We start from the raw sequence: 55,661 nt of genomic DNA on the forward strand, positions 1-55,661 counted from the left end.
CGTCGGCGGGGTCTGCCGACCCGGCCCGCGACGGCGGGAATCTTGTCGAGCAGCGGCTCGAGCTGGGTGACGTCGTTGCGGTTGCCGCCGGTCAGGCACCGGGCTGACGGAGCGTGCCCCGATAGGGGCCTTGGCCCCGAAGGCACCGTCACAGTCCTGACCGCTTCATCGACCAGCGCTGACTATCGGTGCGTCGCCGAACAGGAGCACCGTGACCACACTCGGCAGACCTGCTGTCTTTCCTCCCCTCCAGGCAGAAGCCACGGCTGGGTCGCGCGAGGTGGTGCTCGGCGTCGATCCCTACAAGGACGTGCACGTCGCCGCCGTCCTTGACCACCTTGGGAGGCTGCGGAGCAGCGGGGACGTCCCGGCCACGACGGCCGACTACCACCAACTTGATGGTCGGGGACGAACTGGAAGCGGTTCACCAGCGCGTCTTGCCGGAGAAATACTTTGCCGCCATCCGCAGGATCTCGCCCTCTTCCTCCAGCTCACGGACCTTCCTCCGCAGAGCGGCGTTTCCGCCTCCAACGGCGTCGGCGGCTCGGCCGGCACCCACCGCCCGGCGTCCCCGGGGCCGGCTCGCTTGGGCCGCCCGGACCCGGTTACGCAGGGTCTCGGGGTGATCCCCAGATCGGCGGCGCCCTGGCTGATCATCGCCTCGGGCCCCGACCGGTACAACGCGACCGAGTCCGCCCTTGAACGGTGGCGGACAGTTCTTCATGACCACGAGATGTCCGTTCTCAGATCCTCAGGGTCCAGTGTCTCGTGTGCCCGGGGCCAAGGGCCAAAGCCCCAGGTGATGCCGGAGGCGGCGCCGGCCGAGGTGAACACGCTGCCCTCATCGGCGAACCGCACGTTCTCGTCGACCCCGATGAGCGGGCACCTGGTCATGAGGGCCCGCGTGTAGTGCCCGTGCGTCGTGGCGCGCCTGCCGTCGAGCAGGCCCGTAGCGGCGAGCGCGAAGGCGCCCGCCGAGGTCGCCTCGCCGCGAGCCGCACGCCCCTGGCGGCAATCAGCGCGTCGACAACGGCCCGCGGCAGGTCGTCACGGTCCGGGAACCGGTAGCCGGGGAACGAAACAATGCCGTCCACGCGAGCGCCTCAAAGCCGTAGGCGACGTCGTACACGAGACCGCCCCGCCGCCGACCACGAGACCGGATGCCGCCCCGCACACCCGCACCTCGTACGGCCTGCTCGCGCGGGTCGTGAAGACCTGCGCGGGAATGCCGACATCGAGCGGCTTCGCACCCTCGAGGACTAGGACGGTGACGCGATGCAGGCGGGAGGTCGGCACAGGAAGGGGTGGCGGGGGCGCGATCGCCGGGACGCCCGCTGCGCGGACCGGGCACAGGACACACCCGCCGGCCGTCCTCCACAGTGCAGCCCCCGGCCTCCCGGCGTGGCAGCGGGCCCTCCCGCAGGCGAAGACCACGAATGCGGCCGGCCGCCGCGTGCTGGCGCGCGCCAGGTCCCGCGGACTCCGGGGTGGTGAGGTCAGACGGCTTGTTCTGTGGGGAGGACGGTGATTTCCGTCAGGTTGACATGACGGGGAAGGGCAGCGATGAACGCGACCGTCTCGGCGACGTCTTCCGGCTGGAGGCAGTCGATCTGCTCCAGCAGGTCGGCCATCAGCCTGGAGGCGTCCGGGTCGGTGACGTGGTCGGGGAGTTCGGTGTCGACCATGCCGGGTTCGACGGTGGACACGCGTACCTTCTTGCGGCCGAGCTCTGTCCGCAGAAGCCGGGTGAGGTGGCTGAGGTAAGCCTTGGTGCCGGAGTAGACGGAGAACTTCTCCAGGACACGAGTGGCCGCGATGGAGGAGGTGGTGATCAGGTCCGCCGGCTTCCCGGCGGCCGCGCTCCGTTCCAGGTCGTGCACGAAGGCATGGATGGTGTTCATGACACCCTTGATGTTCAGGTCGATCTGGGCGTCCCACTCCTCGGCCCTGAGAGCGCCGATCTCCGAGATCAGCTGCACACCGGCATTGGCGAAGACGAGGTCCACCCGTCCGAGTTCAGCGGCTGTCCGCCGCGCGGCGTCCAGAACGGCAGCGCGGTCGGTGACGTCGACAATGAGGGGCAGGGCCCTGCCCCCATCGGCCGAGATACGTCCCGCGAGTGCCTCGAGACGGTCCTTGCGGCGTGCCAGAAGAGCCACGTCGGCACCCAGGCGGGCAAGTCGTGCCGCGGTGGCCTCGCCGATGCCACTGGACGCCCCCGTGACCACCGCGGCACGGCCGGCCAACGGCCGGCCGGTGAGAACAGCAGACATGGAACCCACCTCTCCATGAAGTCAGTCTGATGGAACATGCTGGAACGACTGTTCAGGACCCCTTGCGAGAAAAACGCTTGCATCGCTCGTTACCGTCTATCCCAGCTCCCGGAACACACACGTCCCACTGACGAGGCCAGCCCCGGTCTACCCCCAGCGCCCCTCCCACACAGCCGCAATACACTCCTAGAGCTGATCGACGCCCCCCGAAAACCCCAGCACAGGCCCCACGGAGGGCCGGCATCGACAACTACGCGACACGCAAAGGCCGCATCTAAGGGACCGTGCTGGTCAACGTCGAGACCCGCAGACCGGTGGACCTCCTGCCGGAATGCGAGACAGGCACTGTCGCGGCCTGACCGGCCGAGCGCCCGGGGACCGAAGTCGTCTGCCGTTGCCCGTGCACCGATCTTCCCCGAGGAAGCCAGGACCGGGGCGCCCACTGCGGTCCAGGTCGCCGACCGATTCTGCCTGTGGCGCAACCCCGGCGAAGCCGCCGAGCCGTGTGCCCCCCAGCCGCTGCCCCTCACTCCCTCTCGTTCGGACGCACGTCCAGCCCGGCCAGCAGATCACCATGCACGAGGTCCGAACCGTGGCCGACACCACAGCCATCCTGGAGGTTCACCGCCCTGCCATCGCCAAGCCCGCCGGATGACGTGACTGGCTCACAGCCGTCCTGCCGGTGCACGTATCTCCGTACTTGGTGGAGCACTCACAGAAGTACGCCGACACCACCGCCAAGCACAAGGCGGCAGCAGCCTGAGAACCTGCCGGCCGGGGGCAAGGACTTGCACCTTCGCCCCGAGTCTCGGCCCTCACGAACACGGACATGCAGCTGCATCGCCGAGGGCTCGACGACTACGCTGACGTCATGTCACCGTCAGACTGGACACGGCTCACCCAAGCGCCAGGACGGCGCCGACTGGGAATCATGTGCAGCCACGTCATCAGGCGTCCTGTCCTGATCATCGCCCTCGCAGGGCTGGCCTTTCTCATCACCGGATTCGGCAAAGACCTCCCCGCGCTCTACGGCATGACCCCCCTGGGCGCCGTTCTTATCTTCAGGAGCATGGGCCGCTACCGCGTGGCCGACCCGGCTGACGACATCGGCGATAAACCCCAAGCCAAGGACACAACGGCGAACTGACCAACAACGGTTTGCTGCTGACAATCCTGCGAGCCCCTCGCCCGTGGGCATTCCTGTCAGGGGAAGCAGCCGGGCGGGCTCCGTGGGCCACACGCCACCGGCCGCCGTGGTCCCCACGGTGCGCACTTGCACCGCTCCGCCCCAGGACGCCCGGAAAACGCCACCCGATCGAGGGTGGGCCAAAACACCCGGCGAAAACACACCGCTACGGGTTCGGCCGAGGGCCGTCGAGACGGCATGCCCGGGCGGGGCACGGGCAGGATGACCCGGTCAGGGAGCGTTGTGGCGGCAGGTGCTTTGCGGACGGTTCCGCCGGCCGGGGAGACGACCGCGTCGCTGATCGGCCGGCGGCAGCCCGCCCGCTATCCGGCCGTCGGTGTGCTGCGGCAGGGGGCGGCCGCAACTCCCCGGCTCAACGACTAGGCTGCCCCGAACACCCGTACGTCTGTCCGTCAGGCCGGTGCAAGGAGGCCGCAGCGTGTTTGTCCTGCTCGCCTTCGTGGCCCTGCTCGCCGCTCCTGTATGGGTCATTGCCGTGGTCGTCAAACTGCTGTCCGCCGCCCTGCCGGGCCGGCGCTCCGACTGGGGCGTGCGGTTATTGCGCTGGGGCGCCGGCATGGCGGCGGCCGCCGCGGTCATGCTTGTGGTCATGGCGCTCGGCGCCGTCGAACTGTCCGACCACGAGTCCCGGTCGGGGACGGACTCCTCCCCCGCGCCCGCCTGTCGCGACGCCGCGCCCCATCTCGTGGAGCACCTCGCCGGCCACCGCGCCTCATATCTGCCCCCGGCCTTCGACTGTGTCCTGAAGGACGGGACCACGTACCCCAGTTCCGAAAGCTACGTGTGGCTCAATGGCCTCGTCGTCACCTGCGCGGCGGTCTCCGCACTGCTGGCCGTGGGAGCCAGGTACACCACCGGTCGGCAGACGGCGCGACAGAGGCGTGTGCCGGGCCCCGGGATGCTGGGGTGATCCGAACGGCAGACCCTGGAGGGAAACGCCGTCCTGGACGCCGGACGGGGCAGCTACCCCTGATGTCATGCCGTCGCCGGGTCCACGTCCGGGTCCGCGCAGATCCGGGAGAGCTCACGTTTGGGATATCCCGGTGTCCGAGCTGAGGGCTTTGACCAGGTCGTCGACGGAGCGGGTGGAGACGCCGTGGACGTATGCCTCCATGACGACAGCGTCGAGGGCTTGTGTGTTCGCATCACTCGGCACCGAGCTTTCGCGGTGGCCTCCGCCTCGGTCAGTTCCTACAGCAGCCGCCCGGAGACCTCGCGGACGAGTTCAATACCGTCGGCCGAATGTAGTGACTCAAGCAGGCGCACCCGAAAGGAGCGGAACCCGCGCACACAGCCGCGGAGATCCCCTGCACGACACAGCGGGACGCCGAGAAATGGGTGTCATGCATCGCGGCGGCGTCACACCTGACGTGGCCCTTCTCCGGGGCGCGTGACACGGGTGTCACTGTCCTCCGACACCGACCGGGACGGATTGCCAGGGCAGTTGGACAACCACTACGTTCCTTGCCGTCGACGGGGACACCGGGTTCTCTGCCTGTGAGCCGGACGTTCTTGAGCGGGGCCGTCGGCGGCGGCAGTATCTGGGCGGGTGCACAGGCGGACCGACAGAGGCAAGCGGGGGGATCATGGCCGCGTTCCACGCGTCCGCGCCGGACGGAGTCGCTCGCAACCCGGCGCTGCCGACACCGCTGCTGCTGCGCCTGCTCGCCTTCGACGGCGGCCGTGACCGACCGCCCCGTCCCGCCCTGCAGCGGGGTGGACTTCCCGAGCGGGCCGTCGCGGTGGTCCTGGCCCACCCGAACCCGCACGTCCGGACCGACGTCGCCATGAGCGCCGGCGCGGAACCCGCGCAACGGGTCCGGCTTGCCGACGCCCCCTCTCCCACGGTGCGGGCAGCTCTCGCACACGGGCCCGAGTGGCACAGCCCGCGTACGGTGGTCGCACCGTTGCCGGACGCCGTATGCGCCCGCTTGCTGGATGACCCGGACGCTTCCGTACGAGCGGCTCTGCTCCACTCGCCCCACCTGGCGCCGTCGTTCGCGGCCTCGTTGGCTGCGCACCACGATCCGGCGGCGCGCCGGGGTGCGGTGCGTGCATGGGAGATCCTGGCGGCGGGCGAGCGGTCGGCGCTGCCGGCCGATCCCGACGCCGAGGTACGGCGGGCCGCCGCGCCGGGCGGCACACCCGCGTTGATCGAACGGCTCAGCCATGACCCGGCGGTCTGGACCCGCCAGGCCGCCGCCGGCGACCCGCGTCTGCCGCTCCACCCGATCCGCGAGGCACTTCATGTCCCGGACTGGCCTCCAGCGCGGGCGCCAACCCGGCGCTACCTGAAGAGGAAATGGCCGCCGTCCTGGACAGGGCCTGCATACTCGCCTGACCATCGAGCGGAACCGCCCCGCGCCGCTCCCCACTGCCCGTCCGGGCGGGCCGTGGGCACGGAAGGCCGTCGCCGGCCTTGCGATGGCATCGATTCCGACCGGTCACAGTCGGCCGGTCCCGCGGTCGGCTTCAGTGGTGGACGATGCGGCTTCGCGACGTTCGAGGACATCCGTTCCTTGGCAGGCGTGGTCAGGCGTGGGCGGTCATCGAGCCGTTGCGGGCCCCGCCACCTGTGCGGGGACGGCCCTCGTTCGTGTTTACCGACCCATCACACAGACCGAAGGAGCATCCCCGTGACCAGCAGCCCTGTCCCCTTCCAGGTGTACGAGGCGGGAACGTACCTGCACGGCACGAAGGCGGATCTCGTTCCTGGGGACCTCCTGGTCCCCGGCCATGCCTCCAACTATGAGGAAGGACGCGTGTCCCGCAACGTCTACGTCTCACAGACCCTGGATGCCGCCGTCTGGGCGGCCGAACTCGCAGCCGGCGACGGACCGGGGCGGATCTATACAGTGGAACCGACCGGCGCTCTGGAAGACGATCCCAACGTCACCGACAAGAAGCTCCCCGGCAACCCGACCCGCTCCTACCGCACGAGCGACCCCGTGCGCATCCTGTCGGAACTCAAAGGCTGGGCCGGTCATTCGCCCCAGCAGATCAAGGCCATGCGGGACGGACTGGCCGACCTACGCCGCCGCGGCATCGCCACCATCCTGGACTAGGCAACAAAAGCCGGCGCCGCCGCTGCCGCCTTCGCGGCGGCTCGCCGAGGTGCTCCAAAGTTCTCAGGCTCGGTGCAGCGGCAAGGTGAGCTGGAACTGTGCTGTGCTGTGCTGTGGGTGGATTCTCCGTGTGACGGTCGGAGTGCGCCGCCGTCCAGGCGGCCATCACGAGAGCCGCCTGTGAGGGCGGGCCCGAGGGGTGAACGGCTCCGGGGCGGGAGAGGGGAACTCGTTGAGGGCATCCTGGGCCGGGGGACCTCGATGAGATCGGAGCGGCCTGCGCTGCTCTTGAGGATCCTTGCGAACCAGCGGGCGAGAAGCGGGCCGCCCCGGTCGGCCCGGGTACGGATCAGGTCACGGAAGGCCGCCTCGCGGTGGTGGGAATCGCGCCGGGAGCCCGCTCCCTCGAACGGCCGGCACAGGTCGAGTACGGGTACGTGATCGGCGCGGTCCGGACAGCGCGCCGAGCTGCTCGGTCATCCACCTGCTCCGTCGCCCACCAGCCGTCCGAGGCCGCACGGATCGCTTCCCGGTCGAACCGGCGGGCGTCCGCCGCGGACTCGGCGATCTGCCGCTCCGAACGGTCCAGGAGCGCCGCCAGTACGGACATCGCCGAGGCCCCATGCGTTCCCAGGGGCGGTCATGACGCGATCGTTGCCCACCATGTAATGGCTCGTGCACTGACGCGTGAACGGCATGGCGGTCCGTCTCGACCGGTTCCGTCACCGGGTCACGGGAGTTGAGGGACGGCCCCCGCATCGGCGTCGGGGGAGGATGCCCTCCTCGGGGGCTGTGCCGCAGGGCCTGGGCCGTGACCCCGCGGCTCCATGACTCCGTGGTCGCGTGCCCCGGCTGTCAGAGGGTTTCGATGTACTGCTCGGGCGGGCCGAGGTCGGGGCGGTTGACGAGTTCCACCCGGTCGCCCAGTCGTTCGAGTTCCAGCAGCGTGAGGGTGTTCCCACCCGGTACCAGAAGTGGTGCGGGCAGATAGAGCGTGCGTTGGGGGCCGGTCTCCCAGTAGCGGCCGAGCAGGGTGCCGTTGACCCACACGAAGCCCTTGGCGAAGCCGGGCAGGGCGAGGAAGGTGTCGGCCGGCTCGGTGAGCGTGAACCGTGCCGTGGCGAAGCCGGCGGTGTCCCCGTCTGGTGGCGAGGCCGAGGTGGCGGCTGCCAGATCGTCCTCGGTCCAGGTGTCGAGCGGGAGCCGGTACATCGTCCAGCCGTGCACCAGCCGCGGGCCGACCGTGACTCCGTCGAGGATGCCCTTGTGCTCGCCGAGCCGGGGACCGTAGTTCACCCGCCCCTGGTTCTCCACCAGCAGCTCCAGGACGGCCCGTCCGCCCCGGCCCGGCAGGTCGAGGGAGTCGCTCTCCCGGTCGAGGACTCCGAGGGGGACGCCGTCGAGGAAGACCTGGGCACGGTCGCGCAACCCGTGGACCCTGAGCCGGTGGGCACCGTCCGGCAGACGCGTCTCGGCCCGGTAGAGGAGGAGGCCCGAGGCCTGCCCCAGTTCCTCGAAGGTCAGCGGGTGGGGCGAGTGCACCGGGTCGGAGAGCGTGCGGAGCGCCCCCAGCAGGGCGGCTTCGGCGGTGACGGGGACCGTGCGGGGGGACAGCAGCGGCGGATCCGCGGGCAGCGGGCGTCGCGGTGCCCCGGCGGCCGTGTGCAGCAGGTCCCGGAAGGCGTGGAACTTCGGGGTGAGCGCTCCGTGTTCGGCGACCGGAGCGTCGGAGTCGTAGCTGGTCACGGTCGGCTGGAATCTGTCACCGTCGTGGTTGGCTCCGGCCCACAGCCCGAAGTTCGTACCACCGTGGGCCATGTAGAGGCTCACCGAGCCGTCGGCGCCGAGGATGTCGGAGAGGGCGCCGACGGCGCTCTCGACCGACCGGACGTGGTGCTTCTCGCCCCAGTGGTCGAACCAGCCGTTCCAGAACTCCGCGCACAGGAAGGGTTCGTCGCGGCGGCGTGCCCGCATCAGCCCGGCGGCCTCGTCCGCGCGGGCGCCGAAGGTGGCGGCCGCGAGGTGGCCGGGCAGGCTGCCGCCGTCCTGCATCAGTTCGGTGGGCCCGTCGGCCGTGTAGAGCAGCTCGGTGATTCCGCGCGCGACGAGGGCGTCCCGTACGTGGCGGACGTAGGCGCGGTCGTCGCCGTAACTGCCGTACTCGTTCTCGATCTGGACGGCGACCACCGGCCCGCCCCGGCCGGCCTGGAGAGCCGCGATGCGCGGGATCAGCTCGTCGAACCAGCGTCCGACCTCCGCCAGGTAGGGCGGGTGGGAGGAACGCGGGCGCATGCCCGCCCTGCCCGTCAGCCAGACGGGCAGGCCGCCGTTGTCCCACTCGGCGCAGATGTACGGCCCCGGTCGCACGATGACGTCCAGGCCCGTCTCCTGGGCGGTGCGCAGGAAGCGCTCGAGGTCGTGTCCGGCGGTGAAGCGGAACAGGCCCGGGTACGGCTCGTGGAAGTTCCACGGGACGTAGGTGTCCACGGTGTTGAGGCCCATCGCGGCGATCCGCTCCAGCCGGTCCGCCCACTGGGCCGGGTGGACGCGGAAGTAGTGCAGGCTCCCCGCCAGGATCCGGTGCGGGCGCCCGGCCCGCAGCAGCCGGCCGTGCGGATGGGTCAGGAGGGGGCCGGGACCCTGCGTCTCCCGGCGCGGTGCGGACCGGTCGCCGGCTGGGGGCGACCCGTTGCCGCCGGGGCCGTCCGCGGTGCCCTCCGGTGTCGGCGCTGCCACGCCACCCCTCCCCTCCACTCGGCTCCGGCCCGCCGGTCGGACGGCCGTACCGGTCTCCGCGGCGTCCCGTGCTGCCGGGCGGCGCGCCGTCATGTTCACATCCCTGGCGGTGCGTCCTCAGGTTCCCCGGCGACGCCGATGATCTCGACATCTTACGTCTGCTGTCCAGGGGGCGTGGTGACTCAGCTCCAGGGGTCGCCCCAGCCGAACAGCCCGGGGGCGATCGCCTCCTGGAGGGCGTCGTGCGGCTCCGGCACACCGAACTGTCCGCGGAAGAACAGCATCGGCCGGTGCCCGGCGCCCGTCTCCAGCCCGAGGACCCGGCCGACGACCACGTCGTGATCGCCCGCGGTGTGCACCGTGTGCACCTCCGCGTGGGCCCTCATCAGCACACCGCGCAGGGACGGGGTCCCCCAGGGTGAGAGGTCCCAGTCCAGTCCGTCGTACTTCCGGCCCCGGCTCGATCCGAAGCGTGCGCAGAGGTCGGTCTGGTCCTCGGCGAGGACGTTCACGGCGAACCTTCCCGCTCTCCGGATCCTCGGCCAGGCACGTCCCTTGTGGTCGGCGCAGAACAGGACCAGGGGCGGTTCGAGGGAGACGGAGGCGAAGGACTGGCAGGCGAAACCCACCGGCTCGTCGGCGTCGATCCCCGTGACCACGGTGACGCCCGTCGCGAACGCGCCCATGGCCCGCCGCATCGCCGTGGGAGTGGGAGAGGTGTCCTCCTGCGCCACGGAGAGGGTCAGAGGCTGTGTCGTCATGAGGTTTCCCGTAGGGGGACCGGCACGTTCACGTGCTCTCGAGTACGCATGCCAGGACGGTAAGGCCATCGTGGGCGGCGCCGGGGGCCGCGCTCCCGATGAGTGGAACCGACCGTGGCCGCCGGCACCTGGAGGCAGTCCGCGACTCCGCTCCTTCGCCGGACAGCCTTCCGCCTCTTCAGTCCGGCGGGCCGTGCCGGTGTGCCGCTCCCGGGGGGAACGTGCCCCGGCCGGTGTCGCGTTCGGGCCAGTTCGCGGGCGGGAGGTCGTTCGGCGGGGTGGCGGGGGGCGCGCCGTAGAACAGTTCGTGGTCGCGCTGCCGCTCGAACCGCCAGGCCCCGTCCTGCCGGCAGTAGTGGTCGCCGTAGTGAATGGCCTGGTGGAAGAAGGTCCCGTCGCCGCGCTGGACATCGGCACGGCAGTAGACGCTCCCTGCCGCCCGGCCGTCGCCGGTGAGACGGACGATGTGGTTCCCGGTGTGCAGGACCGCCATCCGCACCCCGTCGGGCGGGGTACCGGACCGCTCGAACGACGCGCGCAGGGCTTCCCTGCCGCTCACCTCGCCCGTCCGCAGCGTCAGCGGATCGGCGTAGAGGTCCGCGAGGGCGTCGGTGTCGAGGCGGGCGTAGTGGTGGGCGTACCTGGCCGGGAGCGACCGGATCTCGGCGAGGGCCTCCAGCCGTGCGACCCGGCCCTCGGTCCCGTCACCGCTCACGGTGCCGCCTCCTGCGTGCCGACGCCAGTGCCGGTGTCCGTGTTCGTGCCCGTGTCCGTGTTCCAGAAACGCTGCCAGGTCTCCCAGCGTTCGGGCAGGTCGGCCCGGTGGATGAAGGGGTTGCCCGGGAAGTGGAACCTCCCCGGGACGTCCAGCGGGTTCTCCCGGACGTCCGCCGCGTAGAACACGTGGGTGCTGCGCGAGGTGAAGTACCAGCGTCCGTCCCGGCGTTCGTAGCGGTCCCAGTACTGCATCGGCATCACCACCCACAGGTCCCGGACCTCGTGCTCAGGACGGCAGTAGACGATGCCGGTGGCGTGGTCCTCGTCCGTGAAGTCGATGATGTGGTTCCCGACGAGGTGAAAGGTGGTTCCGAAGGGCCGCAGCACCGGGTCGAACCACTCGGCGAGGGCCTCGCGGCCGACCCGGCCGTCGTGGGTCCTGACGTCCTCGACGAAGAGCGACACCAAAGTGGGGATGTCCCGGCTGTCCAGGGCCAGGGCGTAGCGGCAGACCAGTTGCCGGATGTCCTCGATCGACTCCAGCCGCCCGACCCGCTGTTCGAGATCGTTCACGGGTACTCCCCTCAGCGCCCGGGAAGGGGCGCCGGCTCGCGGAACCCGGACTCGGCGATCAGCCCCTCGCCCACCGCCGCGTCGATGGTCTCCCGGAGTCGGGGGCACGACGGCACGAAGGCGCTGGGCACGCCCCGTTCGGCGGAGGCGGCGAAATCAGGGCAGCTCTCCTCGGCCTCGGAGAGCCACTGGACGCTGGTGTGGATCTCGCTGTACTTCGCCACGAGCACGCGGGTGTCGCACGCGCCGCACTTGACCGGTTGCATCGGAAACGCTCGCTCTCCGGGGCCGGCCGCCGCCGTGCCCGGTCACGGGTACGCGCGGGCAGCGGGCCCCTGTCTGCGGAAGGGGACACGCCCCGTGGCCGGGGCGCGCCGGGCGGCTGCGGCGGATGCCCGCCGCACCGGTGGCGGACGGGGCCGCCGTGGACGTCTGTCGCGGGTGCGGTGCGGCGGGACCCGGCGGTGGCGGCCTAGCCGAAGGTCGCGAGCGGCTCGGAGCCGGACCAGTCGTGGCCCCAGTAGCTGTCCGCGGTGATCTCCTCGGCGGTGTAGTGCGACTCGTCGACGAGCATGCCGTGGCAGCCGTACTCGATGTCCCACCCGCCGGGCGCCCGCAGGTAGAAGGAGACCATCTTGTCGTTGGTGTGACGGCCCAGCGTCGAGGAGATCGAGAACTCACGGCTGACGCAGCGGTCGAGCGCGCGGCCCACGTCGTCCAGGTCCTCCACCTCGACCATCACGTGCACCAGCGCGGGCATCCCCACCTTCGGCGCCGGGCAGAGCGCCAGGCTGTGGTGGCGGCGGTTCACTCCGACGAAACGGATCCGCTGCGCCGGGACGCCGGGCGGCGTCAGGCGCATGGCTCCGCGCGGTAGGAAGCCGAGTGTGTCGAGGTAGAGCTTCTCGGACGCCTCCAGGTCGGTGGTCGGCAGGACCACGTGTCCGAGTCCCTCGGCACCGGTGACGAAGCGGTTGCCGTGCCGGGTGACGACGGGCGAGTGGTCCAGGACGGGGCCGTGGAAGATCTCGGTCCGGACGCCGGACGGGTCGTGGAGGACGATGGCCTCCTCCACCCGGCGTTCGTCCGCCTCCTCCTGCGACAGCCGCTCGACCTCGTACCCGGCCTCCTCCAGCGTCTTCGTGACGCGGGCCAGCGCGAACCGGTCGCGCACCTCCCAGCCGACGCTGCCTACGGCGTCGATCTCACCGGGGTGAACCACCATGCGCGCCGCCCGCTCGTCCATCCGCAGGTAGAGGGCGTCGGGGTCGGGGCCGGTGCCCTCGGCGAAGCTCAGGACGTCGAAGGCCAGTTCACGCCAGCGGTCCATGTCCGTGGTCCGGACGGTGACGTACCCCAGTGCGCGGATCTCTGTCATGTCTCTCCTTGTTCGCGTGCGGTGTGCCGGCAGCGGTCAGATCAGGGCCCGCAGGGCGCCCTGGGGCTCGACTCCCATACGGGTCAGGGCGTTGGCGTGATACGTGGGACCGGGTATGTGGATCGCGTGGTTCAGCCCCGCGTGGGCGTCGCGCCAGTGGCGCTGCAGCGGCTTGTCCATGCGCAGGGCGTTGCCGCCGGACCGGGCGAAGATCTCGTCGACGGCGCGGACGGCCCGCCAGGCCGCCCTCACCTGGGACAGCCGGCCCTCGGCCCGTACCTCGAACGGCACTTCACGGCCCGAGTCCACGATGTCCCAGACACGGTTGAGGTTGCCGAGGATCTCGTTGCGGGCCGCCCGGATGTCGGCGATCGCCTCGCCCATCACCGACAGGGTGTACGGGTCCTCACGGACCTTGGTTCCCTGGGCGTTGATCCGGTCACGCTGGTATCCGAGGGCCGTCTCCAGGGCGCCCTCGGCGATGCCGATGATCGCGGAGGTGATGCCCGCGGGGAACGCGCACGACCAGGGGATCCGGTAGAGGGTCTCCTCCCTGCCGGACTCCCTGACGGCTCGGCCGTCGATCACCTTGTCGCCGTCCATGACCCGGTAGCCGGGCACGAACGCGTCGCGCACGACGACGTCCTTGCTGCCCGTGCCCTTGAGGCCGACGACGTCCCAGGAGTCGTCGATGATCTCGTAGTCCGAGCGGGGCAGGATGACGTGCACCTGCCGCGGCGGAGCGAGCATCTCCCCGGCCTCGTCGGTGAGCATCCCGCCGAGGAAGATCCACCGGCAGTGGTCGGTGCCGGAGGAGAACTGCCAGCGCCCGGAGAAGCGGTAGCCGCCGTCCACCGGCCGCAGTCGGCCCAGGGGCTGGTACGGCGAGGCGATCCAGGTGTCGGGGTCCTCGCCCCACACCTCTTCCTGCACGCGGCGGTCGGCGTAGGCCATCTGCCAGGGGTGGACGCCGACGATCCCCTGGACCCAGCCGGCCGACCCGGAGTAGCGGGCGGTCTCCATGACCGCCTCGGCGAATTCGGCGATGTGTGCCTGTGCTCCGCCGAACTCCTTCGGCTGGAGCATGCGCACGGCCCCCGCGGATCTCATCAGGGTGGCGGTCCCGTCGGACAGCCGTCCGAGACGTTCGGCCTCTTCGTCCTGCTCCCGCAGCTTGTCCGCGTTGGCGATCATGTACTCACGTACGGTGTTCATGAGGGTCCTCGATTTCGAAGGCGGAAGGGGGGCGCGGATCAGGCCGGGGTCCGGCCCTGCCGGGCGGCGTTCTCCCGGGACTCCGCCTCCCAGACGCCGATCGCGCGGTCGCAGTCGACCTCGAATTCGAAGCGCCGCACCATGTCGGGCGTGACGTCCTCGACGTCGACGTAGAACTGCTCGTACCAGCGGCGCAGTTGGTAGACCGGACCGTCCTCCTCGGTGAGCAGGGGGTTCTCGATCCGCGACTTGTGCTTCCAGACCTCGACGTCCTGGAGGAACTGCTCCTCGAGACCGTCGACGAACATCGTGCCCATCTCCTGGGCCTGTTCGTCGGTCATGCCGGGCTTCTTCTCGACAATGATCCCGTACTGCAGGAGGAAGGAGTCGGGCGAGATCGGGTAGTGGCAGTTGACGAGCTTGGCCTCGACCGTGTCGCCGGCGGAGTCGGTCCAGATGGTGTCCAGCATGAACGAGGGGCCGTAGTAGCTCGCCTCGGAGCGGGTGACGGCCTCGGGCAGGTCCATCTGGACGCCCGTCCTGATGTCGTCCCGCCCGGTGGACGTCATGTACTGGGTCGCGATGTGTCCCTGGAAGACGTTCTTGAAGAAGCGCGGGATCTGGAAGTGCACGTAGAAGAAGTGCGCCATGTCGACCAGGTTGTCGACGATCTCCCGGCAGTGCGCGCCCTCGACGAGGTACGACTTCCAGGCCCACCGGGTCCACCGGCCGTTGTCGTAGTCGTCGATCTCGGGGATCGTCACCTCGGGCGGCGGCGGGTTGCCCTGCGGGTCGTTCCACACGAAAAAGAGCCCGTTGCGCTCCATCGTGATCCAGGCCCTGGTCCGTCCCCGCAGCGGCACCCGCCGGGCGTACGGGACCTTCGTGCAGCGTCCCTCGCCGCTCCAGCGCCAGTCGTGGAAGGGGCAGGCGATCTCGTCGCCCTTGATCACTCCCTTGGCGAGGTTGCCCCCCATGTGGCGGCAGAAGGCGTCGATCATGTGGAGGGTGCCGTCCTGGCGGGCGAAGACGACGGCCGTCTCCCCGAAGATCTTGACCTCGTGGGGTACGCCGTCACGGAAGCTCTCCGCCAGCCCCACGCAGTGCCAGCCGCGCGCGAACCTGGTGGGGTTGCTGCCCGCCTCGATGATCCGGATCTCGTCCTCGGCCACTGTCTCACCCATGTGTGCCTCCCCGGCTGACCGGTGCGCCACCGCACCGTGTCGGTGCGTCATCCTGAAACAGGCCGTGGCCGGCTTCCGAAGTCCGCTCCCACTGATCGGGAGCACCGGCCGGCGGGACGGCCGGCCGCCGCGCCGGTGCGCGGCGCGGGCGCCTGCTTCGGCGCACGGCAGCGTGACGTGACGCCGCACCAGGTCCTCGGGCATTCCGGCCCGCTCCGTCCGGGTATTCCGCCCGTCGCGTTGGTCGCTGCCGGGGGTATGGACCTGCGGCGAGGTCACGATTACAGTCCCAGCCAATCAAACGCTTGCTTGGTTCATGCGCGTCAACGTCCAAGGCCCTTCTGCGAAGAAGAGGAGCGGCCCGTGCCGACATCGAAGTTCGCCGTGCCCCCGCCCGTCCTCACCGAGCCCGTTCTCACCGCGGCGGAGCAGGACCCCGACCTGCCGTCGTCCATGGTCGGCCGGATGACACGCATCCTCGACGCGTTCGGCAGAACCGGTGTCGGGCTCACCCTGGAGGAAGTGGAGGAGCGCACCTCCCTGCCGCGTTCGACCGCGCACAGGATCCTCAACCAGCTCATCCAGCTCGGCTGGATCACCCGCGGTGACCACGGCTACTCCCTGGGGCGACGGGCACTGCGGTCGGGCGAGGGCACGCACGGCCGGGACGATCTGCGCAAGGCGGCCGCCCCCGTGCTGCACCGGCTCCAGGTGCGCACCGGGCTGGTGGTCCACCTCGCGGTTCTCGACGGGCCCGAGGTCGTCTTCCTGGACAAGATCGGCGGCGCCTTCGCCGCGTCCCTGCCGTCCGACGTCGGCACCCGCTGGTGGGTGACGAACAACGGGCTCGGCAAGGCGATGCTGGCCTACCTCCCCCCGGAGGAGGTCCAGGACCTGCTCCGGGACTGCCCCGACCTCGTCGACAACGGGGACGAGGGTTTCACTCCCCTCCACTGCGAGCTGGACGCCATCCGGCGCATGCGCGGCATCGTCTTCGACCGGGGCGGGGGCATGCCGGGAGTCGGTGCGGTGGCCTGTGTCGTGCGCGGGCCCGACCGGCCGGCCGGCGCGATCTCCGTCTGCGGCGAGCTGCGGCGGATGCACCTGGAACGGCTGGCGCCCTTGGTCGCGCGGGCCGCGCAGCAGGTGTCGGAGACACTCCACCCCGAGTTCGCCCGGCCCGCGGGCGGTGCGCCGCCCGGGTCCGGGGCGGGGCCGGCGGTCACCCGGCCCGGCAGCGCCTTCGGCCGGGACACGGCGCGTGAGTGGCTGGAGGGGCCGTACGGCGGTGGGTGCTGCGGCCAGCGCGCCGTGTGCAGCCGACGCAGGCGGGCGTGACCGCGGGGAGTGCGGGGCTCGGCGCGCTGCCCCGGAGGGCCTGGGGAACCGGGCCGGCATCCGTGGGCACGGCGACAGCTCCGGAGCGGACGCGGACGCCGGTCCGGTCGTAACCCGCGCGCACACCGTCCGCGCGACCGGGAAGCCCCGCCTCCCGGGGCTCCGGCGACGGCTGCGACTCCGGGTCCGGGTCCGCGTCCGGGTCCGGGTCCGAGGGAAGCGGCGGACCCGGCACGAAACCCGCGCGTACCGTCCACGCGACCGGGATGGCCCGCCGCCCCGGACTCCGGCGGTGGCTTCCCGGGCTCGGTGCGGGCGCGTCGGCTTCCGGGAGGGTGGGACGTCATCAGTCCTCTTCGGCAGTGCCGGTGACCCGCCGTCCGCCTCCGGCCGGCGGCGTGGCGGCGGATGGCCCGTGGGCCGCCGTCCGGTGCTGCGCCAGGTGCGGTGTCGTGGTGCGCCCGTGCCGTCCGGTTCCGGGCCTGACGCCCCTGCCCGGCCCGTCCCGCCTCGGCCCTCACGCGTCGCCCGAACCCACCCCGGGCCGGCACACGTTCCGGGCGCCGCCCCGCTCCCCCGGCGGGAACCGGTACCGCTTCGGGCGGGGCGGGCCCCGTCGTCCGTCGGACGTCCTGGTCCGGTCACGGGGTGGGCGGGGCGCCCCACGGGGCCGCCTGCTCCAGTTGCGCCACGAGGGCGAGGAGTACTCCCTCGCCGCCGAGCGGTGCGGCGAACTGGACCCCGAGCGGCAGACCCGCTCCGTCGTGGCCGAAGGGGACGGACATCGCCGGCATGCCGGTGACGTTGTGGACGCTCGTGAAGGCGGAGTAGACGGCCGCGTTGCGGTAGACCGACTCGGGGTCGGCCGTGTCGAGGGTGCCCAGCAACGGCGTCGGCTGGGCCAGGGTCGGGCTGAGCACCACGTCGAACGCGCGGAACCCGGCACCGACCTCCCAGCCGATCTCCTGCGCCCGGCGCAGCGCGCGGCTGACGTCGGCCGCGGGCAGAGCGCGGTACGTCTCGTACAGAACACGGGTGAAGGGCTCCACGTCGTCGTCCGCCAGGGGCCTGCCGAGCCGGTCGAGGCGGGCGTCGATCTGGGCGACGAGGTCCGCGCCCATCAGGACCCCGGAGGTGCGGCCGACGTCGGCGGGGCGGTAGCGGGCGGTGGTCTCCACGACCTCGTGGCCGAGCCGTTCGCACAGCAGGGCCGCGGCACGGGCCGCGCCCGCGCACTCGGGGTGCACCTCCGGGCCCTCCGGCAGCTCGGTGAGCAGGCCGATCCGCAGCGGTGCCGGGTCACGGCGGGCCAGTTCGGTGAAGAACGCGGCCGGCTGCGGCGCGGCGTAGGCGTCCCCGGGCAGCGGTCCGGCGGCGACGTCGAGGAGCAGGGCGCTGTCCCGGACGGTCATGGTGACGGCGTGGTGTACGGAGAGGAGGCCGGACAGGGTGGTGGGCCGCGGTGCGGGCGGGACGCGGCCGCGGCTGGGTTTGAGTCCGAACAGTCCGCAGGCCGCGGACGGGATGCGGATGGAACCGCCGCCGTCGCTGGCGTGCGCGACCGGGACCATCCCGCCCGCCACCGCGGCCGCCGAACCGCCGCTGGATCCGCCGGGTGAGTGCGCGTCGCTCCACGGGTTGCGGGTGGGGCCGAAGAGCGCCGGCTCGGTGGAGGCGTTCAGGCCCAGCTCGGCGGTGTTGGTGGTGCCGAGGACGACCGCGCCTGCACGGCGGTAGCGGGACACCAGTTCGCTGTCGCGCGGGGCGGTCGCACCGGCGAACAGGCGGCTGCCGCCCGTCGCCGGCAGGCCCTCCACGTCGGTGCCGAGGTCCTTGACGAGGATCGGGACGCCGTGCAGCGGGCCGTCGGGCAGCCCGGCCGCAACCTCGGCCAGGGCCTCCTCGAACCGGGTGTGGACCACCGCGTTCAGCCGGGCTCCGAGCTTCTCGACGCGGGCGATCGCCTGCTCGACGACGGTACGGGCGTCGGCCCCGCCGTTCCTGACGGCCTCGGCCGTGGCGACGGCGTCGAGGCGGCCCCCGACGCCTCCCCCGCCCGTCACGCCACGTACCCGGAGGGTTTGCCCCAGGTGTCGCGGCGGGTGGTGCCGCGGTCGACCAGGACGCAGCGGGTGCCGGTGAAGTTGGTCGGCATGCACTTGTTGCAGTGGATGCACAGCGACGGCGTGGAGGCGTCCTGGCGCAGCCGGTTGACGAGGTCCGGTTCGCGCAGCAGGGCGCGGGCCATGGCGACGAACTCGAACCCCTCGCGCATCGCCAGGTCCATGACGGGCTTGTCGGTGATGCCGCCGAGCAGGATCATCGGCAGCTTCACCGCGGCGCGGATCTGCCGGGCGTCCTCGAGGAGGTAGGCGTCCCGGTAGGGGTAGCTGCGCAGGAAGCGCTCGCCGACCAGCTTCACGCCGAGCTTGATCGGCTGGGGCATGATCGCGGAGAACTCGTCCAGCGGGGCGTCGCCCTTGAAGAGGTACATCGGGTTGAGCAGGGAGCTGCCCGCCGTCATCTCCAGGGCGTCGACGGTGCCGTCCTGTTCGAGCCACTGCGTCACCGGGATGGCCTCGTCGAGCCAGAAGCCGCCGGGCACGCCGTCGTCCATGTTCATCTTCGCGATGATCGCGACGCGCCCGCCGACCGCGTCGCGCACGGCGCGCATGATCTCCCGGGAGAGCCGGGCGCGGTTCTCCAGGCTGCCGCCGTAGGCGTCCGTGCGGTGGTTGACCCGGGGGCTGAGGAAGGAACTGGCCAGGTAGTTGTGGCCGAGGTGCACCTCGACGGCGTCGAAGCCCGCCTCGACGGCACGGCGGGCGGCCTCGGCGTGCGCCTCGGTGATGCGGCGGATGTCACCGAGGGACGCCTCCTTCGCGAAGCTGAGGGTGGTGGCGTGGAAGTGCCTGGACGGGGAGAGGGCCGGGGCGCCGTTGGCCTTGGGGTTGGCGACGGGGCCGCCGTGTCCGATCTGCGCCGAGACGGCGGCGCCCTCGGCGTGCACGGCGTCGGTGAGGACGCGCAGGCCCGGCATCGCCTCGTCGGTCCAGTGGATCTGGTGGCGGTCGGTGCGTCCTTCCCTGGCGACCGCGCAGTAGGCGACGGTGGTCATGCCGACGCCGCCGCGGGCGTAGGCGACGTGGAAGTCGACGAGGTCCTGGGTGACCAGGGACTTGTGGCTGAGCCCCTCGTAGGTCGCGGCCTTGATGACGCGGTTGCTCAGTTCGACGGGGCCGAGCTTGGCCGGGGCCAGGACGTCGGGGACGTCCGGGGTGTCGTCGGTGGTCACGGCTGGTTCCTCCTTGGTTCGGCGTGGTGGCAGGCGACCCGGTGGCCGGGGCGGATCTCGCGGGGCTCGGGCTCCTCGTCGGCACAGCGTTCGGTGGCCAGCGGGCAGCGGGTGCGGAAGCGGCAGCCGGACGGCGGGTTCAGGGGGGAGGGGAGCTCGGCGGCCGGCGCTTCGGCGGCGGGGGCCGCGGCGGCGGAGCCGAGCTGGGCCTCGGGGAGCGAGGCGAGCAGCAGACGGGTGTAGGGGTGCGCGGCCTCGTGGTGCATTCCGTCGGAGGGCAGCACCTCGCAGACCTTGCCGAGGTACATGACCATGACGCGGTCGCTGATGTTCTTGACCACGGACACGTCGTGGGCGATGAAGACCATGCTCAGCGAGCGCCGGCGGGCCGTCGTCTCCAGGAGGTTGAGGATCTGCGCCTGTACGGAGACGTCCAGGCTGGAGACGGGTTCGTCGCAGATCAGCACCTCGGGGTCGAGCATGAGGGCGCGGGCGATGCAGACGCGCTGGCACTGGCCGCCGGAGAGCTCGTGCGGCCGGCGCTCGCGTACGGTCGCGGGGTCCAGGCCCACGTCGCGCAGGGCGGCGTCGACGCGCGCGTCCTTGTCCCGGGTGTCGTCGCCGTGCCCCCAGATCGACGGGCCCTCCCAGACCAGGTCCTTGACCCTGCGGCGCGGGTTCAGGGCGGAGACCGGGTCCTGCATGATGATCTGCATCCGGGCGCGGGCCCGGCGCAGTTCCCGCGGGGCGAGTCCGGTGAGGGTGACGTCGCCGAGGCGGACGGTGCCGGAGTCGGGGGGCGGCAGCTGGATCAGGGAGCGGCCGACGGTGGACTTGCCGCAGCCGGACTCGCCGAGGATGCCCAGGGTCTCGCCCGCCGCGACCTCCAGTCCGACGCCGGAGACGGCGTGCACCTTCCGCCCGCGTCCGGCGGGGAACTCCACGACGAGGTCCTCCGCGCTCAGCGCGGGGTGCGCCGGGGTCGCGGCGGGGGCGTCACGGGTGGTCATACGGTGGCCTCCTCGGTGGCGCCCAGGGGGTGGTGGCAGGCGACGGCGCCGCCGGCGTCACGGTCCCCGGTGTAGCCGGCGAGGCCGGGGGCCTCGGTGGTGCAGCGGTCGGTCGCGAGGGTGCAGCGCGGGGCGAACCGGCAGCCGGGGGGCGGGTGCAGCAGGTTGGGCGGCCGGCCCTCGATGGCGGGCAGCAGGGTGTGCGGGGGCTGGTCCAGGCGCGGGATCGAGGCGATCAGGGCGCTGCTGTAGGGGTGGCGGGGGCGGTCGAAGACGGCGGCGGTGTCCGCGTACTCGACGAGGCGGCCGGCGTACATGACCGCGACGCGGTCGGTGCGGCCGGCGACGGTGGCGAGGTCGTGGCTGATCAGGACGGTCGCCATGCGCAGTTCCGCGGCGAGCGAGCGCAGCAGGTCCAGGATCTGCTTCTGCACCGTGACGTCGAGGGCGGTGGTCGGCTCGTCGGCGATGAGCAGCCGCGGCCCGCAGGCGAGGGCCATGGCGATGACGACGCGCTGGCGCATGCCGCCGGAGAGTTCGTGGGGGTACTGGCCGGCGCGTCTGCCGGGCTCGGGGATGCCGACCTGCCGGAGCAGGTCGACGGCCCGGTCGCGGGCCCCGGCGCGGCTCAGGCCCAGGTGCAGCCGGAGACTCTCGGTCAGGTGGGCGCCGACCTTCCTCACCGGGTTCAGGGAGGTCATGGGGTCCTGGAAGACCATCGCGATCTCGGTGCCCCACAGGGCGCGCCGCCCGGCGGGGGTGAGGGCGTGGACGTCCTTGCCGCCGATCAGGACGGTGCCGGACACGCCGGTGCCGGGCCCCTCGGCGATCAGGCCCATCAGCGTGCGGCCGAGCACGGACTTGCCCGACCCCGACTCGCCCACGATGCCGAGGGTCTCGCCCTCGGACAGGGTGAGGGAGACACCGTCGACGGCTCGTACCGGGCCGTGCGGGGTGCGGAAGGTGGTGCGCACGTCGGTGGCGGTCAGCACCGGGAGGGCGTCGGAGGGGGCGGTGGACGCCGGTGGGGTGGTCACAGTTTCACGCTCCGGGAGTCCCATCGCCCGCGAGCCTTCTCACCGACGATGTTGAAGGCGAACACGGTGAGGAAGAGGAAGGCACCGGGCACGAGCACGATGTGCGGGTGCTCCTCGAAGACCTGGCCCTCGCCCTCGGCGATCATGTTCCCCCAGGTCGGTTCCGGCGGCTGGATGCCCAGTCCGAGGAAGCTGAGGGAGGCCTCGGCGACGATGAGCACGGAGATCATCACGACGGCCAGGGACAGCAGGGGCAGCAGCACGTTGGGCAGCAGTTCGCGCAGCAGGATGCGGGAACGGGTGGCGCCCATGGCGCGGGCGGCCACGACGAACTCCCGGTTGGCGTAGGCCATGGTGGTGGCGCGGGCCAGGCGCACCATGCCGGGAATGGTGAGCAGGGCCAGGGAGAGGGCGACGTTGTGCAGGTGCGGCTCCAGCACGGTGGCGAGGGCGATGAGCAGGATCAGGGGCGGCACGGCGAGCAGGGAGTTGGTCGCGATGCCCACCGCCCGGTCGACGGTCTTGCGGAAGTAGCCGGCGACCATGCCGATCGCTCCGCCGACCACGGTGCCGAGGGCGACCGCGGACAGGGAGATGAGCAGCGAGGAGCGGGCGCCGTACAGGGACCGGGCGAGCAGGTCGAGGCCGAAGGCGTTGGTGCCCAGCGGGTGGGTGCCGGTGAACGTGGGGGTGGCGAAGACGGGTTCGGCGACGGTGCTCGCGACGTCCCGGTCCTCGGCGAGCGGCAGCCACGGTGCGCACACGATGGCGAGGCCGAGCAGCAGGAGCCAGCCCGCGCCGAACCAGAAGGCCACGTCGAAGCCGGGACCCGCCCAGCGCTTGCCGAGCCGGGAGGCGCCGGTGAGCAGCAGGGCGAGGCCCAGCAGCGCGACGGCGGCCTTGACGGGGGCGACCAGTTGGGGTGTCGTCGCGCCGAACACCAGCAGGACGAGCCCGGCGGCGGTGAGGGCCGCGGCGGTGAGCAGGGGTGGCGGGAACACGGTCCGCTTCCGCGGAGCCAGGTCAGACATGAGCACGTCGCGTCCTCGGGTCGAGGTAGCCGTAGGAGAGGTCGATGCCGGCGTTGATCACCACGTAGATCACGGCGACGGTGAGCACGGCGCCCTGGACCATGGGGTAGTCGCCCTGGCCCGCGGCGTTGACGATGAGTGTCCCCATGCCGGGCAGCGAGAAGAGGTACTCGACGACGACGGTGCTGCCGATCAGCCGGCCGAGGCTCAGGCCGAGCAGGGTGACCAGGGAGAACGAGGAGGGACGCAGGGCGTCGGTGAACAGGATGCGCAGCGGGTGCATGCCCTTGGCGCGGGCGGCGAGGATGTAGTCCTCCCGGAGGGTCACGATCAGGTCGCCGCGCAGCACCCGGGTGAACATGGCGAGTTCGGCGAGGGCGACGGTCAGGGCCGGCAGGAAGGCGTGGTGCAGATTGCCCAGCAGGTCGCCGTCGCCGATCCGCACCCACTCCGAACGCGGGAACCAGCCGGCCGAGTTGACCAGGACGAGGATCAGCAGCAGCCCGGCCAGGAAGCTCGGCACGGACAGGACGCCGAAGCTGCCCGCGCCGATGATCCGGTCGGCCGCCGATCCCTCCCGGTACGCCGACCACATGGCCAGCGGCACGGCGATCAGCAGGGCGATGAGCAGTCCGAGCGCGGCGATCTCGAGGCTGACGGGCAGCGCGGACAGCACCCGGTCGGTGACGTCGCTCTGCGGCGGTACGACGGACCGGCCGAGGTCGCCGCCGAGGACGCCGCCGAGCCAGTCGAGGTAACGGGTGACCAGCGGCTCGTCGAGCCCGAGTTCCGCACGGAGCGCGGCGTACTCGGCGGGTGCCCGGCCGGCTCCGAGGATGTCGACCGCGGGGTCGCCGGGCATGAGGACCACCAGGGAGAACACCCCGATGCTCGCGATGAACAGCACTCCGAGGAGTTCCAGCACCCGTAGGGCCGGCCGGCGCAGCGCGGCGGGAATCATCGTTCCTCCAGATCTTCGCCCGGCGGCGCCGCCGGGCCGGGGGCCGCGGGGGTCACTCGGCGATCCAGGCCTCGCCGAAGAGGGCCATGTACTCGTCGGTCGGCACGATGCCGTGCACGTTCTTGCCCCAGGCGGTGAAGGCGGCGCTGGCACCGAGGTTGACCAGCGGGACGTCCTCGTTGAACAGCGTCTGGATGTCGTCGAGGACCCGCTGGGTCTCGGCCTCCTCGGTCGCGCCCTGGAGCTCGACGAGCAGCTTGTCCATCTTCGGGCTGGCGTAGCCGCCGGGGTTGCCGTAGCTCTGGGAGTTCAGCACGCTCTGCAGGCGGTGGTAGGGGTCGCTCTCGGAGACGCTCGCCGCGCCGCGGCTGAGGTCGAAGTCGTGCTCCACGTAGGTCTTCGCCACGCGGTCGGCGATGGAGGAGACGAGGTCGAGCTTCACCGTGAAGCCGACCCGTTCCAGCATCGCCTTGATGACGACGGCCTTGGACCGGGCGACGGGGTCGGTGCCGTCCATGTAGGTGATGGCGCCGTCGTAGCCGTCCTTCCTGGCTTCGGCGAGGAGCTTCCTGGCCTGGTCGAGGTCCATGCCGGTCGGCTTCACCTCGGAGTGCCAGCGCGACTCGGGCGGGAAGATCTCCTGGCCCGGCAGGCCCTTGCCGTCGTAGGCGCGTTCCGTCTCCAGGGCGGGGTCGAGGGCCAGGGCCATGGCCTTGCGGACCCTGAGGTCCGCGCCGGGCCGGCCCTCACGGGTGTTGATGGTGACCATGCTGCCGAGGCCGGTCAGGGTCAGCTCACCGGGGTGGCCTTCCTTCACGGCGTCGTCGACCACGTCGGGGCCGCGCAGGTAGACGACGTCCGCCGTGGCGTCGTTGAGTGCCTCGAGTTTGGCGCGGTCGGACTGCGGCCAGGTGAACCGCAGTGCGTCCAGGTACGGTTCGCCCTTCCAGTAGTTCTTGTTCGCCTTGAGGACCATCTCCTCCTGGGGCCGGTGCGAGCCGAGCGTGAAGGGGCCGGCGCCGATCGGCACGAACGTCTTCCCCGCGTACGCGGCGGGTGCCACGATCATGCCGGGTGCCTGGGCGAGCATCGCGGGGAAGGTGGCCCAGGCGTTGCGGAGGGTGAAGACGACGGTGGAGTCGTCGGGGGCCTCCATTTTCGCGAGGTTCGGGGCGAGCAGGGCCGTGTCGGCGCCCTTGTTCTTCTGGTACCACTCGATGCTGCCGATCACCGCCTCGGCGTCGAGCGGCGTGCCGTCGGAGAACTCGACGCCGTCGCGCAGGGTGAGGGTCCAGGTCCTGGCGTCGTCACTGGACTTCAGGGATTCGGCCAGCCACGGCTCGTACCTGTGCGCGGCGGTGTCGTAGCGCATCAGGACGTCGTAGACGGCGGCGAGCGCGGAGCCGCCGGAGGCGCCCGTGGCGTAGGTGACGGCGGGGCTGAGGCTGCGGGCCTCGGCATAGTCGGCGAAGTGCAGGGTCCCGCCGCGGACGGGTTCGCCCGCGGCGGGCTGTTCGCCGATGCCGCCGAAGGTGTAGCGGGCGCGTTCGGCCTTCTGCTGCTTTCCGCCGTCGCTCCCCCCGTCGTCGGGTGAGACGCACGCGGAGGTGAGCAGCGCCGCCGTGGCCAGGGCCGCGGCGAGGCGGGCTCGCGCCCGGGGTGCTCGCTTCATGTCTTCCTCCATCTGTCCGGTGGGGGGAGCGGGAACGGCCCGGGTCCGGATCGGGTGGGGGGACGGTATGGCCGGTGCTTCCCGGCCGACGTGACGCATCCCACTGACCGGGAGCCGGGTGGGCGGCGGGACTCACGGCCGGGGCGGCCCTCCGGTCTCCTCCCGCGCCGTGACACGGTGTCCCGGTGAACGGAACCGGACGGGAGCGCCGTACCGTCCGCGCCGACACTGACCACGACCGCGATCCCAGTGGAGTTCCCGACGCACCAGGAGTCCCGATGCCCAGCGACACGGATCACCGCTCCGCCGCCCTCGCCCGGGCGGCCGCGCTCACCGGCCCGGGCGGCCGGTTCGAGCTCGCCGACGACGACGTACTGGGCACCCGGATGCCGGTGTTCACCCACCGGCAGCGCGCCCTGCACGAGGTGCTGCACGCCTCCGTCGCCCACGCCGACCGCGACTACATCGTCACGGCGGACCGCCGTATCACCTTCGCCGGGCACGCGGCCCAGGTCGCCTCGCTGGCACAGGTGCTGCGCGAGGAGTACGGCATCGCCGAGGGCGATCGCGTGGCCATCGCCGCGGCCAACTCCCCCGAGTGGATCCAGGTCTTCTGGGCCACGGTCTCGATCGGCGCGGTGGCGGTCGGTTTCAACGCCTGGTGGACGGCGCCCGAGTTGGCCCACGGTCTGCGCAACGCGGAGCCGGCGCTGGTGGTGGCCGACGCGAAGCGGTCGGAGCGGCTGGCCGGGTGCCCGGTTCCGGTGCTGTCCATGGAGGACGACGTGCGCCGTTTCCTGACGGCCCACCCCCACGCGCCGCTGCCGTCCGCCGATGTGGCCGAGGACGATCCGGCCGTCATCCTGTACACGTCGGGCACCTCGGGCCGGCCCAAGGGCGCCGTGCACACCCACCGCAATCTGCTGGCCGTGGTGGAGTACCACCGGCTGAACGACGCCTTGCTGCGGGAGTTCGGCAACCCGATGGCCCCGGAGGACCGCGTCTACCTGCTCGCCCTGCCGCTGTTCCACATCGCGAGCCTGCACAACCTGGCCGTGCCGCGCCTCGCCACGGGCAGCCGGATCGCCCTGCACGAGGGCGCGTTCGACGTCGACGCCGTGCTGGGCATGATCGAGCGGGAACGCGTCACCAACTGGGGCGCGGTGCCCACGATGGCGCACCGGCTGCTGGAACACGGCCGGGCCGACCGGTACGACACCTCGTCGCTGACGGCGTTCGCGCTGGCTTCGGCGCCGTCGACCACGGAGTTCAAGGAACGGTTGCGCAGTGCGCTGCCGTTCGCGAAGGACTCGCTGGTGGACAGCTACGGTCTGACCGAGTCCTGCACGGCGATCGCCGCCGCGACCCCGCAGGACCTGGCGGAGGCCCCCGGCACCCTGGGCCGGCCCGTGACCGGTGTCCGGCTGGAGATCCGCGACCCCTTCGGCGAGGTCCTCGGCGAGGGCGAGGAGGGCGAGGTGTGGGTGCGCAGCGCGTACAACATGCTGGGCTACTGGCGCGATCCCGAGGCCACCGCGAACACCGTCGTCGCGGACCGCTGGCTGCGCACCGGGGACCTGGGGTGTCTGCGCGGGGGCCGGCTGTATCTCAGCAGCCGCCGCTCGGATTTGATCATCCGCGGTGGGGAGAACGTCTATCCGGCCGAGATCGAGACGGTGCTGGCCCGGCATCCGGACGTCCGGGAGTGCCTGGTCCTCGGGGTGCCGCATCCCGACCTCGGTCAGGAGGTGGCCGCCGTGGTGGTGCTCCGGCCGGGGTCGGCGGTCACCGAGGAGGCGCTGCGGGAGTACGTGGCGCGGGAGGTGGCCTACTTCAAGGTGCCCCGGCGGTGGCGGCTGACCGGCGAGGAGTTGCCGCGCAACGCGACCGGGAAGGTGATCCGGCGCGCGGTGCGGGTCTGAAGGGACGGCAGCGCAGCGGGGTGCCCCGGCCGCCGTACGGCGGCCGGGGCACCCGTGTGTGCGGCGCGCGGCAGTCGTGTGCGGCTCAGAAGTCCCCGGGGCCGCGCAGGGTCGCCTCGGCGCCGCCGTCGACGTAGAGCACCTGCCCGGTGATGTGGGTGTTGTCGTCGGAAGCCAGGAACAGGACGGCTCGCGCGACGTCCTCCGGCCGGAGGTATCCGTGGAGCGGCATGGGGACCGCCGCGTCCATGGCCTTCTTCATCTCGGGGTCGTCGAAGAGTCCCTCGCTCATCGGCGTGAGCACGATGCCGGGCGCGACCACGTTCACGGGTATTCCGGCGTCGGCCCAGCCGGGGGCGACGGCGGTGCGCCGCGCCCACTGGGCGAGCGCCGCCTTGGAGGAGGGGTAGAGCTGTCGCGCGCGGCCGTCGGCGACGGCGCGTTCGGCGTAGTGGAGGGCCCGGTCCTCGTCGTCGGCCAGGCAGGCCGCGACGACGTCCGGGTCGGCGGGCCGGGTGCCCGAGACGGAGCCGATGAGGACGACGCGGGGGTGCGGGGCCGCGGCGAGTGCCGGACGCAGTGCCGTCACGAACCCGGTGGTGCCGAAGTAGTTGACCGTCACCGTGGCCGCGCCCGGTACGGACGTGCCGGCGCAGGTGACCACGGCGTCCACCACGTGGCCGGCCGCCTCTGCCGCCGCGCCGGCGGCCTCGGCACGGCCGTGCGGGGTGGACAGGTCGGCGTCGATCTCGCCGCCGCGCAGGTCGACCCCGATCACGCGGTCGCCCCGGGCGCGGAGCAGGGCGGTGAGGGCGGCACCGATCCCGGAACCGGATCCGGTGACGACGACGTTGCGTGACATGGGGCGCTCCTCGGGTCGGCCGAACGGACTCCTCGCACCGTAGGCAAGGGGCACCGCACCGGGCCCGAACGGTCCCGGTGACCGGGCGGGGTCGCACGGGCGGGCGCGAGACGGGTCGCGCGATCCGGACTCGGGGAGGCGCCAGGCGGACCGTCCCGGCGACCGGGCGGGTCGCACGGACGGGCGGGTCGCACGGACGGGCGGGTCGCACGGACGGGCAGGTCGCACGGACGGGCAGGTCGCACGGACGGGCAGGTCGCACGGACGGGCAGGTCGCGCGGACGGGCAGGTCGCGCGGACGGGCAGGTCGCGCGGACGGGCAGGTCGCGCGGACTGCGGGTCGCACGGGCGGGCGCGAGACGGGTCGCAGGGGCTGGACTCGCCGAGGCGCCAGGCGGACCGCCCCGGCGACCAGGCGGATCGCACGGACTGCGGGTCGCACGGACGGGCGCGAGACGGGTCGCAGGGGCTGGACTCGCCGAGGCGCCAGGCGGACCGTCCCGGCGACCAGAGGCGGATCGCACGGACTGCGGGTCGCACGGGCGGGCGCGAGACGGGTCGCGCGATCTGACTCGGGGAGGCGTCAGGCGGGCCGTCTCGGTGACCGGGCGGGGTCGCGCGGAGGGGCGGGTCGCAGGGACCGCAGGTCGTGCCGCTCGGGTGCCGGGCAGGCGGCGGGGGCGTCGGGCGGGTGCCGGGCAGGCGCCCGGGCGCCGGGGGCCCGCGGGCGGTGCGGGGTGGGCGGCACACGCGGGCCCCGGACCGGCACGGGGCGTCGGGCAGGCGTCAGGCGCGGTCCGCGAGGGCCGGACCGAGCAGGAGGCGACAGGCGAGCCTGATGCCGTCCTGTGCCGCCTCGGGTGAGGAGCGTTCGTACAGGACGGTGACGAGCAGGCCGTACCAGGCCTGTTGGAGGATGCGCACCGCGCGGCGGTCCCCCTCGGAGGGGTCCGTCACACCCGCGGTGCGCAGCATCAGGCCCGCGAGGAGCTCGTCCGTACGGCCGGCCTGGCCGCCGGGGGCCACACTGCTGGACTGCATCATCGCCAGGGCCAGCAGCGGCTGTTCGAAGAGCTGCCGGCTCGCCCCGGTGAGCAGTTCGGCGACCGCGTCCACCGGCCCGGTGCCAGGCCCGGGCGAGGGGGTCTCGGCGGCGAGGCGGCGCACCTGGGCATGCATGACGGCGGCGAACAGATGCGCCTTGGAGGGGAAGTAGCGGTACAGGGTCGCGATGGCGACGCCGGACTCCCTGGCCACGTCCTGCATCTGCATCCGCTCGTGGCCGTACGCCGCCCCCAGCCGTGCGGCGGCCCGCAGGATGCGGGCGCGGCGCAGGCGCTGGCCCGCCGAAGTGGGACGTGCGGGAATCCTCTCGCGGGAGGTCCGGGGCACGGTCATGGACTCCTTCCGCCGGCCGCCGATGGTCCCGCGTGCCGCGGGGGCGCGGTGCGCCCGGTTCCGGTCAGTGGGACGCGGCTGTATCCCGCGCGGGGCGCGGACTTTGATGGCCGTTCCCCCTTCCCGTTCCCCCTTCCCGTTCCGTCGCATCCGAGAGAGGTGCCCCCCATGCGGCTCGGCATCACCAGTCCCGTCGTCACGGCCGTCCCCGGCGTCCACTCGCCCTGGGAGCGCGACGCCGGCATCGAAGAGCTCGGGGCGGTGGCCGAGGCCGCCGACCGGCTCGGCTTCCACCACCTGACCTGCTCGGAGCACGTCGCCGTGCCCGTGGACGTCGCGGAACAGCGCGGCGGGACCTACTGGGACCCGCTCGCCACCCTCGGGTACCTCGCCGCCCGCACCCGCCGCATCCGGCTGGCCACCCAGGTCCTGGTGCTCGGCTACCACCACCCGCTGGCCGTCGCCAAGCGCTACGGCACCCTGGACCGGGTCTCGGGCGGGCGGCTCGTGCTGGGGCTCGGCGTCGGCTCGCTGGAGGAGGAGTTCCGGCTGCTCGACGCGGCCTTCGAGGGGCGCGGCTCGATCGCCGACGACTCCCTCGCGGCGCTCCGCGCCTCCCTGTCCCGGCGCGAACCCGCCTACCACGGCGAGCACTTCGACTACGAGGGGTTCGTGGTGGAGCCGCACGCCGTGCAGGAGCGGGTACCGCTGTGGATCGGCGGCCGGACACCGCGCTCCCTGCGCCGGGCGGTGAAGCACGGCGACGGCTGGGTGCCCTTCGGGCTGCCGCTGGACCGTTTGCGTGCGATGCTCGACGCGGCCGAGCTGCCGGAGGGCTTCGAGGTGGTCCTGACCACGGAGCGTCCGCTCGATCCGACCGGCGACGCGGGCGGTACGGCCGAGGCGCTGCGGAGGGTGTCGGAAGCGGGTGCCACGCTGATCGGTGTGTCGGTGGCCGCCCGGTCGGCACGCCACTACGTCGAACAGCTGGAGGCGCTGGCCTCGATCGCCGGGCTCACCGACGGGGCCGCGGCCGGGGAGGGTGCGGCGTGAGCGAGGACCGGCTGGCGGCCGTCGAGGCCCGGCTGCGGGGGCTCGAGGACGAACGGGACATCGCCCGGATGATGGCCTCGTACGGACCCCTGGTCGACAGCGGCGACGCGGACGGCGTCGCGGCGCTCTGGGCACCGGACGGTGTCTACGACATCGACGAGCTCTACCTGGCGGGCCGGGAGCGGATCGGGGAGATGGTGCGGTCCGCCGCGCACCAGGGCTGGATCCGGCAGGGCTGCGCGCACGTCGTGGGTCCGCCGCACATCACGGTCGACGGCGACGAGGCGGTCGCGGTGTGCCACTCGCTGATGGTGGTGCACGAGGAGGGCCGGTACGTGGTGCGCCGGGCCACCGCCAACCACTGGTGGCTGCGCCGTACGGACTCCGGCTCCGGGTGGCAGGTGGTCAGGAGGACCAACCGGGTCCTGGACGGCCGGTCCGAGTCTCCCGCGCTGCTGTCCGACGGGGTGCGCGGGGAGCCGCCGAGCGCCTGAGGGGGCGTGCCGCACACCTGCCGCGGGTGCCGCCGGCCCCGGCCACTCGGACCCGCCGACGCGGGTCAGCGGTCCTCGCACCGCGCGGGCGGACGCCGTCCGGCCGTCGTCCCCGTTCGTCCGCGGGAGGCCCCGGGCACCCTCGGCGGACACCGCGCGGCCCTCGCCCCGGCCCCGGCCACCCGCCCGGGCGCCCGCGGTGACCTCCCGCGGCGCGCCGCGGAGGGGTGGCGCGAGCCGTCACCCCTCCGCGGCCTCCCGGTCGGTGCTCGGCAGTGGACTCCGGCAACGGCCGGCGGGACCCCCGGCCGCGGGCGTCAACGCGCCCCGTACACCGGCTGCGGTGTCTCCGCGTCGGCCAGCAGCCTCCGCGCGGTCCCGCCGGCCTCGGCGGGGCTCCAGCGGGCGCCCTTGTCGGCGGTGGGGCCCGGCCGCCAGCCCTCCATCACGGTGATGCGACCCGCCTCGGCCTCGAAGACACGGCCGGTCACGCCCGTGGAGGCCGCCGAACCCAGCCACACCACGAGCGGCGACACGTTCTCCGGGGCCATCGCGTCGAAGTCGCCCTCGCCGGGGGCCGCCATGGTCTCGGCGAAGGTCTCCTCGGTCATCCGGGTGCGGGCGGCCGGGGCGATCGCGTTGACCTGGACGCCGTAGCGGCCCATCTCGGCCGCGGCGACCAGGGTCAGGCCGACGATGCCGGCCTTGGCGGCGGAGTAGTTGCCCTGGCCGACGCTGCCGAGCAGACCCGCGCCGGAGCTGGTGTTGATCACGCGTGCCTCGGGGGTGCGGCCCGCCTTGGCCTCGGCCCGCCAGTGCGCCGCCGCGTGCCTGAGCGGCAGGAAGTGCCCCTTGAGGTGGACGCGCATCACCGCGTCCCAGTCGTCCTCGTCCAGGTTGACGAGCATCCGGTCGCGCAGGAACCCGGCGTTGTTGACGAGGGTGTCGAGCCGGCCGAAGGAGTCGAGCGCGGCGGCGACGAGGGAGGCGGCGCCGTCGGCGGTGGCGATGTCGCCGCCGTGCGCCACTGCCTCGCCGCCGGCCGCGCGGATCTCCTCGACGACCTGCTGGGCGGGCCCGCTGCCCGCGCCGGAGCCGTCGAGTCCCACGCCCAGGTCGTTGACGACGACCTTGGCGCCCTCCGCGGCGAACGCCAGGGCGTGGGCGCGCCCGAGGCCGCGGCCGGCGCCGGTGACGGCGACGACCCGGCCGGCGCACAGGGAGGTCGGTGAGGTCATGACGGTGTCCTTTCGCAAGGGGCGGGAGGAGGGGCGCCGTACCGGTCAGTGGCACGGCCCTCCCCCGGTGCCCGGATCACTGCTACCTTCGGCCTAACAAACGTTTGGTGGAAAGGTAGCTGATCTGCTCATGGGTGTCTCCACCTCCGCCCCGCAAGAGGGCGTCGCCGTCGTCACCGTGGACTTCCCCCCGGTCAACGCCCTGCCCGTACAGGGCTGGTACGAGCTCGCCGCCGCGGTGCGCGCCGCCGGCTCCGACCCGGAGGTGCGCTGTGTGGTGCTCACCGCCGAGGGCCGCGGGTTCAACGCGGGCGTGGACATCAAGGAGATGCAGCGCGCGGACGGGCACGGGGCGCTGATCGGCGCCAACCGCGGCTGCGCCGAGGCGTTCGCCGCCGTCTACGAGTGCGAGGTCCCCGTGGTGGCCGCCGTGCACGGCTTCTGCCTGGGCGGCGGCATCGGCCTGGTGGGCAACGCGGACGCGATCGTGGCCAGCGACGACGCCACCTTCGGGCTCCCGGAGCTCGACCGCGGCGCGCTCGGCGCGGCCACGCACCTCGCCCGGCTCGTCCCGCAGCATCTGATGCGGGCCCTGTACTACACCTCGCGCACCGCCACGGCCGCGGAACTGCACCGGCACGGCTCGGTGTGGCGGGTGGTACCTCGCGAGGAACTGCGGGCGGCCGCCCTGGAACTGGCGGCCGAGATCGCCGCGAAGGACGGTTACCTGATCCGGCTGGCGAAGGCCGCCATCAACGGCATCGACCCGGTCGACGTGCGCCGCAGCTACCGCTTCGAGCAGGGCTTCACCTTCGAGGCCAACCTGAGCGGGGTCGCGGACCGCGTGCGCGACACCTTCGGCACGGACAAGGAGCGGTCGGCGTGACCCAGGACAAGACGATGACGGCCGACGAGGTCGTCGGCCGGCTGCGCAGCGGCATGACGATCGGCATCGGCGGCTGGGGCTCCCGCCGCAAGCCGATGGCCCTGGTGCGGGCCATCCTGCGCTCGGACCTCACCGACCTCACCGTGGTCTCCTACGGCGGCCCGGACGTCGGTCTGCTGGCGGCCGCGGGGAGGATACGCAGGCTCGTCGCGGCGTTCGGCACGCTCGACTCGATACCGCTGGAGCCGCACTTCACCGCGGCCAGGCAGCGCGGCGCGTTCGAGATGACCGAGCTCGACGAGGCGATGTTCATGTGGGGGCTGACCGCCGCGTCGCAGCGGCTGCCGTTCCTCCCGGTCCGGGCCGGTCTCGGTTCGGACGTCATGAGGGTCAACCCGTCGCTGCGCACGGTCAGGTCGCCCTATGACGACGGGGAGGAACTGGTCGCGGTTCCGGCCCTGCGCCTGGACGCCGCACTGGTCCACCTCAACCGCGCGGACCGGCACGGCACCGGGCAGTACCTGGGACCCGACCCGTACTTCGACGACCTGTTCTGCGAGGCGGCCGACCAGGCGTACGTCTCCTGCGAGCGGATCGTCGACACGGCGGACCTGCTCAAGGAGCACGGGCCGCAGACCCTGCTGGTCAAACGCATGTTCGTGGACGGGGTCGTGGAGACGCCGAACGGCGCGCACTTCACCTCCTGCGTGCCCGACCACGAGCGGGACGAGTCGTTCCAGCGTGCCTACGTCCGGGCCGCCCGCGATCCCGAGGCGTGGCCGGCCTTCGCCGAACGGTTCCTGTCCGGGGACGAGGCCGCCTACCAGGCCGCCGTCACCGCCTTCCACCAGGAGGAAGCATGAGCACCGCCGAGACGGAGACGGCCGCAGCGGCGGCGAGCCGCGCCGAGTACTGCGTGGTGGCCTGCGCGGAGGCCTGGCGGGGGGCGGGTGAGGTCCTCGCCAGCCCGATGGGCACCGTCCCCGCCATCGGGGCGCGCCTGGCGAAGCTGACGTTCTCCCCCGATCTGCTGCTGACCGACGGGGAGGCGCTGCTCATGGCGGACGTGCCCGCGATCGGGTCGAAGCCGGGGACGGTGGAGGGCTGGCTGCCGTTCCGCCGGCATCTCACGCTCACCGCCACCGGCCGCCGGCACGTGATGATGGGCGCCAGCCAGATCGACCGCCACGGCAACCAGAACATCTCCTGCGTCGGCGACTGGGCCAAGCCCTCCCGGCAGTTGCTCGGGGTGCGCGGCGCCCCCCTCAACACCGTGAACAATCCGACGAGTTACTGGGTGCCGAAGCACTCCGCCCGGGTGTTCGTCGAGCGGGTCGACATGGTCAGCGGCGTCGGGTACGACCGGGCCGCCGCGGCCGGTCTCTCCGCGTCCCGCTACCACCGCGTCCCGGACGTGATCACCAACCTGGGCGTCTTCGACTTCGAGACGCCCGACCGGACGATGCGGCTGCGCTCCCTGCATCCCGGGGTCACCGTCGAGGAGGTCACCGCGGCCACCGGCTTCGCCCTCACCGTGCCCGACGAGGTGCCGTACACGCGGGAGCCCACCGGGGCGGAGCTGGCACTGATCCGCGAGGTCATCGACCCGAAGGGGCTGCGCGAGCGCGAGGTCCCGGCATGAGCGGGCCCGCCGGTTCCCCCGCCGGTTCTCCCCCGGTGTTCCCGACCGCGCTGACCGCGCTGACCGGGGTGCGTCATCCGATCGTGCAGACCGGCATGGGCTGGGTGGCCGGGCCCCGGCTGGTGTCCGCCTCGGCGAACGCCGGGGCCCTCGGCATCCTCGCCTCCGCGGCCATGACCGTGGAGCAGCTGCGTGCGGCGGTCCGCGAGGTCAGGTCCCGTACGGACGCGCCGTTCGGCGTCAACCTGCGGGCCGACGCGGGGGACGCCGGCGAGCGGGTGCGGATCATCATCGAGGAGGGGGTGCGGGTGGCGTCCTTCGCCCTCGCCCCCTCCAAGGACCTGATCGCCCGCCTCAAGGACGCCGGTGTCGTCGTCATCCCCTCCATCGGTGCCCGCCGGCACGCGGAGAAGGTCGCCGCCTGGGGAGCGGACGCGGTCATGGTGCAGGGCGGCGAGGGGGGCGGGCACACGGGCGACGTGGCCACGACGGTGCTCCTGCCCCAGGTGGTGGACGCGGTGGACATCCCGGTGATCGCGGCGGGCGGCTTCCACGACGGCCGCGGTCTGGTCGCCGCGCTCGCCTACGGGGCGGCCGGCGTCGGCATGGGCACGCGTTTCCTGCTGACGTCCGACAGCACCGTCCCCGAGGCGGTGAAGGCGAGGTACCTGGCCGCCACCGTCAAGGACGTCACGGTCACCACGCGGGTGGACGGGCTGCCGCACCGCATGCTCCGCACCGACATGGTGGACTCACTGGAGCGCTCCGGCCGCGCCGCCTCGCTGCTGCGGGCGCTGCGGCACGCTTCGGCGTTCCGCAAGGAGTCGGGGGCGAGCTGGCCTCAACTGCTGCGGGACGGGCTGGCGATGAAGCACGGCAAGGAACTGACCTGGAGTCAGGTCCTGCTGGCCGCCAACACCCCGATGCTGCTCAAGGCGTCGATGGTCGAGGGCCGCACCGACATCGGGGTGATGGCCTCGGGCCAGGTGGCGGGCCTGATCGACGACCTGCCGTCGTGCGCGGAACTGGTCGAGCGCATCGTCGACGAGGCACTGACCGCGCTGAAGTCCCTGCCCGGGGGCTGACCGCCCGGCCAACGGGGACGGGGCGGGGCGGGTCATCCCGGCCCGCCCCGCCCCGTTCCCCCGGAAAGCCCCGGAAAGCCCCGGGATGAGCGGTGCCGTCACCGCCGCCGAGCGAGCGGAGCGTCCCGGGTCGCCGGCCCCGGGCGGGCGGGGCCGGCGCGGGCACGTCAGAGGCGTTCGATGATGGTGACGTTGGCCTGGCCGCCGCCCTCGCACATGGTCTGCAGGCCGTAACGGCCGCCGGTGCGCTCCAGTTCGTGCAGCAGGGTCGTCATCAGCTTGGTGCCGGTGGCGCCCAGCGGGTGACCGAGGGCGATGGCGCCGCCGTTGACGTTGACCTTGTCGGGGTCGGCGCCGGTCTCCTTCAGCCAGGCCAGGACGACCGGCGCGAAGGCCTCGTTGATCTCGACCAGGTCGATGTCGTCGAGCGACATCCCGGACTTCTTCAGCGCGTACGCCGTCGCCGGGATCGGCGCCGACAGCATCCGGATCGGGTCCTCGCCGCGCACCGACAGGTGGTGGATGCGGGCGCGGGGGGTGAGACCGTGTTCGGCGACGGCGCGTTCGGAGGCGATGAGCATCGCGGAGGCGCCGTCGGAGACCTGGGAGGCGACGCCCGCGGTGATCAGGCCGCCCTCGACGACCGGCTTGAGGCCGGCCATCTTCTCCAGCGAGGTGTCGCGGCGCGGGCCCTCGTCCACGGTGACGTCGCCGTAGGCGACGGTCTCGCGGTCGAAGCGGCCCTCGTCGATGGCGCGCACGGCCCGCTGGTGCGAGCGCAGCGCGAAGTGCTCCATGTCCTCGCGGGTGATGCCCCACTTCTCGGCGATGAGTTCGGCGCCGTGGAACTGGTTGACGGGCGCGTCGCCGTAGCGGGCGCGCCAGCCCTCGGAGCCCTGGTAGGGGCCGTCGGTGAGGCCGAGGGGTTCGGCGGCCTGGCGGCTGGCGAAGGCGATGGGGATCATCGACATGTTCTGGGTGCCGCCCGCGACGACCAGGTCCTGGGTGCCGGACAGGACGCCCTGGGCCGCGAAGTGGACGGCCTGCTGGGACGAGCCGCACTGGCGGTCCACGGTGGTGCCGGGCACCTCCTCGGGCAGTCCCGCGGCGAGCCACGCGGTACGGGCGATGTCCCCGGCCTGCGGACCGACGGTGTCCAGGCAGCCGAAGACGACGTCGTCGACGGCGGCCGGGTCGACGCCGGTGCGCTCGACCAGTGCCTTGATGACGTGCGCCCCGAGGTCGGCGGGATGCACGGCGGACAGGCCGCCCTTGCGCCGGCCGACCGGAGTGCGGACCGCTTCGACTATGTAGGCCTCGGCCATGACTGCTCCTTGGTGTCAGACGTGACGGTGTCAGGTACGCGGGGTGATGCCCTCGAGAACCATGGACAGGTACTGCCGGGCGATCTCCTCCGGGCTGTGGGTGCCCCCGGGGCGGTACCAGGAGGCGGCCACCCACACGGTGTCGCGCACGAACCGGTAGACGAGCCGCACGTCGAGGTCGTCGCGGAAGACCTTCCCGGTGACGCCGCGTTCCAGGGTGCGCAGCCAGGCGTTCTCGAACTTCGCCTGGGAGTCGGCGAGATAGCGGAAGCGCGGCTGGGCGGAGAGGTGCCTGGACTCCTTCTGGTAGATGGCGACCGCGGGGCCGTGCCGGTCGATCTGCCGGAAGGACTCGGTGACCAGGGCCTCGATGGTCTCCCGCGGTCCGAGTCCGGAGGCGAGCACGGTGTCGTAGGCGGCCCACAGCTCGTCCAGGAAGGCGGAGAGGATCTCGTCCAGCATCGACTCCTTGGAGTCGAAGTGGTAGTAGAGGCTGCCCGCGAGCATTCCGGCGGCGTCGGCGACGCGGCGGACGGTGGTGGCGTTGTAGCCCTGGTCGGCGAATACCTGGGCCGCCGTGGCCAGGATCTCGGCACGGCGCTCGGCGGCGGAGTTGCTGCTCATGGCGCTCACGCCCGCTGACTGCTGACGGAGACCGTCTCGCCGGTCATGTAGGACGAGTACCCGCTGGCCAGGAAGACGATGACGTTGGCGATCTCCCACGGCTCGGCATGGCGGCCGAAGGCCTCGCGCTCGGTGAGTTCGGCGAGGAGTCCGGGGGTGGTCACCTTCACCAGGTGCGGGTGCATGGCGAGGCTCGGGGAGACGGCGTTGACCCGTACGCCGAAGTCCGCGGCCTCCAGGGCGGCGCAGCGGGTGAGGGCCATGACCCCGGCCTTGGCGGCGGCGTAGTGGGCCTGGCCGCGCTGGGCCCGCCAGCCGATGACGGAGGCGTTGTTGACCACGACTCCCCCGCCGCCCTGTTCCCTGAGGCGGCGCAGGGCGGCGCGGGTGCAGCGGAAGGTGCCGTTGAGGGTGACGTCGAGGACCTTCGACCACTGGTCGTCGGTCATGTCGACGAGGTCGGCCGTGCCGCCGAGGCCGGCGTTGTTCACGACGACGTCGAGGCCGCCGTGGCGGTCGGCGGCGAGCGCCAGCAGGTCCTCGACCTGCTGTTCGTCGGTGACGTCGCAGGGCAGTCCGGCGACGTTGTCCGCGCCGAACTCCTCGGCGAGGGCGGCGGCGCTCTCCTTGAGGCGGCGCTCGTGGGCGTCGCCGATGACGACCCGGGCGCCCTCCTCGAGGAACCTGCGGGCGGTGGCTCCGCCGATCCCGGCGCCCGCGGCCGCGGTGATCACCGCGGTGCGTCCGGTCAGGAGGGAATGCCCCGGTACGTAGGGCGGCGGTTGGGGGGTCACGGGCGGATCTCCTTGGGGAGGCCGAGGACGCGCTCGGCGATGATGTTGCGCTGGATCTCGTTCGACCCGGCGTAGATGGTGTCGGAGCGGGAGAAGAGGAACAGCCGCTGCCAGTCGTCGAGATCGTACGGCTCACCGGCGGTGAGCATCCCGTCGGCGCCGCACACGTCCATGGCGAGTTCGCCCAGTTCCCGGTGCCAGGTGGCCCAGAAGATCTTGCCGATGGACGCCTCCGGGCCGGGCGCGCCACCGGCCACGCCGTCGAGCATGCGCAGGGCGTTGCAGCGGATGGTCTCCAGGCCCGTCCAGGCGCGGGCGAGCCGGTCGCGGATCAGCGGGTCGCGGGCCGCGCCGTTGCGTCGCGCGTGCTCGATCAGGGTCTCCAGTTCGCGCCGGAAGCCGACCTGCTGGCCGAGGGTGGAGACGCCGCGTTCGAAGCCGAGGGTGGCCATGGCCACGCGCCAGCCGTCGCCGGGGGCGCCGACAATGTGGCCGGCGTGGGTGCGGGCGCCGTCGAAGAAGACCTCGTTGAACTCGGACGTGCCGGTCAGCTGGGTGATGGGGCGGACCTCGACGCCGGGCTGGTCGAGCGGGACCAGGAGGTAGGACAGCCCCTGGTGGCGGGAGGAGCCGGGTTCGGTGCGGGCGACCACGAAGCACCACTGCGACTCGTGGGCGAGCGAGGTCCAGATCTTCTGTCCGGTGACCACCCACTCGTCGCCGTCGCGTTCGGCGCGGGTCCGTACGTTCGCCAGGTCGGACCCGGCGTCGGGCTCGCTGTAGCCCTGGCACCACATTTCCTCGGCCGCGACGATCGGGGGCAGGAAGCGGGCCCGCTGTTCCGGGGTGCCGAAGGCGATCAGCGTGGGGCCGAGCAACTGCTCGGCGATGTGGTTGACCCGTGCCGGGGCGTCGGCCAGGGCGTACTCCTCGTGGAAGGCGACCTGCTGCTCGATGGTCGCGCCCCGGCCGCCGTACTCCTCGGGCCAGCCGACGCAGGTCCAGCCGGCGGCGGCCATGTGCCGTTCCCAGGCAAGCCGTTCGGCGAACACCTCGTGTTCGCGGCCGGGGCCGCCGCGGCCGCGCAGGCCCGCGAAGGCGCCGGTGAGGTTGGCGGCCAGCCAGCCGCGGATCTCGGCGCGGAACTCCTCGACGCTGCTCATGCCGTTACGTTAATCTACCAAACACTTGTTAGGGAAGGAGGGCCGATGTCCGCTGCCCCCGAGAATTCCGACGCACCCGTTCGCTACGAGAAGCGGGGCCCCGTCGCCACGGTCACCATGAACCGCCCCGACTACCGCAACGCCCAGAACTCCGCGATGACGTACGCCCTGGACCGGGCGTTCTACCGCGCCGCCGAGGACGACGAGGTCAAGGTCGTCGTCCTGGCCGGAGCGGGCAAGCACTTCTCCGCCGGCCACGACATCGGCACCCCCGGGCGGGACGCCCACCTGCCCTTCGAGCGCAGGGCGGGCCTGTGGTGGGACCACTCCGACAAGCAGGGCGCGGAGAGCCGTTTCGCCCGCGAGTCCGAGGTGTACCTCGGCATGTGCCGCCGCTGGCGCGAGCTGCCCAAGCCGGTCGTCGCCTCCGTGCAGGGCGCCTGTGTGGCGGGCGGCCTGATGCTCGCCTGGGTGTGCGACCTGATCGTGGCCTCCGAGGACGCGTTCTTCGCGGACCCGGTGGTGCGCATGGGCATCCCCGGCGTCGAGTACTTCGCCCACCCGTGGGTGATGCCGCCGCGCGTCGCCAAGGAGTTCCTCTTCACCGGCGACCGCATGAGCGCGCGGCGCGCCTACGAGGTCGGCATGGTCAACCGGGTCGTCCCGCGCGAGGAACTGGCCGAGCGGACCGGGGAACTGGCGCTGCGCATCGCCGAGATGCCGCGCCTGGGCCTCGCCCTGACCAAGCGCGCCGTCAACCAGGCCGAGGACCTGCAGGGCCTGCACGCCGGCATGGACTCGGTGTTCGGCCTGCACCACCTGGCGCACGCGCACAACGCCGAGACCGCGCCGGACGCGCTCGGCGGCATGGACATCAGCGCGATGAAGAAGGCGGGCGGCTGATGGACCTCGACTTCAGCGAGGCGGACGAGGCCTTCCGTGCCGAGGTCCGCGAGTGGCTGGCCGGTCATGTGCCGGCCGCTCCCCTGCCGTCCCTGGAGAGCGCCGAGGGCTTCGCGGCGCACCGGGAGTGGGAGGCCGAACTGTCCGCCGACCGCTGGTCGGTGGTGTCGTGGCCGGAGGAGTACGGCGGGCGGGACTGCTCGATCCTGCACTGGCTGATCTTCGAGGAGGAGTACTTCGCCGCCGGCGCGCCCGGCCGGGTCAGCCAGAACGGCATCAACCTCCTCGCCCCCACCCTGTTCGAGCACGGCACCGCCGGGCAGCGGGCCCGGATCCTGCCCGCGATGGCGAGCGGAGAGGTCATCTGGGCGCAGGCCTGGTCCGAGCCGGAGTCCGGTTCCGACCTGGCCTCGCTGAAGTCGGCGGCCCGGCGCACCGACGGCGGCTGGCTTCTGAGCGGGCAGAAGACCTGGTCGTCCCGGGCCGCCTTCGCCGACCGCGCCTTCGGCCTGTTCCGCACCGACCCGGACGCCGCGAAACCGCACCACGGGCTGACGTACCTGATGTTCCCGCTGGACGCCGAGGGCGTCACCGTGCGGCCGATCGGCCGCCTCGACGGCAGGCCGGCCTTCGCCGAACTCTTCCTGGACGACGTGTTCGTACCGGACGAGGACGTCATCGGCGAGGTCGGGCAGGGCTGGCGGGTCGCGATGAGCACCACCGGCAACGAGCGCGGGCTCACCCTGCGCAGCCCCGGCCGCTTCACGGCCACGGCCGACCGGCTGACCGCGCTGTGGCGCGAGCACGGGGACCCGGCCGACACGGCGCTGGGCGACCGGGTGGCCGACGCCGTGATCGGCGCCCGCGCCTACCGGCTGTTCTCCTACGCGGGTGCCTCCCGCATCCTGCACGGCGAGGGCGGACCGGCCGGCGCCGCCTCCAGCCTCAACAAGGTCTACTGGTCCGAGCTGGACATCGCCCTGCACGAGACGGCCCTGGACCTGCTCGGCCCGTACGGCGAACTCGCCGACCACGCGCCCGAGTCCCCGGACCACGGCGGCTGGGCGGAGGGGCACACCTTCTCCCTGGCCGGTCCCATCTACGCCGGCACCAACGAGATCCAGCGCGACATCATCGCCGAGCGGCTGCTCGGCCTGCCGAAGGGACGCCGGTGATGCGGTTCCTCCTCGACCCCGAGCAGCGGGAGTTCGCCCGTTCCCTCGACGGGCTGCTCGCCTCCTGCGACACCCCGGGCGCGATCCGGTCCTGGGCGGCCGGCGACCACGCCCCCGGCCGGGCCGTCTGGGCACGGCTGGCCGAGGCCGGGGTGTTCGCCCTGGCCGTGCCGGAGCGCTGGGACGGGTTCGGCCCGCTGCCGCTGGAACTGACCGTCGCCTTCACCGAGCTGGGGCGGCACGCCGTCCCCGGCCCGCTGGCCGAGACGGTCGCGGCGGCGGCCCTGCTGGACCGGCTCGGCGACGCGGACGCGGCCGGCGCCCACCTGCCCGGCATCGCCTCCGGCAAGACCGTCGCCTCCCTCTGCCTGACCGCGCTGAGCCCGTACGCGCTGGACGCCGACGCGGCCGACACGGTGCTGGTGGTGGACGACGACACCCTGCGCGTCGGTGCCGGAGCGGGCCCTGTGCAGCCCTCGGCCGACCCCGGGCGGCGCCTCGCGCGGCCGTCCGGCGGGAGGGTCCTCGCCGAGGGGCCGGCCGTGGCCGCGGCCGCCGCGTACGCGGCGGACCTGGCCGCGCTCGCCACTGCGGCCCAGTCCCTGGGGCTGGGCCGCGCCCTGCTCGCGCGCACCGTGGAGTACGTCAAGCAGCGCACCCAGTTCGGTGTGGCCATCGGCTCCTTCCAGGCCGTCAAGCACCGGCTGGCGGACACGTTGCTCGCCCTGGAGTTCGCCGAGCCGCTGGTGCACGGCGCCGCGCTCACGCTCGCCGCCGGCTCCCCTGGGGCGGGCCGGGACGTCGCCGCCGCCAAGGTCACCGCGGGCGAGGCCGCCCACCGGGCCGCGCGCACCGCCCTGCAACTGCACGGGGCGGTCGGCTACACCGACGAACTGGACCTGTCCCTGTGGATCCGCAAGGCCCGTCCGCTGCGCGACGCCTGGGGCACCCCGGCCGCCTGCCGGGCCCGCGTCCTGTCCGCCTGACCCGCGCGCTACCGCGCACCGACACCGAGGGGAGCAGCCCGATGAGGCTGACGGAGGAGCAGGAAGAACTGCGGTCCGCCGTGAGGTCGTTGCTGGCCCGGCACGAAGGAGCCGCGGCTTGGGGGCCGTTGGCGGAGCAGATCGGCGCCGCCGGGCTGGCCGTGCCCGAGGAGTACGGGGGCGCGGGCGGCGGCGCCCGGGACGTGCACGTCCTCATGGAGGAGCTGGGCCGCTGCCTGAGTCCGCTGCCGCTGCTCGGCTCGGCGGTGCTCACGGCCGGGGCGCTGCTCGCCTCCGGCGACAAGGAGGCCTGTGCGCGGCTGCTGCCGCCGCTGGCCCAGGGCCGCTCGGTGGGCGCGCTGGCCTGGGCGGAGCGGGGCTCCTGGGACGCCGCGTCGGTGCGCGCGCGGGCGGTGCCCGGCTCCGGCGGCGCCTGGCTGCTCACCGGGACCAAGGAGTACGTCCTGGACTGGCCCGGTGTCGACGTGCTGCTGGTCGTGGCCCGCACGGCGGCCGGGGTCTCGCTCTTCGAGGTCGGGGTGGGCGCCGCCGGGGCGCGCCGCGAGCCCGTCGTTCCCATGGACGACACCCGCGCTCAGACCCGCTGGGTCCTCGACGGAGCGGAGGGGCGGCTGATCGGCGTGGACGGCGACGGGGAGCGCACGCTGGCGCGGGTGCGGGACCTGGCCTGCGCGGCGCTCGCCGCCGAGCAGGCGGGCGCCGCCGGACGGTGCCTGGAACTCACCGTGGCCTACGCGCGCGAGCGCGTCCAGTTCGGCCGGCCCATCGGCTCCTTCCAGGCCGTCAAGCACCGGCTCGCGGACGCCTATGTGCTGGTGGAGTCGGCGCGGTCGGCCGCGCTCGGCGCGGCCTTCGCGGCCGACGAGGACCCCGCGGCCCTGGAACGCGCCGCCGCCGTCGCCAAGTCGGTCTGCTCCGAGGCGTTCTCGGCGGTGGCCGGCGAGACGATCCAGCTGCACGGCGGCATCGGCATCACCTGGGAGCACGACGCGCACCGCTACTTCAAGCGGGCGCACGGAGCGGGAGAGCTGTTCGGCGCGCCCGCGGCGCACCGGGCACGGCTCGCCGCCGGGCTCGGACTCTCCTCGCGCTGAACCCTCCACCTCCGGCGAAAGACAGAGAGGCCCGCACACATGGACATCGCACATCCGCTGGACTTCACGGGGCGCGCGGTCGTCGTCACCGGCGGCACCAAGGGCATCGGGGCGGCCATCGCCGGGGCGTTCCTCGGGGCCGGGGCCGACGTCGTCGTCTGCGGCCGCAACGCCCCGGCCGTGCTGCCGGCGGCCGGTGGCCGCGAGGCGGTCTTCGTCCCCGCCGACGTACGCGATCCCGCGGCGGCGGCCGGGCTCGTGGACAGCGCGGTGGAACGTTTCGGCCGGCTGGACGTGCTGGTCAACAACGCGGGCGGCTCCCCGGACGCCGACGCGGCCACCGTCTCGCCCCGGTTCGTGGAGAAGATCGTCGCACTGAACCTGCTCGCGCCGTACTACGTGGCACAGGCCGCCTACCGTGCCATGCGGGCCCGGCCGGACGGCGGCTCGATCGTCAACATCGGCAGTGTCTCCGCCCACGATCCGCAGCCGGGCACCGCCGCCTACACGGCCGCCAAGGCCGGACTGCTGGCCCTGACGCGGGCGCTGGCCCTGGAGTGGGCGCCCGAGGTCCGGGTGAACCACATCACCACCGGGCTGATCCGCACGGAGAGCGCTGCCTCGGTGTACGGCGCGGACGGCGGCGCCTCGGTGGCCGGTGTCGTCCCGATGGAACGGATGGCCGTCCCCGAAGACGTCGCCCGCGCCTGCCTGTTCCTCGCGAGCGACCTGGCCGGGTACGTCAACGGCGCGGACCTCGCGGTGCACGGGGGCGGGGAGTTCCCGGCGCGCTACCTGGCCGCGAAGTCGGCGGGCGGACAGGGGTGAACGCGGTGCCCCGCGCGTGGTGCGGGGGGTCGGGCGCCGCTCGGTCCGGTGCAGGTCGGGGCCCGGGCGACGCGGTCGATGTGCGAACCACCGTCGACGAGGAGGGTGTCGCCGGTGACGTGCGCGCGTCGCGCCCGCGAGGAACAGCGCCACCGGGGCGACGTCAGAAGCCCGGTCTCCTCGTTCACCTCCGCGACCAGCGCCCTGGCCCGGCGCCGGTTCCGGTGACGACCGCGACGCGTCCGTCGAGCTGTACGTCTTCCCTCCCGGCCGGGTGGAGCCGGGCGGGCGGCGCGCCTCAGAGGAGGTTGTCCTCCACGGTCAGGCCGAAGGCCCCGCGGCCGTACATGGCCAGGGCCCGTTCCACGTCGTTGGCGACGTGGACGCTGCCCGCGTGCGCGTCGCGCCAGGCGCGCTCGACGGGGTTGCCGCGACGCAGCGCGTTGCCGCCGGCGGTCTTGAAGAGCAGGTCGATGGCGGCGACGGCCCGTTCGGTCCCCCGGACCTGGTCGCGCCGGGTGCGCAGCCGCAGCTCCATCGGGATCTCCTGTCCCGCGGCGGCGAGTTCGGACAGCTCCCGCAGATTGCGGTCCATCTGCAGGACGGTCGCGTCGATGTCGGAGGCGGCCCGCGCGATGGCGACCTGGGCGAACGGGTCCTCGGTGAACCTGCCGCCGCCCAGACTGAGCCGCACCCGTTCCTTCATCAGCGCCACGTACGACTCGTGGCCGCCCTTCACCGCGCCGATCACCGGTGCCGTGACGGCGCTCGTGAAGACCGCCCCGAACGGCAGCCGGTACAGCGGGGACCTGTTGACCCGCTGTCCCGGCGTCTTCAGCCGGGCCTGCTCGTAGTTGCGCAGCACGCGGTGGGCGGGGACGAACGCCGACTCGACGATGATGTCGTTGCTCGCGGTGCCGCGCAGCCCGACCACGTCCCACATGTCCTCGATGCGGTAGTCGGGCCGGGGCACCAGGACGGTGAGGAAGTCCACCGGTCGTCCCTGCGCCCCGACGACCAGGGCGCCCAGCAGCGCCCACGAGGCATGGTCGCAGCCCGAGGAGAAGCCCCACCGCCCGGTGAGCCGGTAGCCGCCGTCGACGGGTGTGAGCCGGCCCAGCGGCGCGTACGACGAGGAGACGCGGACGTCCGGGTCCTCACCCCAGACGTCGTCCTGCGCCGCGCGCGGGAAGAGGCCGAGCTGCCACGAGTGCACGCCCAGGACCGCCGCCACCCAGCCGGTGGAGCAGCAGACCGCGGAGATCTCCCGGACCACCTGGTAGAAGTCGACCGGGTCGCTCTCCAGACCGCCGTACCGGGACGGCTGCAGCATCCGGAACACGCCGGCGCCGGTCAGCTCCCGCACCGTGGACCGCGGTATCCGCCGCGCCTCGTCCACTTCGACGGCCCGTTCCCCGATGTCCGGCAGCAGCGCGCGCACCGACTCCAGAACCTGATTGCCCATCGTCCGTCCTTCCGGCCCCCGCGAGCCGTGTCCGTGCGGCGCGCCCCGGCGCCGCGTGCCGTCAGCCGGTCCGCAGCGCCACCTTGTCGACCTTGCCGGAGGCGTTGCGCGGAAGCGCCTCCAGGACGACCACCTCGCGGGGGACCTTGAAGTTCGCGAGCCGCTCGCGGCACCAGCCGACGAGGGCGTCGGGGTCGGTCCCGGCGCCCGGCCGGGCCGTCACGTACGCCCGCCCGACCTCCCCGAGCCGCGCGTCGGGGACCCCGATCACGGCGGCCTCGGCGACGGAGTCGTGGCCGGCGAGCACCTGCTCGACCTCCGCCGGATAGACGTTGAAGCCGCCGACGACGAACATGTCCTTGGAACGGCCGGTGACGACCAGGTTGCCCCGGTCGTCGAGGTGGCCGACGTCTCCGGTGGCCAGCCAGCCGTCGGCGTCGACGGCCGCCGCGCTCGCCGCCGGATCGTCCAGGTAGCCGAGCATCACGTTGTAGCCGCGGACCATGATCTCGCCGTCCTGCCCGGCGGGCAGCGGACGCCTGCCGGCGTCGGCGATGCGGACCTCGACGCCGTCGAGGGGACGGCCCGCGGTCAGCGCCACGGTCTCCGCGTCGTCCTCGGCGGAGCAGACGGTGACCGTGCCGCAGCATTCGGTCAGCCCGTAGGCGGTGAGCACGTCGCCCACCAGTTCGGCCCGCATGCGCCGCACCAGGGCCACCGGCACCACGGCGGCCCCGGTCACCGCGAGACGCAGCGAGGACAGGTCGAAGTCCGCCCGGCCGGGGGCGTCCAGGAGTTCGGTGTAGATCGTGGGCGGGCCGGGCAGGACGGTGATCCGTTCGGCCTGGACGGTGCGCAGGACGCGCCGCACGTCGAACACCGGGTGCAGGACCATCGTGGCGCCCCGCAGCAGACAGGCCAGCACGCCGGCCTTGTATCCGAAGCAGTGGAAGAGCGGGTTGACGATCAGGTAGCGGTCGGTGCCGGTGAGACCGGTGCGTCCGCTCCATCCCCGGTAGGTGGCGAGGTTCTGCCGGTGCGTGGTCAGCGCGCCCTTGGGGCGGCCGGTGGTGCCCGAGGTGAAGAGCAGGTCGGAGGGGTCGTCGGGACGCACGGACGCGGTGCGGGCGGTGACCTCGTCGTCCGGCACGCCGGCTCCGCGGGCGAGGAAGGCGTCCCACGGCAGGGTGCCGTGACGTCCGTCGCCGTCGAGCGTCACGACCCGGGTGAGGTGGGGCAGGGACGGCACCGGACGCTCCTCGTCCCCGGCCCGCCCGCCCGCGCCCAGCATGGCCAGGTAGTCCTTGCCGAGGAAGCCGTTCTCGACGAACAGCAGCCGGACCGCACCGCGTTCCAGCAGCCAGCGGGCCTCGGCGCCCTTGTAGCGCGTGTTGACGGGGACCAGCACCGCCCCGGCCGAAGCCGCGGCGAGCGCGGCCACCACCCAGCGGTGGCTGTTGGGCGCCCAGACGGCGACCCGGTCGCCGGGGCGTATGCCGGTCCCGATCAGCGCCTTGACCGCCGTCCGCACCTGGTCTCGCAGCTGCGCCCAGGTCAGCCGTACGCCGCCGTCCACCAGTGCCTCCCGGCCCGCGGCACGCGCCGCGGCGAGGTCCAGGGCGCCGGGAATCGTCAGTGGGGGCTCGGTCTCGCTCATCTGCTCTCCGGGAGGGGCGGTGGCGCGGCGGGTGCGGGTGATGGACGCGCGGCCTGCGGGAGGCCGCGCCGGTCAGGCGGACGGCGGCAGCAGTCGCCGGGACGCCTCGTGCGCGCCGAGGACCAGTTCGGCCCGGGGGAAGCCGCTGCGCCGTTCGGCGGTCCCGGCGTTGCCCCCGGCGACCCGTACGGGTCCGTCGGCGAGGTGTTCCAGCCCCTCGCGGGCGACGTCGTCCGGCTCGGCCACGAGCAGTCCGGGCAGGTCCATGCGCAGACCGGCGCGCTCCATGGCGGGAGTGCGGGTCACGCCCAGGACGAGTTCGAGGACGTGGACGCCGTACTCCCGCAGTTCCAGCCACAGCCCCTCGGCGAAGACGCGGCTGAACGCCTTGGCCGCCGAGTAGACGCTGATCCTGGCCTGGCCGAGGTACCCGGCGAGTGACCCGACCAGCAGGATGCCGCCGCGGCCCCGCTCCTTCATCAGCGCCCCGAAGTGGTGGGTGAGGGCGAGCTGCGCGGTGATGTTCAGGTCCAGGACGTCCTGGACGCGGTCGAGGTCGCCGGTGACGAACTCGTGGCCGTAGCTGTTGGCGCCCGCGTTGAAGACCAGCAGCCCGACCTCCAGGCCGTCGGTGACCGCGCGGATCTCCGCGAGGGCTCCCGGGGCCAGCAGGTCGAGGGCGAGGGTACGGACCTCGACGCCCTTGGCGCGCGCCCGGTCGGCGGTCTCCTCCAGCGGGTCCGGCTTGCGGGCGATCAGGACCAGGTTGATCCCGGCGTCCGCGAGCTGGTCGGCGAACGAGGCGCCGACGCCCTCGGAGCCGCCGGCGACGACCGCCCAGGGCCCGTACACGTTCTTGTCGATCATCGAGTACCTCGTTTCAGTCCTGGCCGGGCGGTGCCGTGACCGTAGGGCGTCCGCCGTCCGGGGCGTCGTCGGAGGTCCCACTGGCCGGGAGCCCCATGTCCCGCACCGCCAGTGAGGCGAAGACCATGGCGCTGCCGATGGGCAGGCCGGGCCCCGGGTAGAACGCGCCCGTGAAGGAGGCGCTGGTGTTCCCGGCGGCGTACAGGCCCGGCAGGGGGCGGCCCTCGGTGTCGAGGACGCGGGCGTGGACGTCCGTGCGCAGGCCGCCCTTGGTGCCGAGGTCGGAGAGGACCAGACGGGCCGCGTAGTAGGGCGGCCGGTCGAGCGGGACCAGGCAGGGGTTGGGGCCGGGGGCCCGGCCCGGGTCGGCGAAGAACCGGTCGTAGGGGTCCTCGCCGCGGTGGTGGTCGGGGTCGGTGCCGGTGGCGGCGTGGCCGTTGAAGCGGGTGACGGTGTCCTTCAGGGCGTCGGCCGGCACGCCGATGAGCTCGGCGAGCTCCTCCGGCGTGCCGGCCCGCACCCAGGTGCCGGCGGCCAGGTTCTTCTCCGGGTCGGCGGGCGGCAGGCACAGGGCGGGAAGGGCGCCGCCCTCCCGGGAGTCGAAGACGAAGTGGACGGGGCCCGGCACCGTGGCCATGATCCGGCCCATCCGGTCGTAGGGCAGCGACTCGTTGGCGAATCGGCGGCCGGAGGCGTCCACGAAGAAGCCGCCGCGCACGCCGAGGGTGAAGCCCGCCCTGCCGTCGTGCAGTTCGGTGCCGGGGCACCACCAGGCCTGGTCCATCAGGTCGGTGGCGGCGCCGAGGCCGACGGCGGCGCGGATCAGGTCGCCGGTGGTGGCACCACCGGGCGCCATGCTCCACGTCACGCCGCCGGCGACGCCGTGCTCCGTCCGCATCGCCTCGTCGCCCTCGAAGCCGCCCGCGGCCAGCAGCACGCCGCGGCGGGCCCTCAGGGTGACCGTGCCCTGCGGGGTCCGTGCCTCGACGCCGGTGACCCGGCCGTTCTCGGTGATCAGTCCGGTGACCCGGTGCTCGGTGCGCACGGTCGCGTTCCCGGTGCGGGTCGCGGCGAGCAGGAGCCGGCCGATCAGGGCGCGGCCCATGACCAGCGGCCCGTCGTCGTGTCCCCGTCCCTCGCGGTCCCGGTGGACCGCCGGGCGGACCAGGGGCAGCAGGTCGCCCAGCTCCTCCTGCGGCAGGGCGCGCGGGACGACGGAGCGTCCGGCGTCCATCCGCCCGGGGGCGGCGAAGTAGTCGGGGAACGCCTGGAACTCGAACTCGACGGCGGGCTCCTTCTCGAGCCGGGCGACCAGTTCGGGCGCGTGCCGCAGGAACGCCTCCCGGCGGTCCTCCTCGGCGTCGCCGACGACGGCGCGCAGATAGGTGCGGGCCGATTCGGTGGAGTCGCCGAGGCCCGCCCGGTCCTGCACCTGGGTGCCGGGCAGCCAGCAGGCGGCCCCGGAGTACGCGGAGGTGCCGCCGAGCAGCGCCGTGCGCTCCAGCACCACCGTGTCCAGGCCGTCCGCGGCAGCCAGCAGGGCCCCGGTCATCGCCCCCGCGCCGGACCCTACGACGATCACGTCGTGGATGGCGTCGCCTTCTCCTCGGCCGCTGCGCACGGGTGTTCCTCCTGCCGGTCGGTGACGGTGACGCCTCAGCAGACCCGATCACGGGCCGCGGGGGCGAGAGCGGTCCCACTGACCGGTACGGAGGCGGGCACCCCTGACGCGGCACCCGCACCGCGCGTATTGTCGGAAGCCGTTGTCACGACCCAGCGCCGGGAGGCAGAGGTGCCCAGGATCGCCGAGGCCAGAGCGGGGGCCGAGCCCACTTCGCCCCGTCAGCACGCACGCCGGCAGGGCATCCTCCGGGCCGCGGCGGACATCGCCGCCGAGCAGGGGCTGGAGGGCGTGCAGATGCACGAGGTCGCCAGGTCGGCGGGGGTGGCGATCGGCACGCTGTACCGGTACTTCCCGTCGAAGACCCACCTGTTCACGGCCGTGATGGCCGACCAGATCGAGGGGTTCGGCGCGCGGCTGCCCGACCGTGCGGCGCACGAGACCCCGGAGGACGCCGTCTTCGCGGCGCTGGCCGGGGCAACCCGTAATCTCCTGCGCCGGCCGGAGCTCGCCACCGCGATGATCCAGTCGGCGAACGCCGCCCGCGCGACGACCGTGCCCGACCTGGCGCGGGTCGACACGGGCTTCCTCGACCTGCTGCTGCGGGCGTGGGGCGTCGACCGCCCTACGGAGCACCACGTCGCCCGGCTGAGGCTGCTGACCCTGCTCTGGTACGGAGTGCTGCAGTCCCGGCTGAACGAGCGGATCAGCCCGGAGGAGGCCGACGCCGACCTGCGCATGGCCTGCCGGCTGCTGCTCGCGCCCGGGGAGGACGGCGTCTGATCCGTCCTCCCCTCGGGGCGTTCAGCCGGGGATCTGCTGCGTGCCCGTCGTGTCGAGTCCGGCGACGCTGTACGCCGCGTAGGTCCGGTGCGGGTCGCGGCCGTCGAAGTACGGCGTCAGCCGGGCGTCCAGCTCCTCCGGGGTGAAGGTGCCGTCGGCGGCGGTGAACTTCTGCTCCACGGTGGGCGGGGCGAGCAGGGCGACCATGTCGCCGTAGACGACGAAGACCTGGCCGTTGATCCCGTCCGCGGAGGGTGAGGCCAGGTGGGCGACGAGGGTGGCGACCCGTTCCGGGGCCATGATGTCCAGGCCGCCCGGCGTGCTCACGCCCTCGCCGAAGGACTCGGCGGTCATCGCGGTGCGGGCGCGCGGGCAGATGGCGTTGGCGCGCACGCCGTAGCGGGCCATGCCCTGGGCGGTGGCCAGGGTGAGGGCGGTGATCCCGGCCTTGGCCGCGGAGTAGTTCGGCTGGCCGGGGGCGCCGAACAGGAATGCCTCCGAGGAGGTGTTGACGATCCGGCCGTAGACGGGGCCGCCGGTCGCCTTGGAGGCCGTGCGCCAGTGCACGGCGGCGGCGCGCGAGAGACCGGCGTGGCCCTTGAGGTGGACCCGGATGACGTCGTCCCAGTCCGACTCGGTCAGGTTGAACAGCATGCGGTCGCGCAGCACGCCGGCGTTGTTGACGACGACGTCGAGGCCGCCGAAGCTCTCCACGGCGGTCCCGACCAGGCGCTCGCCCATGGACCAGTCCCCGATGTCGCCGGTCACCGCCACCGCGTCCGCGCCCATCGCCTTGATCTCGGCGACCACGTCGTGCGCCGCCGGGCCGACGTCGTTGACCACCACGCCGGCGCCGAGGGCGGCGAGCGCGAGGGCCTCGGCGCGGCCGAGGCCGGCCCCGGCTCCGGTGACGACGGCGGTGCGTCCCTCCAGGGTGTGCGTCGAGCTCATGCTGCCTCTTTCCGTCTTCCGTCGGGCGGTGGGATGTACCGGGCGGGTCCCGGTTCCCGCCCGGCGCCGGAAAACTAGTACCGGTTCTCGTTCCCGGTCCTGCGGTGTCCCGTTGAGTGGACACCCGGACGGGGCGCCGACGCCGGGGGCTCAGACGAAGACGGCCGACACCGGGCCCAGTCCCTCGAACTCGGCGCGGAACTCCTCCCCGGGCGCCACGTCCACCGCCCGGGTGCACGAACCCGGCAGCACGACGTGCCCCGCCTCCAGTCGCACCCCGTAGGAGGCCACCGTGCGGGCCAGCCAGGCGACCGCCTCGGTCGGATCGCCCAGTACGGCGCTGGTGTGGCCCCGGGCGATCTCCTCGCCGTTCCGGTACAGCACGGCCGCGATGTCGGCCGGGTCCAGGTCGGCCGGGCGTACCCGGGCGGCGCCGAGCAGGACGCCCGCTGAGGAGGCGTTGTCGGCGATGGTGTCGGCGAGGCCGATCCTCCAGTCCCTGATCCGGCTGTCGATGAGCTCGATGGCGGGGACGACGTACTCGGTGGCGGCGAGGACGTCCGCCGTGGTGCAGTCCTCGCCGGGCAGAGCGCGGCCGAGCACGTACCCGATCTCGACCTCGATGCGGGGCCGGCAGTAGCGGCCGGTCTCGACGGGCGTCCCCTCGGACAGCACCATGTCGGAGAGCAGGTGGCCGTAGTCGGGTTCGTCGACGCCCATCATCTGCTGCATGACCTTGGAGGACAGGCCGACCTTGTGGCCGTACACCGTGGCCCCCTCGTCCAGCTGCCTGCGGATGTTGATCAGCTGGATCCCGTAGGCGTCGGCGGCGTCGATCCCCGGGTACAGGTCGGTCAGCGGGTCGACGGGGGTCCGGTCGCGCTGTGCGGCCCGGAGCAGGTCGGCGGCCTCGGCACGCCGCGCGGGCTCAAGCATCGGGGTTCTCCTCGTGGTTCGGTGCGTGGGAGGTGAAGCGGGCGTGAGCGCCGGAGAGCACCGCCTGTCCGTCGCCGGCGGACGCCTCGAAGCGGACGCCGGCGCCGGCGCCGTCGGTCCAGCCGCGCAGGGCGAGCCGGTCGCCGGGGAAGACGGGTGCGGCGAACCGCGCCCGGAGTTCCGCCAGATCGGCGGGGTGTGCTCCGAGGGCGTCGGCCAGCGGCAGCAGTGCGGCGGCGAGGGTGCACAGCCCGTGCAGGAACGGGCGGGGCATGCCCGCCGCCTGCGCGGCCTCCGGGTCGATGTGCATGGCGTGCCGGTCGCCGAGCAGCCGGTAGAGGGCCGCCTGCCGGGAGTGTGTGGCCACGGTCGTGGCGAGTTCGGCCCGCCGGTCCGGCCGGCGCCGGGCGGACGGGCCCCGGTCGCCGCCGAAGCCGCCGGCGCCGGGGGCGAAGATCGACCAGGTCGCGGTGAAGCGGTCGCAGGACACCTCAACGTCGAAGACGGCGGCCGAGCCCTTGTCCCACACGTCGGCGACCCGCGCGGACATCGTCAGCTCCCCGGACCGCTCCAGCGGCTCCCGCACCGCCAGGCGCTGGCTGCCGTGCACGGCGGTGGTGACGTCGAAGGCGCCGAGCGCGCCGAGGGCGTCGGGCGCCCACTGGGCCAGGGTCAGGGCGAAGGTGGGCAGCACGCGCAGGCGTTCCTCGTACACGAGGTCCAGCCGGTCGGCGCCGGCACCGACCGCGAGGGCGTACAGGATCGCGTCGCGTTCGGTGTAGGAGACGGTGCGGGTGCCCAGGTCGTGGCCCCGCCAGGGGGAGCCGGGCGTGCTCGCGGTCATCGGTCGGCTCCCAGGATCAGGCCGCTGGTGGGGACTCCGGTGCCGGCGGTGACCAGGACGTGGCCGACGCCGTCCGGCTGGTTCACGGAGGTGCCGCGGATCAGGCGGACGCCCTCGGCGATGCCGTTCATGCCGTGCAGGTAGGCCTCGCCGAGCTGTCCGCCGTGGGTGTTGAACGGCAGCCGGCCGCCGAGTTCGAGGTGGCCGTCGGCGATGAAGTCCTTCGCCTCGCCGGGCTCGCAGAAGCCCAGTTCCTCCAGCTGGGGCAGGACCAGCGGGGTGAAGTGGTCGTAGAGGACGGCCGCGTCGATGTCGCCGGGGCCGAGGCCGCTCTGCCGGTACAGCTGCCGGCCGACCAGGCCCATCTCGGGGATGCCGGTGATCGTGGGCCGGTAGTAGCTGGTCATCATGTGCTGGTCGGCGCCGAGTCCCTGGGCCGCGCCGCGGATCAGCGCGGGCGGGTGGGGCAGGTCGCGTGCGCGTTCGGCGGAGACGACGACCAGGGCCTGGCCGCCGTCGGTCTCCTGGCAGCAGTCGAGCAGCCGCAGCGGCTCGGCGATCCAGCGGGAGTCGCGGTGGTCCTGCAGGGTGATGGGGCGGCCGTGGAACCAGGCGGCCGGGTTGTTCGCGGCGTGCTTGCGGTCGACGACGGCCACCCGGCCGAAGTCGTCGGTGGTGGCGCCGTACTCGTACATGTAGCGGCGGGCGAACATGGCCACCCACTGCGCGGGGGTGCTCAGCCCGAACGGCGTCATCCAGGCGTAGGCGGCGCGGTCGGCGGTGGTGTCCATGGGGCGGGCGGCCTGGCCGAGTCCGTAGCGTTCGCCGGAGCGTTCGTTGAAGGCCCGGTAGCAGACGACGACGTCGGCGGCCCCGGTGGCGACGGCCATGGCCGCCTGCTGGACCGTGCCGCAGCCGGCCCCGCCGCCGTAGCCGATGCGGGAGAAGAAGGTCAGGTCGCCCATGCCGGTGTTGCGGGCGATGTGGATCTCGGAGTTCGTCTCCGCGGTGAAGGTGACCAGCCCGTCGACGTCGGCGGGTTTCAGTCCGGCGTCGGCGAGGGCCGCGAGGACCGCCTCGCAGGCGAGCCGCAGTTCGCTGCGTCCGGAGTTCTTGGAGAACTCCGTGGCACCGATGCCCGCGACGGCGGCGGCCCCGGAGAGCGGGCCGGCGGTCATCGGGCCTCCTCCGGCAGCCGCACCGTGACGGTGCCGGTGACGTGGGAGCCCAGGCTGTTGGTGCCCTTGACCGCGATGTCGACGTGGCGGTCCGCGTCGGACTTCGCGGTCACCGTGCCGGTGAGCACCATGGTGTCGCCGGGGTGGTTGGGGGCGCCGAGCCGGATGCGGATGGCCTTGACGACGGCGGCCGGGCCGGCCCAGCCGGTGACGTAGCGGTCGACCAGGCCGTTGCTGGTCAGAATGTTCATGAAGATGTCCTTGGAGCCGCGTTCGCGGGCGAGGTCGGGGTCGTGGTGCACGTCCTGGTAGTCGCGGCTCGCGAGCGCCGTGGCGACGATCAGGGTGCGCGTCACCGGGACCGCCAGTTCGGGGAGGACGTCGCCGACGGCCACCTCGCCGTAGGCGCGGGT

At 73.0% G+C, this 55,661-nt stretch carries 50 protein-coding genes and 3 pseudogenes (1 of these 53 running past the window's edge); 18 read left to right on the forward strand and 35 right to left on the reverse strand.

Annotation, left to right across the window (positions count from 1 at the left end; translation table 11 throughout):
* The 3 genes and pseudogenes from ACZ434_RS31100 to ACZ434_RS31110 form a co-directional block, all read right to left on the reverse strand.
* Positions 1–110: pseudogene (locus ACZ434_RS31100) on the reverse strand (IS5/IS1182 family transposase); the annotation flags it as partial.
* A gap of 691 nt (positions 111–801) precedes the next feature.
* Positions 802–1,296 (reverse strand): annotated as a pseudogene (locus ACZ434_RS31105) (DJ-1/PfpI family protein); the annotation flags it as partial.
* A 200-nt stretch (positions 1,297–1,496) separates the two neighbouring features.
* Positions 1,497–2,273, reverse strand: a complete 777-nt coding sequence (locus ACZ434_RS31110) for an SDR family oxidoreductase (protein ID WP_468461763.1) — start codon at positions 2,271–2,273, stop codon at positions 1,497–1,499.
* Positions 2,274–3,102: 829 nt separating this feature from the next.
* Between ACZ434_RS31110 and ACZ434_RS31115 the strand changes: the two genes are divergently transcribed.
* The 3 genes from ACZ434_RS31115 (at position 3,103) to ACZ434_RS31125 (ending at position 4,390) form a co-directional block, all read left to right on the forward strand.
* Entirely contained in the window at positions 3,103–3,420 is a 318-nt protein-coding gene (locus tag ACZ434_RS31115; protein ID WP_468461765.1) for a hypothetical protein, read from the forward strand.
* 282 nt (positions 3,421–3,702) lie between these two features.
* Entirely contained in the window at positions 3,703–3,843 is a 141-nt protein-coding gene (locus tag ACZ434_RS31120; RefSeq protein ID WP_468461767.1) for a hypothetical protein, read from the forward strand.
* Positions 3,844–3,898: 55 nt separating this feature from the next.
* On the forward strand, positions 3,899–4,390 hold the full coding sequence (locus ACZ434_RS31125) for a hypothetical protein (RefSeq protein ID WP_468461769.1): 492 nt from the start codon (positions 3,899–3,901) through the stop codon (positions 4,388–4,390).
* Between the two features lie 86 nt (positions 4,391–4,476).
* Here the strand turns inward: ACZ434_RS31125 and ACZ434_RS31130 are convergent.
* Positions 4,477–4,770: pseudogene (locus ACZ434_RS31130) on the reverse strand (transposase); the annotation flags it as partial.
* Positions 4,771–6,110: 1,340 nt separating this feature from the next.
* On the opposite strand from ACZ434_RS31130, the gene arr reads away from it, so the two are divergent.
* A complete protein-coding gene (arr, locus tag ACZ434_RS31135) occupies positions 6,111–6,545 on the forward strand; it encodes an NAD(+)--rifampin ADP-ribosyltransferase (RefSeq protein WP_468461865.1) in 435 nt (144 codons plus the stop codon).
* An 855-nt stretch (positions 6,546–7,400) separates the two neighbouring features.
* On the opposite strand, the gene ACZ434_RS31140 is transcribed toward arr, so the two are convergent.
* The 8 genes from ACZ434_RS31140 to ACZ434_RS31175 all read right to left on the reverse strand — a co-directional run bounded on the left by ACZ434_RS31140 (position 7,401) and on the right by ACZ434_RS31175 (position 15,109).
* Entirely contained in the window at positions 7,401–9,170 is a 1,770-nt protein-coding gene (locus tag ACZ434_RS31140; RefSeq protein ID WP_468461867.1) for a glycoside hydrolase family 35 protein, read from the reverse strand.
* A 293-nt stretch (positions 9,171–9,463) separates the two neighbouring features.
* Positions 9,464–10,042 carry a flavin reductase family protein gene (locus ACZ434_RS31145; protein ID WP_468461771.1) on the reverse strand — a complete coding sequence of 193 codons (579 nt, stop codon included), beginning with the start codon at positions 10,040–10,042 and terminating at the stop codon, positions 9,464–9,466.
* A 178-nt stretch (positions 10,043–10,220) separates the two neighbouring features.
* Positions 10,221–10,757, reverse strand: a complete 537-nt coding sequence (locus ACZ434_RS31150; protein WP_468461773.1) for a nuclear transport factor 2 family protein — start codon at positions 10,755–10,757, stop codon at positions 10,221–10,223.
* Entirely contained in the window at positions 10,754–11,332 is a 579-nt protein-coding gene (locus tag ACZ434_RS31155; protein WP_468461775.1) for a nuclear transport factor 2 family protein, read from the reverse strand. Before ACZ434_RS31155 ends, ACZ434_RS31150 begins: the two co-directional genes overlap by 4 nt.
* Before the next feature lie 11 nt (positions 11,333–11,343).
* Positions 11,344–11,598: a hypothetical protein gene (locus ACZ434_RS31160; protein ID WP_468461777.1), complete on the reverse strand. Its 255-nt coding sequence runs from the start codon at positions 11,596–11,598 to the stop codon at positions 11,344–11,346.
* 206 nt (positions 11,599–11,804) lie between these two features.
* Positions 11,805–12,710, reverse strand: a complete 906-nt coding sequence (locus ACZ434_RS31165; RefSeq protein ID WP_468461779.1) for a VOC family protein — start codon at positions 12,708–12,710, stop codon at positions 11,805–11,807.
* Positions 12,711–12,746: 36 nt separating this feature from the next.
* On the reverse strand, positions 12,747–13,925 hold the full coding sequence (locus ACZ434_RS31170) for an acyl-CoA dehydrogenase family protein (RefSeq protein ID WP_468461781.1): 1,179 nt from the start codon (positions 13,923–13,925) through the stop codon (positions 12,747–12,749).
* 38 nt (positions 13,926–13,963) lie between these two features.
* Entirely contained in the window at positions 13,964–15,109 is a 1,146-nt protein-coding gene (locus tag ACZ434_RS31175) for a Rieske 2Fe-2S domain-containing protein (protein ID WP_468461783.1), read from the reverse strand.
* A gap of 363 nt (positions 15,110–15,472) precedes the next feature.
* Here ACZ434_RS31175 and ACZ434_RS31180 point away from each other — a divergent pair, with 363 nt between their 5' ends.
* The gene (locus ACZ434_RS31180; protein ID WP_468461785.1) at positions 15,473–16,447 is read left to right on the forward strand and encodes an IclR family transcriptional regulator; all 975 of its coding nucleotides are present in this window, start codon (positions 15,473–15,475) and stop codon (positions 16,445–16,447) included.
* A gap of 641 nt (positions 16,448–17,088) precedes the next feature.
* Here the strand turns inward: ACZ434_RS31180 and ACZ434_RS31185 are convergent.
* From ACZ434_RS31185 to ACZ434_RS31215, 7 genes are read right to left on the reverse strand one after another with little or no spacing between them, the layout of a single operon-like run.
* The gene (locus ACZ434_RS31185) at positions 17,089–18,510 is read right to left on the reverse strand and encodes an amidase (protein ID WP_468461787.1); all 1,422 of its coding nucleotides are present in this window, start codon (positions 18,508–18,510) and stop codon (positions 17,089–17,091) included.
* Positions 18,507–19,742: an NADH:flavin oxidoreductase gene (locus tag ACZ434_RS31190; protein WP_468461789.1), complete on the reverse strand. Its 1,236-nt coding sequence runs from the start codon at positions 19,740–19,742 to the stop codon at positions 18,507–18,509. Before ACZ434_RS31190 ends, ACZ434_RS31185 begins: the two co-directional genes overlap by 4 nt.
* On the reverse strand, positions 19,739–20,752 hold the full coding sequence (locus tag ACZ434_RS31195) for an oligopeptide/dipeptide ABC transporter ATP-binding protein (protein WP_468461791.1): 1,014 nt from the start codon (positions 20,750–20,752) through the stop codon (positions 19,739–19,741). Before ACZ434_RS31195 ends, ACZ434_RS31190 begins: the two co-directional genes overlap by 4 nt.
* Positions 20,749–21,789, reverse strand: coding sequence for an ABC transporter ATP-binding protein (locus ACZ434_RS31200; RefSeq protein ID WP_468461793.1), 1,041 nt, complete (start codon positions 21,787–21,789; stop codon positions 20,749–20,751). The genes ACZ434_RS31195 and ACZ434_RS31200 overlap by 4 nt, the downstream gene beginning before the upstream one ends.
* Positions 21,786–22,820 carry an ABC transporter permease gene (locus ACZ434_RS31205; protein ID WP_468461795.1) on the reverse strand — a complete coding sequence of 345 codons (1,035 nt, stop codon included), beginning with the start codon at positions 22,818–22,820 and terminating at the stop codon, positions 21,786–21,788. Before ACZ434_RS31205 ends, ACZ434_RS31200 begins: the two co-directional genes overlap by 4 nt.
* Positions 22,813–23,781, reverse strand: a complete 969-nt coding sequence (locus ACZ434_RS31210) for an ABC transporter permease (protein ID WP_468461797.1) — start codon at positions 23,779–23,781, stop codon at positions 22,813–22,815. Before ACZ434_RS31210 ends, ACZ434_RS31205 begins: the two co-directional genes overlap by 8 nt.
* Before the next feature lie 52 nt (positions 23,782–23,833).
* A complete protein-coding gene (locus ACZ434_RS31215; RefSeq protein WP_468461799.1) occupies positions 23,834–25,453 on the reverse strand; it encodes an ABC transporter substrate-binding protein in 1,620 nt (539 codons plus the stop codon).
* A gap of 278 nt (positions 25,454–25,731) precedes the next feature.
* On the opposite strand from ACZ434_RS31215, the gene casG reads away from it, so the two are divergent.
* Complete coding sequence (gene casG / locus ACZ434_RS31220; protein WP_468461801.1) at positions 25,732–27,375, forward strand: steroid-24-oyl-CoA synthetase; 1,644 nt, start codon at positions 25,732–25,734, stop codon at positions 27,373–27,375.
* 85 nt (positions 27,376–27,460) lie between these two features.
* Here casG and ACZ434_RS31225 read toward each other — a convergent pair whose 3' ends face one another.
* Both ACZ434_RS31225 and ACZ434_RS31230 read right to left on the reverse strand, forming a co-directional pair.
* Positions 27,461–28,237 carry an SDR family oxidoreductase gene (locus ACZ434_RS31225; protein WP_468461803.1) on the reverse strand — a complete coding sequence of 259 codons (777 nt, stop codon included), beginning with the start codon at positions 28,235–28,237 and terminating at the stop codon, positions 27,461–27,463.
* Positions 28,238–29,023: 786 nt separating this feature from the next.
* Positions 29,024–29,635 (reverse strand): TetR/AcrR family transcriptional regulator, encoded by a 612-nt coding sequence (locus ACZ434_RS31230; protein ID WP_468461805.1) that lies wholly within the window; start codon positions 29,633–29,635, stop codon positions 29,024–29,026.
* 168 nt (positions 29,636–29,803) lie between these two features.
* On the opposite strand from ACZ434_RS31230, the gene ACZ434_RS31235 reads away from it, so the two are divergent.
* Both ACZ434_RS31235 and ACZ434_RS31240 read left to right on the forward strand, forming a co-directional pair.
* Entirely contained in the window at positions 29,804–30,688 is an 885-nt protein-coding gene (locus ACZ434_RS31235) for an LLM class F420-dependent oxidoreductase (protein ID WP_468461807.1), read from the forward strand.
* Positions 30,685–31,182 (forward strand): nuclear transport factor 2 family protein, encoded by a 498-nt coding sequence (locus ACZ434_RS31240; protein WP_468461809.1) that lies wholly within the window; start codon positions 30,685–30,687, stop codon positions 31,180–31,182. The genes ACZ434_RS31235 and ACZ434_RS31240 overlap by 4 nt, the downstream gene beginning before the upstream one ends.
* A 317-nt stretch (positions 31,183–31,499) precedes the next feature.
* On the opposite strand, the gene ACZ434_RS31245 is transcribed toward ACZ434_RS31240, so the two are convergent.
* The gene (locus tag ACZ434_RS31245) at positions 31,500–32,420 is read right to left on the reverse strand and encodes an SDR family oxidoreductase (RefSeq protein ID WP_468461811.1); all 921 of its coding nucleotides are present in this window, start codon (positions 32,418–32,420) and stop codon (positions 31,500–31,502) included.
* Between the two features lie 130 nt (positions 32,421–32,550).
* On the opposite strand from ACZ434_RS31245, the gene ACZ434_RS31250 reads away from it, so the two are divergent.
* Genes ACZ434_RS31250 through ACZ434_RS31265 form a run of 4 tightly spaced genes read left to right on the forward strand, consistent with a single transcriptional unit; the run spans position 32,551 to position 36,033 of the window.
* Positions 32,551–33,306, forward strand: coding sequence for an enoyl-CoA hydratase family protein (locus ACZ434_RS31250; protein ID WP_468461813.1), 756 nt, complete (start codon positions 32,551–32,553; stop codon positions 33,304–33,306).
* Positions 33,307–33,320: 14 nt separating this feature from the next.
* Positions 33,321–34,169, forward strand: a complete 849-nt coding sequence (locus ACZ434_RS31255) for a CoA transferase subunit A (protein WP_468461869.1) — start codon at positions 33,321–33,323, stop codon at positions 34,167–34,169.
* On the forward strand, positions 34,166–34,948 hold the full coding sequence (locus ACZ434_RS31260; protein ID WP_468461815.1) for a CoA-transferase subunit beta: 783 nt from the start codon (positions 34,166–34,168) through the stop codon (positions 34,946–34,948). The genes ACZ434_RS31255 and ACZ434_RS31260 overlap by 4 nt, the downstream gene beginning before the upstream one ends.
* A complete protein-coding gene (locus ACZ434_RS31265; protein ID WP_468461817.1) occupies positions 34,945–36,033 on the forward strand; it encodes an NAD(P)H-dependent flavin oxidoreductase in 1,089 nt (362 codons plus the stop codon). Before ACZ434_RS31260 ends, ACZ434_RS31265 begins: the two co-directional genes overlap by 4 nt.
* 167 nt (positions 36,034–36,200) lie before the next feature.
* On the opposite strand, the gene ACZ434_RS31270 is transcribed toward ACZ434_RS31265, so the two are convergent.
* Genes ACZ434_RS31270 through ACZ434_RS31285 form a run of 4 tightly spaced genes read right to left on the reverse strand, consistent with a single transcriptional unit; the run spans position 36,201 to position 39,939 of the window.
* Complete coding sequence (locus tag ACZ434_RS31270; protein ID WP_468461819.1) at positions 36,201–37,358, reverse strand: acetyl-CoA C-acetyltransferase; 1,158 nt, start codon at positions 37,356–37,358, stop codon at positions 36,201–36,203.
* Positions 37,359–37,388: 30 nt separating this feature from the next.
* Positions 37,389–37,982, reverse strand: coding sequence for a TetR/AcrR family transcriptional regulator (locus tag ACZ434_RS31275; RefSeq protein WP_468461821.1), 594 nt, complete (start codon positions 37,980–37,982; stop codon positions 37,389–37,391).
* Between the two features lie 5 nt (positions 37,983–37,987).
* Entirely contained in the window at positions 37,988–38,776 is a 789-nt protein-coding gene (locus ACZ434_RS31280; RefSeq protein WP_468461823.1) for an SDR family oxidoreductase, read from the reverse strand.
* Positions 38,773–39,939, reverse strand: a complete 1,167-nt coding sequence (locus ACZ434_RS31285) for an acyl-CoA dehydrogenase family protein (protein WP_468461825.1) — start codon at positions 39,937–39,939, stop codon at positions 38,773–38,775. The genes ACZ434_RS31280 and ACZ434_RS31285 overlap by 4 nt, the downstream gene beginning before the upstream one ends.
* Positions 39,940–39,984: 45 nt before the next feature.
* Between ACZ434_RS31285 and ACZ434_RS31290 the strand changes: the two genes are divergently transcribed.
* The 5 genes from ACZ434_RS31290 to ACZ434_RS31310 are packed head-to-tail and all read left to right on the forward strand — an operon-like array spanning position 39,985 to position 44,946.
* Entirely contained in the window at positions 39,985–40,842 is an 858-nt protein-coding gene (locus ACZ434_RS31290; protein ID WP_468461827.1) for an enoyl-CoA hydratase, read from the forward strand.
* A complete protein-coding gene (locus tag ACZ434_RS31295) occupies positions 40,842–42,017 on the forward strand; it encodes an acyl-CoA dehydrogenase family protein (RefSeq protein WP_468461829.1) in 1,176 nt (391 codons plus the stop codon). Before ACZ434_RS31290 ends, ACZ434_RS31295 begins: the two co-directional genes overlap by 1 nt.
* Positions 42,017–43,003: an acyl-CoA dehydrogenase family protein gene (locus tag ACZ434_RS31300; RefSeq protein ID WP_468461831.1), complete on the forward strand. Its 987-nt coding sequence runs from the start codon at positions 42,017–42,019 to the stop codon at positions 43,001–43,003. The genes ACZ434_RS31295 and ACZ434_RS31300 overlap by 1 nt, the downstream gene beginning before the upstream one ends.
* A 41-nt stretch (positions 43,004–43,044) precedes the next feature.
* Positions 43,045–44,118 (forward strand): acyl-CoA dehydrogenase family protein, encoded by a 1,074-nt coding sequence (locus ACZ434_RS31305; RefSeq protein WP_468461833.1) that lies wholly within the window; start codon positions 43,045–43,047, stop codon positions 44,116–44,118.
* 39 nt (positions 44,119–44,157) lie between these two features.
* Positions 44,158–44,946 (forward strand): SDR family oxidoreductase, encoded by a 789-nt coding sequence (locus ACZ434_RS31310; protein ID WP_468461835.1) that lies wholly within the window; start codon positions 44,158–44,160, stop codon positions 44,944–44,946.
* 298 nt (positions 44,947–45,244) lie between these two features.
* On the opposite strand, the gene hsaA is transcribed toward ACZ434_RS31310, so the two are convergent.
* The 4 genes from hsaA to ACZ434_RS31330 form a co-directional block, all read right to left on the reverse strand.
* On the reverse strand, positions 45,245–46,411 hold the full coding sequence (hsaA, locus tag ACZ434_RS31315; RefSeq protein WP_468461837.1) for a 3-hydroxy-9,10-secoandrosta-1,3,5(10)-triene-9,17-dione monooxygenase oxygenase subunit: 1,167 nt from the start codon (positions 46,409–46,411) through the stop codon (positions 45,245–45,247).
* Positions 46,412–46,472: 61 nt separating this feature from the next.
* Positions 46,473–48,068: a FadD3 family acyl-CoA ligase gene (locus ACZ434_RS31320; RefSeq protein ID WP_468461839.1), complete on the reverse strand. Its 1,596-nt coding sequence runs from the start codon at positions 48,066–48,068 to the stop codon at positions 46,473–46,475.
* A gap of 72 nt (positions 48,069–48,140) precedes the next feature.
* Positions 48,141–48,935 (reverse strand): SDR family NAD(P)-dependent oxidoreductase, encoded by a 795-nt coding sequence (locus ACZ434_RS31325; RefSeq protein WP_468461841.1) that lies wholly within the window; start codon positions 48,933–48,935, stop codon positions 48,141–48,143.
* A 13-nt stretch (positions 48,936–48,948) separates the two neighbouring features.
* Positions 48,949–50,556 (reverse strand): FAD-dependent oxidoreductase, encoded by a 1,608-nt coding sequence (locus ACZ434_RS31330; RefSeq protein WP_468461843.1) that lies wholly within the window; start codon positions 50,554–50,556, stop codon positions 48,949–48,951.
* A gap of 171 nt (positions 50,557–50,727) precedes the next feature.
* Here ACZ434_RS31330 and ACZ434_RS31335 point away from each other — a divergent pair, with 171 nt between their 5' ends.
* Positions 50,728–51,339 carry a TetR/AcrR family transcriptional regulator gene (locus tag ACZ434_RS31335; RefSeq protein WP_468461845.1) on the forward strand — a complete coding sequence of 204 codons (612 nt, stop codon included), beginning with the start codon at positions 50,728–50,730 and terminating at the stop codon, positions 51,337–51,339.
* Between the two features lie 21 nt (positions 51,340–51,360).
* Here ACZ434_RS31335 and ACZ434_RS31340 read toward each other — a convergent pair whose 3' ends face one another.
* From ACZ434_RS31340 to ACZ434_RS31360, 5 genes are all read right to left on the reverse strand, one after another.
* Complete coding sequence (locus ACZ434_RS31340; RefSeq protein ID WP_468461847.1) at positions 51,361–52,290, reverse strand: 3-oxoacyl-ACP reductase; 930 nt, start codon at positions 52,288–52,290, stop codon at positions 51,361–51,363.
* Positions 52,291–52,440: 150 nt separating this feature from the next.
* Positions 52,441–53,226, reverse strand: a complete 786-nt coding sequence (locus tag ACZ434_RS31345; protein WP_468461849.1) for a 2-keto-4-pentenoate hydratase — start codon at positions 53,224–53,226, stop codon at positions 52,441–52,443.
* Complete coding sequence (locus ACZ434_RS31350; RefSeq protein ID WP_468461851.1) at positions 53,219–54,070, reverse strand: MaoC/PaaZ C-terminal domain-containing protein; 852 nt, start codon at positions 54,068–54,070, stop codon at positions 53,219–53,221. Before ACZ434_RS31350 ends, ACZ434_RS31345 begins: the two co-directional genes overlap by 8 nt.
* Entirely contained in the window at positions 54,067–55,248 is a 1,182-nt protein-coding gene (locus ACZ434_RS31355) for a lipid-transfer protein (protein WP_468461853.1), read from the reverse strand. The genes ACZ434_RS31350 and ACZ434_RS31355 overlap by 4 nt, the downstream gene beginning before the upstream one ends.
* Positions 55,245–55,661 carry the 3' portion of a MaoC family dehydratase gene (locus tag ACZ434_RS31360; protein ID WP_468461855.1) on the reverse strand. 33 nt of this gene lie beyond the right edge of the window, so 417 of the gene's 450 nt are visible here — the last part of the coding sequence; the start codon falls outside the window, past its right edge; its stop codon occupies positions 55,245–55,247. The genes ACZ434_RS31355 and ACZ434_RS31360 overlap by 4 nt, the downstream gene beginning before the upstream one ends.

It is taken from the genome of Streptomyces sp. NPDC030893, from assembly GCF_055571535.1.

Excerpts from the sequence above, each read along its gene's own strand:
- ACZ434_RS31110 (WP_468461763.1), bottom strand. The coding sequence starts at position 2,273 with ATGTCTGCTGTTCTCACCGGCCGGCCGTTGGCCGGCCGTGCCGCGGTG.
- ACZ434_RS31115 (WP_468461765.1), top strand. The coding sequence starts at position 3,103 with ATGCAGCTGCATCGCCGAGGGCTCGACGACTACGCTGACGTCATGTCA.
- ACZ434_RS31145 (WP_468461771.1), bottom strand. The coding sequence starts at position 10,042 with ATGACGACACAGCCTCTGACCCTCTCCGTGGCGCAGGAGGACACCTCT.
- ACZ434_RS31160 (WP_468461777.1), bottom strand. The coding sequence starts at position 11,598 with ATGCAACCGGTCAAGTGCGGCGCGTGCGACACCCGCGTGCTCGTGGCG.
- ACZ434_RS31165 (WP_468461779.1), bottom strand. The coding sequence starts at position 12,710 with ATGACAGAGATCCGCGCACTGGGGTACGTCACCGTCCGGACCACGGAC.
- ACZ434_RS31170 (WP_468461781.1), bottom strand. The coding sequence starts at position 13,925 with ATGAACACCGTACGTGAGTACATGATCGCCAACGCGGACAAGCTGCGG.
- ACZ434_RS31175 (WP_468461783.1), bottom strand. The coding sequence starts at position 15,109 with ATGGGTGAGACAGTGGCCGAGGACGAGATCCGGATCATCGAGGCGGGC.
- ACZ434_RS31195 (WP_468461791.1), bottom strand. The coding sequence starts at position 20,752 with ATGACCACCCGTGACGCCCCCGCCGCGACCCCGGCGCACCCCGCGCTG.
- ACZ434_RS31205 (WP_468461795.1), bottom strand. The coding sequence starts at position 22,820 with ATGTCTGACCTGGCTCCGCGGAAGCGGACCGTGTTCCCGCCACCCCTG.
- ACZ434_RS31210 (WP_468461797.1), bottom strand. The coding sequence starts at position 23,781 with ATGATTCCCGCCGCGCTGCGCCGGCCGGCCCTACGGGTGCTGGAACTC.
- ACZ434_RS31215 (WP_468461799.1), bottom strand. The coding sequence starts at position 25,453 with ATGAAGCGAGCACCCCGGGCGCGAGCCCGCCTCGCCGCGGCCCTGGCC.
- casG (WP_468461801.1), top strand. The coding sequence starts at position 25,732 with ATGCCCAGCGACACGGATCACCGCTCCGCCGCCCTCGCCCGGGCGGCC.
- ACZ434_RS31225 (WP_468461803.1), bottom strand. The coding sequence starts at position 28,237 with ATGTCACGCAACGTCGTCGTCACCGGATCCGGTTCCGGGATCGGTGCC.
- ACZ434_RS31230 (WP_468461805.1), bottom strand. The coding sequence starts at position 29,635 with ATGACCGTGCCCCGGACCTCCCGCGAGAGGATTCCCGCACGTCCCACT.
- ACZ434_RS31235 (WP_468461807.1), top strand. The coding sequence starts at position 29,804 with ATGCGGCTCGGCATCACCAGTCCCGTCGTCACGGCCGTCCCCGGCGTC.
- ACZ434_RS31245 (WP_468461811.1), bottom strand. The coding sequence starts at position 32,420 with ATGACCTCACCGACCTCCCTGTGCGCCGGCCGGGTCGTCGCCGTCACC.
- ACZ434_RS31250 (WP_468461813.1), top strand. The coding sequence starts at position 32,551 with ATGGGTGTCTCCACCTCCGCCCCGCAAGAGGGCGTCGCCGTCGTCACC.
- ACZ434_RS31255 (WP_468461869.1), top strand. The coding sequence starts at position 33,321 with ATGACGGCCGACGAGGTCGTCGGCCGGCTGCGCAGCGGCATGACGATC.
- ACZ434_RS31260 (WP_468461815.1), top strand. The coding sequence starts at position 34,166 with ATGAGCACCGCCGAGACGGAGACGGCCGCAGCGGCGGCGAGCCGCGCC.
- ACZ434_RS31265 (WP_468461817.1), top strand. The coding sequence starts at position 34,945 with ATGAGCGGGCCCGCCGGTTCCCCCGCCGGTTCTCCCCCGGTGTTCCCG.
- ACZ434_RS31270 (WP_468461819.1), bottom strand. The coding sequence starts at position 37,358 with ATGGCCGAGGCCTACATAGTCGAAGCGGTCCGCACTCCGGTCGGCCGG.
- ACZ434_RS31275 (WP_468461821.1), bottom strand. The coding sequence starts at position 37,982 with ATGAGCAGCAACTCCGCCGCCGAGCGCCGTGCCGAGATCCTGGCCACG.
- ACZ434_RS31285 (WP_468461825.1), bottom strand. The coding sequence starts at position 39,939 with ATGAGCAGCGTCGAGGAGTTCCGCGCCGAGATCCGCGGCTGGCTGGCC.
- ACZ434_RS31290 (WP_468461827.1), top strand. The coding sequence starts at position 39,985 with ATGTCCGCTGCCCCCGAGAATTCCGACGCACCCGTTCGCTACGAGAAG.
- ACZ434_RS31295 (WP_468461829.1), top strand. The coding sequence starts at position 40,842 with ATGGACCTCGACTTCAGCGAGGCGGACGAGGCCTTCCGTGCCGAGGTC.
- ACZ434_RS31300 (WP_468461831.1), top strand. The coding sequence starts at position 42,017 with ATGCGGTTCCTCCTCGACCCCGAGCAGCGGGAGTTCGCCCGTTCCCTC.
- ACZ434_RS31305 (WP_468461833.1), top strand. The coding sequence starts at position 43,045 with ATGAGGCTGACGGAGGAGCAGGAAGAACTGCGGTCCGCCGTGAGGTCG.
- ACZ434_RS31310 (WP_468461835.1), top strand. The coding sequence starts at position 44,158 with ATGGACATCGCACATCCGCTGGACTTCACGGGGCGCGCGGTCGTCGTC.
- hsaA (WP_468461837.1), bottom strand. The coding sequence starts at position 46,411 with ATGGGCAATCAGGTTCTGGAGTCGGTGCGCGCGCTGCTGCCGGACATC.
- ACZ434_RS31320 (WP_468461839.1), bottom strand. The coding sequence starts at position 48,068 with ATGAGCGAGACCGAGCCCCCACTGACGATTCCCGGCGCCCTGGACCTC.
- ACZ434_RS31325 (WP_468461841.1), bottom strand. The coding sequence starts at position 48,935 with ATGATCGACAAGAACGTGTACGGGCCCTGGGCGGTCGTCGCCGGCGGC.
- ACZ434_RS31340 (WP_468461847.1), bottom strand. The coding sequence starts at position 52,290 with ATGAGCTCGACGCACACCCTGGAGGGACGCACCGCCGTCGTCACCGGA.
- ACZ434_RS31345 (WP_468461849.1), bottom strand. The coding sequence starts at position 53,226 with ATGCTTGAGCCCGCGCGGCGTGCCGAGGCCGCCGACCTGCTCCGGGCC.
- ACZ434_RS31350 (WP_468461851.1), bottom strand. The coding sequence starts at position 54,070 with ATGACCGCGAGCACGCCCGGCTCCCCCTGGCGGGGCCACGACCTGGGC.
- ACZ434_RS31355 (WP_468461853.1), bottom strand. The coding sequence starts at position 55,248 with ATGACCGCCGGCCCGCTCTCCGGGGCCGCCGCCGTCGCGGGCATCGGT.